This window comes from Sphingomonas tabacisoli (assembly GCF_042678385.1).
Taxonomy (GTDB): Bacteria; Pseudomonadota; Alphaproteobacteria; order Sphingomonadales; family Sphingomonadaceae; genus Sphingomonas_B; species Sphingomonas_B tabacisoli.
On the sequence record NZ_JBHUDY010000001.1, the window covers coordinates 1,205,776 to 1,263,446 of the forward strand.

Below are 57,671 nucleotides of genomic sequence, written 5' to 3' on the forward strand. Positions count from 1 at the left end.
TTGGAGAGGAGCCGGCGCCGATGGAGATTAGGGAGCTTGATGCCGTTCGGATTTCGACTCGGCAGGATATCCGCTCCGCCGCAACTGCCTTAAAAATGGCGGTTGAGCACAGGCTTGGCGATTTTCGCATCGCTACGTGCGCAGACTTGGCGAGAGCTGATGCGATGATTGACGGTGATGGCCAGACGCTCGCGACGACGGTCTTTGACTGGACCGACCGCGCAAACGACCGCTGGTGGCAGCTTCCGCGGCTGGCGCTGGAATCTCCCTTGGCGGAAGCCTGCCGCTATGAAGGCGACACATTTTGGTGCAATGCGCGAGGCATACGCACCCTGTTTCCAAATCCGATGATGGATCGCATCGACCTTTCGGACTTCCACCACCGCAGCCTTGCTCAAGCGGCGATCGTCGTGCCCGTTCGCATGCCCTTTGGCGTGATCGGCGCGGTCAGCATGGTCCCGCGAGATATCCGGAAGCTGGACCTCACAGAGGAATTCGAACAGCACGGCGAAGCTTTGGGCGTTTTGTGTCGCAGTTTCCTGATGAGCTACGCGCGGGTGGTCAACCAGCCCACGCGTTTGCTCTCGGGCAGCGCTGCGCTGTCTAAACGCGAGGTGCAGTGCCTGCGCTGGGCTGCCGTTGGTAAAACCGACGTGGAAATTGGCATGATCATTTCCCGCAGTCGCGCGACAATTCGTTTCCACATTCATAATGCGGCCGAGAAACTGAATGCCGTCAATCGAAGCCAGGCGGTTTTCAAGGCAGCGCAGCTCGGATACCTAAGCTTGGCAGCTTAGGCGCCTGCGTCGAATCTGTGCCCGCGCGTTCCTACCCGGAGGGGCGCCTAAAGATCGGGATTTCGCCGCGCGAGGATGGCAGTCGCGCGCGCCTCGATGGCTTTGTCGAATGCGGTCGTAGTCAAGGCATAGAGTCGATGCTGCGAAATCGCTTGTAGCGCGATCCTGGCAATCTCCTCTGGTTCGGCTGTTGTTTCGTCGAAGACGAAGCCTTCGGCTCCGTCTTCTGGCTGGTTGCCGGAAGCCGCGTATATCGCGGTGCGCACGAGTCCAGGACAAAGAACAGTAACGCCAATGGGCGCTCTGCGCTTCCGCAAGGCCGCGAACAGTCCTTCGCTTATCCGCACGACGCCGTGCTTCGAAACGCTATACGGAACGGAGATTGCACCCGTGATCAGGCCTGCTGCCGACGCGGTGTTCAGGAGATGCCCGGCGGTGCGTTGGGCAAGCATTCTGGGCACGAAGCTACGCAGACCATTGACGACGCCCATCAGGTTGACGTCGATCATCGCTTTCCACTCGGCCAACGTGAATTCCCATACCGGTCGATAGCGATCAGCTGTCATGATCCCTGCATTGTTGCATAGAAGATCGGTGCCGCCGAACTCCTTGTCAGCGAGTTCTGCAAGCCGCTCCACATCCTCGGGATCGCTCACGTCGGTTCTGCTTGCCAGTGTCCGCCCGCCCTGGCGTTCGATTTCCTCGGCTAATCCCTCGACCGTGGCGAGGTCGAGATCGGCCAACACCAATTTCATCCCTTGATCGGCAAGTGCAAGGGCGAGAGCGCGACCGATTCCACTTGCCGCGCCGGTTATGACGGCAGTTCGTCCTGAGAACACGAATGGCATCCGATCGTCGTCCCTTTTGGACGCTTTGGTCGAAGAGCTCGATGGGCCAACCAGCCGGCGTGATCACCTAGCCTTTTAGCAAGCTAGTCTCGCTCTGCCGATCAGGTCAAAACCTCAACTGACAACATTTCACTTGGATGGGCTTGCATCATGGCAAATTCAAATCGGCGCTGGTTGTTGAGGAGCCGTCCCGAAGGTAAGCTCAAGGTCGACGATTTTGCCTTGGACGAGCAACCTTTCGAGGAGCCCGAGTTGCAAGACGGCGAAGTGCTCGTCCGCACCGGCATGTTTTCGTGCGCGCCTACGATGCGGAACTGGATGAATGATCCGAGCCGCAGTTACCGAGCCTCGGTCGGGCTTGGTGAGCCGGTGATCGGCGTGGCTGGCGGCTACGTCGAGAAGTCCCGCCATCCGCGCTTCCCCGTTGGCTCCAAAGTAACGGGTGTTCTGGGTTGGGAAGACTACCGCTTGCTCGCTCCGGACCGAGATCCGCACCCAGTTCTCGCGGTGCCGGACGATGTCAGTCTCGAAGATGCAATGGGCGTGCTCGGCGCCAACGCGATGACTGCTTATTTCGGCCTGCTTCGGGTTGGCGATCCGAAGCCGGGAGAGACTGTTGTGGTCTCGGCAGCGGCGGGATCTACAGGATCGGTGGCGGCGCAAATCGCGCGCATAAAGGGGTGCCGCGTCATCGGAATCGCAGGCGGTGCGGCCAAGTGCGCAAGGCTTACCGAGGAGCTCCGTCTCGATGCGGCGATCGACTACAAAAAGGAAGACGTCAGCGAACGCCTGCGTGAACTATGCCCTAACGGTATCGACCTCTTCTTCGACAACGTCGGCGGCGATATCTTGCAGGCAGTAATGGACAACATCGCGGTGTTTGGTCGCGTCGTCGTGTGCGGCCAGATCGCCGCATATGACAGCGCCGACACGGCGCCCGGACCCCGCGACATGATGAAGGTTGTCTATTGGCGCGTCCGTATTGAAGGTTTCGTCTTGGGCGACTTCGCGAAGGACGCCGACATGGCGCGGGCCGACCTTAAGCGCTGGCGCGATGAAGGCCAACTCGTTTACCGAACGGATGTTCGCTCGGGGTTTGAGGCACTGCCAAGAACCTTTCTCGATCTCTTCTCAGGCAACAACGACGGCGCCCTGCTCGTCCGCAGCAATTAGCCTTTCGGTCAGTTCACTTTCCTCCGACCGGCGGGACAGTGTGGTCGGGAAATCAAGAGCAGGTGAGGTTATATGCCACAACCCAGTCCCATGGCCGCAGAGCGCGCCGCTCGCACAGCGGCGGCGGCTGCGGACCCCAAACGCCGCCCCAAGGAATGGCGGGGGCCGCTGTCCGGGATCAGGGTGACGGATTTCTGCTGGATGGGCGTGGGCGCCTGCGCCACCCGCATCCTCGCCGATTTTGGCGCCGAGGTTATCCGCATCGAAGACCGCAACCGTCTCGACCTGCCCCGGCGGCTGCCCATTTACATGAACGGACCGATCCGGGCCTATGGTGATGAACTTCTTGATCCCGATCCCGACGCGGCCGGCATGTACAACAACTATAACCGCAACAAGCTGGGCATCACGCTCAACATGCGTGATCCGCGCGGCCGGAAGCTGGCCGAACGGTTGATCTCTTTGTCGAGCGTCGTCACCGAGAACTTCGCGCCTGGCGTGATGGAGCGTTGGGGGCTGACTTACGACCGTATCTGCGAACTCACGCCCGAGCCGGTGATGGCGCGCATGAGCGGATACGGGCATAGCGGTCCGCATTCCCACTTCCGCAGCTATGGGCCAGTGGTGCAGGCGGTGAGCGGACTCTCGCACGTGTCAGGCCTGCCGGGGCGGGAGCCCTCAGGGTGGGGACTAAGCTACATGGACAACATGGCCGCCTTCTACAACGGGATCGGCCTGTTGATGGCGATCTACCACCGAAACAACACGGGCAAGGGCAGCGAAGTCGATGTGTCCGCAATTGAGGCCGGCATCGGTCTGCTTGGCCCGATCATGCTCGACGTGTCGATGAACGGCAAGAAGACGCGCTCGCCTGATTTTCCGCTCGGCAACCGGATCGAATATCCCGACGCGGCCCCGCATGGCGTCTATCCTACTCAGGGCGAGGATCGCTGGATTGCGATCGCGATCTTCAACGAGGCCGAGTGGCAGGCGCTCGTCGCAGAACTCGGCGACCCCGGCTGGGCAAGCGATCCGCGCTTCGCCACGCAGCCTGCCCGCTTCGCAAACCAGGATGCGCTGGATGAACTCCTTGGGGCGGCGACTGCCGAGCGGGAGAGGTACGATCTGATGCATCGGCTTCAGCATCGTAGCGTCGCGGCAGCGGTGGTGCAAAATGCCGAGGACATCAACGAGAATGACGAGCAGGTCGCCCAGAGCGGTGTGTTCTTCGAGCTTGATCATCCGGTCATCGGCCCGGCCAAGTTCGAAGGGATGCCGATCCGCTTCTCCGGGATGGAGCAGCATAATTGGCGCTCGGCCCCGCTGCTCGGCGAAGACAATCACCAGGTCTTCACCGAAATCCTAGGCGTGTCCGAAGACGAGTATCACCAACTCGTCGACGAAGGGGTAATCTGAATGAACGACGCAGTGCATGGCGCGCATCCCTATGCGGGCCTTCGGGTGCTCGAACTGTCCGAAGACATTGGCGGCGAGTTCCTTGGTCGCCTTTTGGCCGAAATGGGCGCCGAGGTGATCAAGGTGGAGCATCCTCGCGGCGCCCCCACGCGCGCGATCGGCCCCTTCGCAAACGGACAGGAAGGGCCGGAGAACAGCCTGACCTTCTGGTATTACAACAACAACAAGCGCGGCGTCACGATCGACTATGAAGCCTCGCTGGAGCCGTTGTCGGCGCTCCTTGCCGACAGGGACATCTTCATCACGACGATGCAGCCCGCGCGGCTCGCGGAGCTGGGGCTGGACCTCTACGCCGTCGCCGAGGCGCATCCTGCCCTGATCGTGGTCTCGATCACGGCATATGGGCTGACCGGCCCTTGGAAGGATTATAAGCCGAGCAACCTAGTCGCTCTCGCCGGCGGTGGCCCGCTGTTTATGTGCGGCTATGACGACCATTCGATCCCGCCGATCAATCCCGGCGGCGATCAAGCCTATCACACGGCTACGACGCAGGCGCATATCGGATTGCTCGCCGCACTGATCCATCGCCAAGCGACGGGCTTGGGGCAGGTGCTCGACATTTCCATGCACTCCGCAAACGCGGTGAATATGGAGCTGGGCAACCCGTATTGGTTCTACCCCAAAGCGAACGTGCTGCGGCAGACCTGCAGGCACGCGCAGCCGGTCATGACCAATTCCCCGCTGTTCCAGTGCGGCGATGGCAGGTATGTTTATTACACGCTCATTCTCGGTGACGAAAAGGCGTGGATCATTCTGGTCGAGTGGATGGAAGAGAAGGGCCTGGCCGCTCAGCTCACCGACCCGGAATATTCGGAACTTGCGTTCCGTCAGACGCATTTTGATGAAATTCAGACCCTCGTAGAATGCTTTTTCCTGCTGATGGACGCGAACGAGGCTTATCTCGAGGGTCAACGCCGCGGTCTGCCGATCGGCATCGTCAATGCCCCAGAGGACCTTTTCAACGACGAGCATCTGCGGGCGCGCTCCTTCTTCGTCGAGATCGACATGGGGCCCGAGCACGGCCCGGTCGTCTTTCCTGGCGAAGGCTACAGATTCACTGCCTTCGGCAGCGTGCCACGCCACCGGGCACCGCGCCTCGGCGAGCATAATGCCGAGGTGTTGGGGAAGGCCGAGTGAGCGAATTTCGCCTCGACGGGCGGACCGTGTTTCTGTCCGGCGCTGGCGGCAATCTAGGCGCCGAGATGGCGCGTGGCCTTGGCCGTGCCGGTGCGCGGCTCATTCTGAACGATCGAGCGTCCGAACCGCTCCAGGCGCTGGCGGCGAGCCTCAGGAGTATCGGCGTCGCCGCGGAACTGGCTGTCTTCGACATCTGCGATCACGAGAGCGCGGGTGGCCTGCTCAAGGGCATCGATCGTCTCGACGTGCTCGTCAACAATGCAATCAGCTGGTCCGGCGACGCCATGATCGAAAGCGGCCTGATCGCCGCGCATCGGAACGTCGAGATGGCGCTTCCGGCGCTTCGGCGAGCTGTTACTGCGGCCGGGCAGGCAAGCGTGATCAACGTCGCGTCGATGTGGGGGCATGTGAGCCCGCCTTTCCCGCTTTATGGTCCCAATGACGCGCTTACGCCCGCCCATTACGGCATGGCGAAGGGCGGCTTGATCCAGCTTACACGATATCTTGCGTGTCAGCTTGGCCCAGACGGCATACGCGTCAATTCGGTGAGCCCGGGCCTGTTTCCCGGCAAAGTCGCCGACGAGCGCCCGGATTTCGTCGAGCGCTTCGCCGTGCGGACTCCGCTTGGGCGGACCGGCGTTTCAAAGGAGATCGCCGGACCGGTCGTGTTTCTGGCATCGGACGCGGCGTCGTTCGTGACGGGCGCAGACCTGCTCGTGGATGGAGGATATACGGCGTGGTGAATTCGCTTGCAGCGGCGGCGAGAGACAAGGCCGCGATCGTCGGCATAGGCGCCACCGAGTATTCGAAGGATTCGGGGCGGAGCGTGCTTTCGCTCGCCGTCGAGGCGTCGCGGGCCGCCATTCGCGATTCCGGCCTCGACATTTCCGAGATCGACGGAATCGTCCGCTGCGACATGGACAACGTTCAGACGGCGGGCTTGGCCGCAGCGCTCGGCCTGCCGAACTTCTCATTCTGGGCAGACACCGGACCGGGCGGATCGGCGCCTTGCATGATGGTCAGTATCGCCGTGGCTGCGGTGCTGTCCGGTCAAGCTAAGGCCGTGCTGTGCTTCCGCTCCCTGAACGGTCGATCCGAAGGGCGGCTGGGTTTGGGCGTCCCCGGCGCTTCGGGCGCGCGCGTCGGAGGACGCGGCACCTATGACGAATTCTTTTTGCCCTACGGCATGATCACCGCAGGCCAGGCTTTCGCGATGATGGCCCATGAGCACATGACCGGCTTCGGGACCAAGCCCGAGCATCTGGGCGAGATCGCGTTGGCCTGCCGAGAGGCCGCCAATCAGACGCCTCACGCGCAGATGCATGATCGCACCTTGACTATGAACGACTATCTCGGCTCCCGAATGATCGCGTCCCCCCTGCGGCTGTTCGACTATTGCCTGGAAACCGATGGCGCCTGCGCAATCATCGTCACTAGCACGGAGCGCGCGCGAGATCTGGCCAGTCCACTGGTGACGGTCTCCGGTACCGCCGGCGGGCGGCCGGTCGACATGCGCGTCGGGATGATGTTCCCGATCACCACACGCAACCGGATGTACGATCTCGGCTCGCGTTCGGCGGCTGAGGAACTCTACCAGCGTGCGGGCATGGGGCCTTCGGACATCGATGTGGCGCAGTTCTACGATTGCTTCACGATCAGCGTCCTCGTTCAAATCGAGGCTTTCGGCTTTTGCGAACTGGGCGAGGGCGGGCCATTCGTCGCATCCGGCGCAATCAGGCGCAATGGCAGCCTGCCAATCAACACGGCCGGCGGGCATTTGTCCGAAGGCTATATCCACGGCATGAACCACATCCTGGAGGCGGTGCGACAGGTGCGCGGGACTTCCGACTATCAGATAGAAGGAGCCGAGACCGCCCTGGCCACGTGCGGGCTGCTGCCCGTGGGCGCCGGTCTCATCGTGCGAAAGGGCGCGTGATGCTACCTGTGACCGACGACCGCGATACCGGTCCCTTCTTTGCCGCCGCTCGGGAAGGGCGCCTCGATTATTGTGCCTGCGAGCCCTGCGGCCGGGGCATCCATCCGCCCGCGGCCTATTGCCCCCATTGCGGCGAACGCACGAGTTGGAAAACGGCGTCCGGTCGGGGCAAGGTCTATGCGTTCGGCGAGGTGCACCACACCGTCAATGCTGCGTTCCCGGCGCCTTATACGGTCGTTCTGGTCGAACTGGCGGATCAGCCTGACGTCCGGCTCGTGGGTCATATGGCAGGGCTGGCCCGGATCGAAGTCGGGGAGGAGATGGAAGTCTTCTTCCAGGACGCGGGCGAGGGTGTGGTCCTGCCGCAATGGCGGCCATCCGGAGCGAAAATCAGCTAAATCGGTATGGCGCTGCGGCTTGCAAAGCGTTTTGCGCCTTTATCGATCGACTGTACATCTCACGGCCGACCCACCGCCCACGGGGCATTGGGTGGCCGCAGCGTTGCATGCAGTTTAACCTGCGGCATCGAGGTCCACGACCAACTTGCCGATCGCCGTGCGCCCGCCGAGTTTGGCGATCGCCTCGTGCGCGGAGTCGAACGCGAAGGTCTGCGTCACCTTAGGGCTTATCTTGCCGGCCTTCCAAAGATCGAAGAGTCGCTCAACATGGTTCGCATTTTCGTTCGGATTGGCGGCGGCCCAGGCGCCCCAGATAACGCCGCGGATGTCCGCGCTCTTCAACAGTGCGAGATTCAGCGGGATCGAGGGGATACCTGCGACAAACCCGACCACCAGATAGCGGCCGCCCCAGGCTAGAGCGCGCAGCGCAGGCTCGGCATAGTCGCCGCCGACGGGATCGAACACCACGTCGGCACCGGACTTGCCGAGAACCGCTTTGAACGCACTCCCCAGTTCCTTCGATTGGTCTCGATCCAGCTTGCCGGATGGGTAGATGACCGTCTCGTCGGCGCCGGCAGACCTCGCCGCGGCCGCCTTTTCTTCGGAGGACACCGCCGCGACGACCCGCGCGCCGAATGCCTTGCCCAGCTTGATCGCGGCGAGGCCGACTCCACCAGCTGCGCCGAGCACCAGCAGGGTTTCGTTGGCGCGGATCGCCGCGCGATCGACCAGTGCATGGATGACGGTGCCGTAGGTGATCAAAAGCGCCGCGCCTTCCACGAAACTACGTTCCTCCGGCAGTCGAAAGAGGCTGCCGCCATCTATGGCGATCCGATCAGCAAGACCATTATAGCCAGGCACCGCGACGACGCGATCACCAGGCTTCCAGCGCGCCTCGCCTTCGCCCACACTTTCGACCACCCCCGCAATCTCCCCTCCGGGCGCGAAGGGCCGCGGAGGCTTGAACTGATATTTGTCCTCGATCACCAGCACATCGGGGTAGTTGATCGCGCACGCCTTGACGCCGACGATGACCTGGCCTGGACCGGCGGCCGGCTCAGGTGCGTCCGAGATGACGAGGGTTTCGGGGCCGCCGGCAGCGTTGGAAAGCAGGGCTCGCAAGGGTAACCTCCTGATGAACGGGAATGGATCCGAACGATGCTCCCTCACGCGGACAGCCATCGAGCCATATTTCGGTCCGTCCTAAGCCCTCGAAGGTCAACTGACGCAAAAGCTAGGAATTGCTGCACCGCCAGTTAAGCAAAACGCTAGTGTTCGGCACGCCCTCCACGCCGTAGCGTCCGGCAAGCCAATATTAGGCCGCGAAGATAGCGCAGCCATCAAGGGAGAGCCGAATGTTCCTGTCAAAAGCGCGGTTACTTTCAGGCGTGTCTTCAGGGCCGCTCTGGCCACTCGTGCTGCTTGCATCAGCACTCCCTGCGTCGGCCCATGCGCAGACCCAGCCGGATCCCGCGGCGGCTGAACCCGCAGTCGCCACCCGCGCGGACGGCGAAGATATCATCGTCAGCGCGCGCAGACGCAATGAGCGTTTGCTCGATGTGCCGGTCGCGGCCACCGGCGTCACCGTGACTGAAATCCGCCAGTATAACATTGCCTCCGTTGCGGACATTAAGCTAGCCGCGCCGCAGATCTCGTTCGATCGCGGTTTTACGGGTGGGGGCGCATCGATCTCTTTACGCGGCGTCAGTACTCAAAGCCTCGATGGGGGCCTCGAACAGTCCGTTCTGGTCGATCTGGACGGGCTCCCAACCAGCCGGGGACGCCTCATCAGCGACGGCTTGTTCGACGTTGCTACCATCGAAGTGCTTAAAGGACCGCAAGCGCTATTTTTCGGAAAGAACACGCCAGGCGGGGTGGTGTCGATCAAGTCGGCCGATCCGGGCAAGGAGGTCTCCGGGTTCATGCGTGCGGGTTACGAATTCCACGCGCAAACGGCGCAGTTCGAAGGCGCGATTGGCGGGCCGATCAGTGACACTGTGGGCGCCCGCATTGCTACCTATTACAGCAGTCGCCAAGGGTACATTCATAATCAGGACCGAGGCCGCATCGATCCTTTCAGGACGGCCCGCTTGCCAGTAGACACCGGTGGAACAGTATTGCCGCCGGCACCCCGTTTGCTGGGCGCCGAACGCCGGTTCGGGGTGAGAGGCACGCTTCGGTACGAGAATGGCGACAAGTTCGACGCAACGCTCAAGCTGCTCTATTCGAGCTATGTCGGCCAAGGCATGCCTAGCCTCAGTGAGGTTATGGCATGTCCCGGGGGGCGAACCCAGCCGGTCACGTCGATCGGCGGCGTCACCGTCGTAGACCCGACCGGCGACTGCAAGCTCAACGATCGAGTATCCAACGGAGCGCCGCCCCCCGATGTCATCGCGGCGTGGCCCGAAGTCCGTAATCATGGGAACGGAGAAACGTACTCGCGGAACCGCTCCTTTGTTCCAACTCTGAACATCAACTACAAGCTCGCCGACGACATCAGCATGACCTCGGTCACTGGACTCTACAAATATGATTACGTCAGCCAAGGTAACGCCGACGCAACATCGACCGCCTATTTCTGGTCATATAGCAACGAAAAAAATAAAAGCTTTGTCCAGGAGGTGAGAGTTCTTTCATCATTCGATGGTCCTTTCAATTTCACACTTGGCGGACTTTATGCTCACGATGATCGCACTGCCTTAATCGGCGCGATGAATGGTCCGGCTGCACGGGATCCGGCCACTGGCAAGTTTAATTCACATGATAATCGGCAGGAAAATACGGCGAATACCTTTTCAGTATTCGCCCAGGCTTCGTTCAAGCCGATCGACACGTTGGAGATTTCCGGCGGCGCGCGCTACACTCATGAACGCAAGACCGTCGCGGTGCAGAACACCTTCGTCAATCAGAACGTTGCGGCGTCCTATCTGCCGATGGGCAAGGTCGTGAGCGGCCGGCGGTCTCAGTCGAATGTGTCACCCGAAGCCACGATCAGTTGGCACGCGACACCCGAAGTGATGGTCTATGGGGCCTACAAGACCGGGTATCTGTCGGGAGGCTTTTCCAACCCCGGCACCCTGACTCCGACGATCAGCGTGCCCTCGCTGAGCTTTGATGCCGAAAAGGTCAAAGGCTTCGAGGGTGGGGTGAAGTTCGATCTCTTCGACCGCGCCTTCAGCGGTTCCCTGATCGGCTACCGCTATCACTATAAGGGGCTGCAGCTAACCGGTTTTGACATTACCGCATCTCCTCCTCAGTTCCGGACCCAGAACGCCGCCAGCACCCTGGTCCAGGGCGTTGAGTTTGAAACAACTGTCCGGCCGGCCGAGGGGCTCGCCATTCGAGGAAGCGTATTTTATAACGACGCTCACTTCGAGTCCTTCCCCGCCGCGCAATGTTACGCGGGCCAGACGGCGGCACTGGGCTGCAATGTGACGCTTCCCGGAACCGCTACTCGGCTTCAAGACTTGAGCGGCAAGGACGTGTACCGTTCCCCGGACTGGATTTGGTCATTGGGGGGCACCTACGATTTCGGCCTGGGTTCGGGCTACTCGGCGCAACTCAACGCGAACGTTCAGCATACATCATCGTTCTACGCGTCTCTGGGTCTCAATCCCACCAGCTTCCAGAAAGGCTATAAGCTCGTAAATGCTGGGGCGCGTCTAAGGCTGCCCGGCGATCGCTGGACCTTCGCAATCATCGGCCGCAACCTGACAAACAGTCGTTACGCGACGATCGGCGTCGATAAGCCTGGCGGCTTAGGAGAGACGTTTACAGTTGCTGGCGAACCGCGAAGCGTGTTTGCGCAAATCGAGTACGCATTCTGACTAGGCACGCTGACGCGCGCTTGCCGATGATTGATTGTCCGCGTGTTACGGCACTCCCTGCCGGACAGGCGGCCGGTCGGCGGTTTAAAGTGAAGGGCTGGTAAGTCGGTGGAACGGCCGCATTATATCGTTGTCGGCGCGGGGTCGTCAGGGGCCGTGCTCGCCAATCGACTTTCTGCGTCGCCGGGCACAAGCGTCGTCTTACTGGAAGCCGGCCGGCGGCCGGATCACGCCTTGATCCGAATGCCCAAAGGCTTCGCAAAGCTCACCGGCCGGCCCGACATGGCGTGGCATTACACCACGGAAGCGCAGGCCCATCGCGGCCGCGGGCCGGAGCTTTGGCCGCGCGGCAAGACCCTCGGCGGATCGAGCGCCATCAACGGCATGATCTATATCCGGGGCCAAGCCGCGGATTACGAGGCCTGGGAGGCGTTGGGCAATCCTGGCTGGGGCTGGGGTGAGATGCTGCGCTGCTTCCGCGCCATGGAGGATTTCCGCGGCCCGGCAAGCGACGCGCACGGCAAGGGCGGGCCGCTGGCCGTGACGCCTGGCCATTTCCGCTATGATCTGGCCGACCGCATCATCGACGCCGGCGTCCAAGCTGGGCTGCCACGCACGACGGACTTCAACTCCGGGGACCAGGAAGGTGTCGGCTATTACGATCACACCATTCGCGATGGTCGCCGCGAAAGCTCTGCTGCCGCGTTCCTGAAGCCGATCAAGGCGCGGCCGAACCTGCGGATCGTGCAGAACGCCCTGGTCGACCGGATCATCGTGGAGGACGGCCGAGCGGTGGGCGTTTCGGCGCGTATCGATGGAGAACCGGTCGAGCTTCGCTGCACGGGCGAAGTCGTCGTCGCAGCCGGCGCGCTGCAATCGCCGAAGCTCCTGCAGCTGTCAGGTATCGGTTCGGGCGCGTTGCTGCAGCACCTTGGCATCCCGATCGTCCGGGACTGCGCCGCCGTCGGCCAACACATGCTCGAGCATGTGGGGATGGCGGTGAACTTCCGAATCCGCGTTCCGGGCAACAACCGACTCCTGCGCGGAGTGGGCTTGGCCGGTAGTGTGCTCCAATATGGGCTTGCGCGCCGCGGAATCCTCAGCACCGGGCCGTTTGAGGTGGGCGCATTCGGGCGGTCGCGCCCGGAGGTGGACCGACCGGACTTTCAGTTGTTCCTGGCACCAATCAGCATGGCGCCGGTGGGACCGGGCACCTACGTCGGCGGGGTCGAGAAGCTGCCGGGGCTCACCGCCGCCGCCTATAACGTTCGGCCGACAAGCGAGGGTCATGTCACCATTACCTCGCCCGATCCGGACGCGCCGTTGCGCATCCAGCCCAACTCGCTGGCGTCGGCGGAGGACCGCAGCACCGCCATCGGAATGATGAAATTCGTCCGGCACATGATGGCCATGCCGGCGCTCAGGGAGGTTGTCGGACCCGAAACCGAGGCGACTGCCTCCGCCCAATCGGACGAGGAGCTGGAAAGGCTTCTCAATGTCAACGCCCGCTGCGGTAATCACGCGACCGGCACTTGCCGCATGGGCCCAGGACAGGACGCGGTTCTCGATCCGCAGCTGCGCGTTCGCGGCATCGAAGGGCTGCGGGTGGCCGACCTTTCGTCGATGCCAATCATTCCGTCCGGGAACACTAACGCGCCGGCCATGGCACTGGGCTGGCGTGCCGCCGAGATCATCCTAAAGGGCTGACGCCCCTACGCTTACGCAATCAAGGAACAGCACCATGGCACAAGCTTACATTGTCGACGCCTTGCGCACTGCGGGTGGCCGCCGGGGTGGCAAGCTTGCCGACTGGCACCCGGCCGATCTTGGCGGGCTGGTCCTGGATCGTCTCGTGCAGCGAACGGGCGTCGATCCGAGCCGGATCGAGGACGTAATCATGGGCTGCGTACTCCAGGTCGGCGAACAGGCCTTTCAGGTCGGCCGCAACGCCGTTCTGGCCTCGAGTTTGCCGGAGTCCGTTCCGGCCGTCACCATCGATCGACAGTGCGGCTCGTCGCAGCAGGCGCTGCAGTTCGCCGCCCAAGCCGTGCTGTCGGGCACGCAAGACATCGTTATTGCCGCAGGCGTCGAAAGCATGACTCGGGTCGCGATGGGCAGCCCCGTCACGCTTGCGGCAAAGGCCGGTATGGGGGTGGGCCCGATCAGCGACCGCATCGAGCAGCGCTATGGCCGGAGGGAGTTCAGCCAGTTCGATGGCGCCGAGGCGATCGCCGTGAAGCACGACCTCGATCGCGAGACCTTGGACGCATTTTCGCTGGAAAGTCACCGCCGCGCGGCGCAGGCACGCAATGCCGGCGCTTTCGTGGCAGAGATTGTGCCCGTGCCGATCGAGACCGGAGAGCATGTCCATGACGAGGGGATTCGAGATGACGCGACTCTCGAGGGCATAGCGGGAGTCAAGCTGCTGCGCGAAGGAGGGCGCCTCAGTGCCGCTTCGGCTAGCCAAATTTGCGACGGAGCCTCAGCTGCGCTGATCGTCAGCGAGCGTGCGCTGAAGGATCACGGCCTGACGCCCATCGCCCGGATCGACGGCTTCTGCGTTACCGCCGGCGATCCGGTGATCATGCTGGAAGAGCCGATCGCCGCCACGCGGCGTGTTCTCGACCGGGAGGGCCGTAAGATGGGCGACATTGATCTGTTCGAAGTGAACGAGGCCTTCGCTTCGATCCCACTCGCTTGGGCAAAGGCGCTCGACGCCGACCTTGGTCGAGTGAACATCAATGGCGGATCAATTGCCCTTGGCCATCCGCTAGGGGCGACGGGCGTGAAACTCATGGCGACTCTCGTCCACGCGCTGCGCGCCCGAGGCGGGCGATTCGGACTACAGACCATGTGCGAAGGCGGAGGTATTGCAAACGCGATGATTGTCGAAGCTTTGTGACGCGCAGGTGAGAGCGCTCAAGACATACCGCCGGAACCCGGACTATGGTTCCGGCGCCTTCCGCCGCCGCATCCGCCTGATCCATCGCGCCGGTGCCGTGCTCGGCATGCTCGATGACAACAACCATGCGATTTGGGTGAGGCTTCGCCACGCCGAGGGCGCAATCACCGCGATCTCCGGTGGGTTTCATCGCTGGCCCACGACCGGTTGCGTCGATGCCGAGATCCCCCTTCAGAGCCTGGTCGGGATGAGCGCCGCGACGCCGTTAAGCGAGCTGTACCATGGCCTGCCTCTGCTGAACTGCACCCACATGTTCGACCTTGCGGTCATGACAATGCGCCATGCCGGACGGCCGGAGGGACGGCGTGTATGGGACGCAGTGGTGCCGGACGCGCCTCAAGATGCCCTGGTGGCGTCGGTCGAGCTCGACGGCGCACTGGTTCATCGGTGGAAGTTGAGTGGCGACATCATTATGGAGCCTGCCGCGCTCGCAGGGCAGAGTGTCGTCCGCAGGTTCCTGCCCTGGGCGCAGGCGCACTTTACCGGCGATGCCCTCGAAGGCGCGCTGATGCTGCGCATGGCCGTGTTCGTATCCCTCGCCCGGCGCTATGTGACCGACGACCGCGACCGTCCGCTGGCGGACTTTCCTGAACGGCACGGAGTTTGCCACGCTTATTCCAGCCCGCGGTTCGAGCGATCCATCCAGCGTGCGGGAGCCGTGGTCGATCAAAGCAACGGCGTGGTGGAGCAGCCCGAACCCCGGTTTAGCTGGTAGCCCGCTCAGGCAGGTAGTTCCTGAGCATCATCTGATGGTTCTTTGCCAACCTCCGCCGCCGCATTGAGATCGCGACCGACATGCCGCGCACCCATCCAAAACGCCGCGGCTGCGATCAAATCCACTAGCATGCCCACGATCAGCCCGTAACGCAGGGCCTCCTCGCCCAAGGTCGGCATCAGATAATCGCTGATGGCCCCGACCAGGAGCGGGCCGATACCCATACCAAAGGCGCTTGCCGCCATGATCATCAAGGCGTTGGCGAACGCGCGAGTCGAGGCCGGAACAAGCGACTGCGTCGTCGCATTGCACGGCGCGATATACGCGTTCAGCAGCACTGAGGGGATGATCGCAAGCATCCACGATAATTCGTACGAATCTACGCAAAATTGGGCCACTGCGAAGGGAACGGTCAGCAGGGAAGCCAGCATGGGCACCCAAAGGGCCCAGCGCCCGTCGCGTCGGCCTAGGACGTCCGACAAAATCCCGCCGAAGAAGGTGCCGATGAGACCGCCGATCCCGGTGTAGAGGCCAAGGCGGCCGGCGATTTCGCTAAGGTCGCGGCCGTGGAGCCGGACGTAGAACGGCGTCGACCAGCTCATAAAGGCATAATAGGCGACCACGTGGAAGGCAATGCCGGCGAGCAGGAAGCGGAAGCTGCGGATCTTCCAAAGCGCCGCAATCGTGTCGCCAAGCGAAAGTGGCCTGACGCCTTCAGCCTGGACAGCATCGAAGTTGCCGCGCGGTGGCTCGCGGAGCGTGAGCAGGAAGACCGGCACGAACAAGAGCCCCGCCAGGCCGACGATAAGGAACGTGGTCCGCCAGCCGAAATGCTCAGAGAGCCAACCGCCGAGCATCAGTCCGAACATCGTGCCTAGGGGCAGCGAAATGCCCCAAACCGCCTGGGCGCGCCCACGTTCATGCCGAGGAAAATAGTCGGCAAGCAGGGAGTGAGTGGTCGGCGAGGTTCCCGCCTCTCCGACGGCGACGCCCATGCGCAGTAGCAGTATCGTTACCAGGCTGCCGGCAAAACCGCTCAGCGCTGTCATCATGCTCCATACGCCGAGCGCCAAAGAGATCAGGCGGGTCCGGCGTGTGCGATCAGCCCAATATCCGATCGGCAAGGCAAAGCCGGTGTAGAACAGCCCAAACGCCGCGCCGGTGAGCAAACCCATTTCTGAATCGCTGAGGCCGAGTTCCTGCTTGATCGGAACCTGCAGCACGAGGATGATCGTGCGGTCGATATAGCTGAACAGCGCAACCGCGACGAGCAGCGCCAGAACATAGAAGCGATAGGGTGTCGGCGGCGCGGACGTCGGTACAGTCATATTGCACCAGCATTCGGGGAGGCGAAGCGCGCTAGGCCTTCTTGCGGTCTCTGTCCGGTTGGTCGCGAAAGTCTCAACCTCAAAACTCCTGCGTACCGACCGCTAGCCCTGATCCTATAGGCAAGCTTACACTGGCGAACCTAGCGCAAAGGATGACATGCCCGATCAGCTGCGCAGGCTGATGTCGCCATCGAGGCTCGGGAGAATCGTCTCGAGTTCTGCAACGACGTCCTTCAAATGCGCGAGCATGAGGGCCGCGGCCTGGTCGCCGTCGCCGGCAAGGATGCAGTCGGCGAGAACCTCGTGCGAGTGGACAGTAGCGTGCGTCAACTCAAACTCGGGCGCGAAGATCCTGACCTGCTCTGTGACGAGATAGCCAACGGCTGCAAGGATGAGCGCTAAGACTGGATTATTCGCCGCTTCGGCGACCATATCGTGAAATGCCAAGCCGGATTCCACGTTCCTGTCGTCGTGCGTGCCATGGGTGGCGAATGGCCGGATCAGCCGTTCGACCTTCTCCCGGTCCGGGCACTCCGCTGCCAGACGGGCCAGTATCGGCTCCACGGTCAGCCATGCGTCGAGCAATTGCCGCAGATTGATCCGCGACATGATGAGGTAGAGGCCAAGCGTGCGTGACAAATTCGCCGGGTCGATCTGTCCCACCTCAGTCCCATTGCCGGGGCCGGTGCGGATAGTGATCAATCCTTGCACCTCAAGAAGACGCAAGCCCTCGCGCAGAGACGATCGGCTTACATCATATTCCTCCAGCATTTCGGGCTCTTGCGGCAGTTTGTCTCCGGGTTGCTGGCCGCGCTGCGCGATCTTCTCGATTATCTGCAGAGCGACCTGCTCCGATCGCTTGCGCGCACGGGTGCCACTCTTTTCCTTGCGCCGTTTGGGAGTCGGCTCCGATTGCGTCCCAGTCACGGCCGTTCGCCAGCTGTTTCGGCCCAAAGGTCCGCCGGTCGCATTGACACGATAGACACGCAGCCGCCTCCTTTTCAGTCAGTCGGAAGAGGGCAGCGGCTTGGCGTTGAGGACCTCCAGAACCTCTCCCCCGAAGCCCAGGGCTCCCGCGCCCGGCTTGGTGCAAAGCATCTCCAAACCAGTCGATTCAGAGCGATAACGCTTTCCCAACAGGCACCCCCCCTCAAATCCAGGTTTGATCGTCTGCGGCACGGCTTCCACGTCCAGAGGGGACATTGCGACCCCACCGCATTCGGGAACGCCTTCACCGCGGGGCGGCCTGACGACGATTGCTTCTGCGCTGCAAACGTGGCTTTTCCATCGGCTGCCGGGCTTGATCACTTTATCGTCCTTCACTTACCATTGCTTCGCGCCAGGCCGCTTCCGCCAGAGGCGCGACGCGTGCTGCCTGCTCGCGGGCGTGCGGATCGACGGCATTTCCCGCGATTGAGCGTGCCGCAACGCCCTGAATGATCGCCGCCACGCGAAACAGGTTGAACGCCTTGTAATAAGCAAAGTTCTCGATCTTGTCTCTGCCTGTGCGCGCGCAATAGCTGGCGACGTAATCCTCCAAAGTGGGGATCCCGCGCGCGTCCAGGTCATGTTCGGTCAGCACGCCGCGCGGGTCGACTCCGGGGGGCCGGTACCATTCCATCAAGTGATAGGTGAGGTCGGCGATCGGATCCCCTGTCGTCGCAAGTTCCCAGTCAATGACCGCAGCTACCTTCGGTTTGCTGCCACCGAATATCAGGTTGTGGAACGAATAGTCGCCGTGGACGAGGGTCGGAGAGACCGCGGGCGGCACACTGTCACGAAGCCAGGCGATGACGCGATCCATCGCGGGAATGTCGCTCGTCTTCGAGGCCTCATATTGCTTGGACCAGCGCCCCACCTGCCGCTCGAGATAGTTCCCGGGTCGCCCGAAATCGGCAAGCCCGGCTCGGTCGAGATCGACCGAGTGCAGGGCCGCCAGCGTTTCATTGGCTGAGTCATATGCAGACGCCCGTTCTTCCGGGGACAGATCCGGCATTGCGTTGTCGAAGAAAATGCGGCCGGGCACGTGGGACATGACATAGAAGGCGCTGCCGATGACGTCCGCGTCCTCGCAATAGGCGACCGGGCGGGGCACCGGCAGACCTTCGGCGTGCAGCGCGCTGATGACTCGATATTCGCGGTCGATGGCATGAGCGGACGCGAGCAAGATGCCGGGCGGGCGGCGGCGAAGGACGAAGTCGCCGCCGGCGCACTTGATCAGGTAGGTCGGGTTGGATTGACCGCCTTGGTATTGGCGCAAGTCGAGGCCGCGGGCGTCGATCCCCGCATCGGCGAGATAGGCGGCGAGCGCACCGGGATCGATCTCATAGCCTAAGCGCACTTCGCTGTTCGCACCCAGATATTTGACGGCGGGGGCCAAGGTGGCCGTCACAGGACCACGCCCCCGTCGATCCGCACGATCGTGCCGGTCACATAGCTGGATCCGGAGCTTGCAAGATAAAGCGCCGTCGTGACGATTTCCTCGGCGCGGCCCATGCGCTTCAGCGCCGACGGAGCATCGGCTTCGTAGGAGTCCCGCCAGTTCTTCGTGATGTCGGTCCAGAACGGCCCCGCCATGATCGCGTTGACCCTGACCCCTGGGCCAAACTCCATCGCCTGGGCGCGGGTGAGGATATTCATCGCCCCCTTCGCAGCGGCATAGATCGGATATTCCGGACTGGGCCGCACCGAACCGATGCTGGTGACGTTGATGATCGACCCGGACGTCTTGCGCAGATGGGGCTCAGCCAAGGCGGACAGACGAAATGGCCCCTTGGTGTTTACCGCCACCGTCTTGTCGAACAATTCCTCGCTGATCTCCAGAGAGCTCGGTGCGGTCGGTGCGATGCCTGCGTTGTTCACGAGCGTGTCGAGCCGACCGAATTGCTCGATCGTTTGATCGATAAGCTTATCGAGGCCATTCCAATCGCCGACATGACAGGTAATCGCGACCGCACGACGGCCGAGCGCCTCAATTTCCTTCACCACGTCTCCGCAGGCTTCGGCCTTGCGGCTCGATACTACTATGTCCGCGCCGCGCTCGGCAAAGCCGATGGCGATGGCCCGGCCCAGTCCGCGACTGGCACCGGTCACGATCACGACCTTGCCGGTGAAGTCGAAGGGATCGCTCATTCGGCTGCTTCCGCGTATTTGCCAAACTCCATTCTCGCGATCTGACGCATGTGCACCTCGTCGGGGCCGTCCGCGATCCGCAGCATACGGGACGTCGCCCACATTTCGGCGAGGCCGAAGTCTTCGGAGACTCCCGCGCCGCCGTGCGCCTGAATGGCATCGTCCAAGACCTTCAACGCTACGCGCGGCGCGGCCACCTTGATCATGGCGATCTCGGCCTTCGCGATCTTGTTGCCGACCGTGTCCATCATATAGGCAGCCTTGAGGCACAGCAGGCGCGCCATTTCGATATCGATGCGCGCTTCGGCGATGCGGTTCTCCCAGAGCGACTGCCGCGACAATACTTCTCCGAAGGTGCTGCGGGTCGGCAGCCGGCGCGCCATCGCTTCCAATGCTGCTTCGGCGACCCCGATCGAGCGCATCGCATGGTGAATGCGGCCCGGCCCGAGGCGGCCCTGAGCGATCTCGAAGCCACGGCCCTCTCCGAGCAGCATGTTCGTGGCGGGAACACGTACGTTGTCGAGGATTATTTCAGCATGACCGCCATGTGGCCCGTGATCGTAGCCGAAAACGGGGAGCATGCGCTTGATCGTGACGCCCTGGGTATCGCTGGGCACCAGGATCATGGACTGCTGACGATAAGGCGCTTCGTCCGGGCTGGACTTCCCCATCAGGATGAAAATCTTGCAGCGCGGGTGGGCAGCGCCTGAAGACCACCATTTCCGACCGGTTATGACATATTCGTCACCTTCGCGGCGGATGCTCGTCTGGATGTTGCGGGCGTCCGACGACGCGACGCCTGGCTCGGTCATGAGGAACGCAGAACGCATCGTGCCTTCCATCAATGGCCTGAGCCAGGCATCCTTCTGCTCGCGCGTGCCGTAACGCATGAGCACTTCCATGTTGCCTGTATCCGGGGCCGAACAGTTGAAGACCTCTCCCGCGTAAGGAAGCTTGCCCATGATCTCGGCTAAGGGAGCGTAGTCGAGATTGGTGAGCGTCTGACCCTCCCAAACGAAAGTGTCGTCGACCGGCTCATGTCCACTTTGTGGCGGCATGAACAAGTTCCAGAGTCCCTGCGCGCGAGCCTTGGCCTTGAGCTCGTCGACTACTGGAAGGGCTTTGAACCTCTCCCCGGCGCGATCTTCTTCGTGGTAGCGAGTCAGCGCGGGGATGATCTCGTTGTTCGTGAAGGTCTGGATCCGATCAATCCAGTATCGCTGTGACTCGGTGTAATCGAAGTTCATATAGCCTCTCCGGCAAGTCGGAATGCCCGGGCCACGGAGGGCGCTCGGATTACGTGTCTTGTCAATTATGATCAGAAACCCGTCAACCTGTCCTCATGCAGAGTTTTTTCCGGTCCTCGGACCCGCTCCGGACTGGCGAATCCGCCAAAATACGCCCCAGCAATCTATTGGTCCTACGCAAGAGTTCGTCCGCGAACGCGTAGGGGCCGATTTCCTTCAGAAGCGTCCGATTTGGCGCTTCCACGCTAATCGCGGCATCTGGCAAAGCGCTCATCAGGTTGCCGAGATCCAGAGTTCCCTGTCCCGGAGCAAGGCGGTGGTACCGTGCCTCCGCGATCAATCGGTCAGTCTCGGTCGGATGTTCAGATGGGGCGTCACATAGCTGCAGGCAGGGAACCAGTTCAGGATCGAGCGCGCCAAGGTCGCTCCCGGAACGGTGGAAGTGCAGCGCATCAACCAAAATGCCCGCGCCGCTTCGCGACGTGTCCAGGAGGGATTTTGCAGCTGTTAGCGACGATATCGCTGAATAGGAGACAAATTCGACCAACGCTCGGACCGAGTGAGAAGCGCAGAGCTCCTCGAGCGCTGCGAGGTTTTCCGCGGCACGGATCTGATCCGGATCGTGGGAGCAGGTAACCAGATAGCGTCCGCCGAGCGCCGCTCCGCGAGAAATTCCCGCTTCAAAGTCCGCCACCTGCGTGTCTGGCCGCAGCGCGACAAACTCGATCTCGTGCGCGACTAAGCCTTCGCCGTCCAAAAACCGGGCGATCTCAGTTACTTCTGATGGAATGATCAGCGACGGAAGTTCGGCAGCTGTCACCTCGGCCGCTCCACCGAGGGTACGAAGACCCACCGCGCCAAACCCGCTGGTCGCGGCGGCACGCAGATATTCTTGCGGCGAATTTTCGCCGAACGACTGCGGCGCCAATGATAGCCAGGGACGATCGCCGATCGCGCTCATAATCGCGCAGCGTCAAATCGATCGTTGCAACGCGTTCGGTCTACCACGCGGACCTGGAGCGATCGAGCAGTAGCGGGCTTGGCGCCCAGCGGGGGCCGTTCTCCTGTGCAAGCCGGGCCGCAAGCGCAACGATCCGATCCAGTCCGACGGAGTGGCCCCACCACATCGGTCCACCCTTGTGAGCGGGAAAGCCGTAACCGTTCACCCAAACCACGTCGATGTCGCCTGCGCGCAGTGCTGTTCCGTCTAACAATTCGTTTGCACCTTCGTTCACCAGCGGCATGAACAGGCGGTCACGAATGTCCTCGTCGGACAGCTCCATGGGTTCGGCTCCGCGCTCCCGCACGACGTCCGCAATCAAGGCGAGTGCTTCCGGATCGACACGCTTTTCGCGGCCATCATAGGCGTAGAATCCTCGGCCCACCTTTTGTCCAAGCCGACCGGCGGCGACCATCCGTTCCAAGATCGGCGACATGCGGTCACCCGGCACGGCGGCGGCCCGGCGGGGCTTGCGCAGAAGCACGCCGGTGTCCAGGCCGACCATGTCCCACATCGTCAAAGGCCCGATCGGCATACCGAAGTCGGTCGCTACCTTGTCGATCCGCCCAGGCGATATACCGGCTTCGAGCAGGAAGTCTGCCGTGTCCATGTAAAAGCGGACCATTCGGTTGCCGATGAAACCGTCGCAATTCCCCGCCAGCACGGTAACCTTGCCCAGCGCGCGCCCGACAGCCATCGCTACGGCGACCGTTTCGGGGGCGACAAGCGAGCCGCGCACGTTCTCGAGCAGCCGCATGACGTTCGCCGGAGCAAAGAAATGCATGCCGACTACCTTTTCGGGACGGTTCGTCGCGCGCGCGATCGCATCGATATCGAGGCTTGAGGTGTTGGTTGCCAGGATGGCGTCCGGGTCGGCCGCCGCATCGAGCTGAGCGAAGACTCGCTTCTTTAGCTCGAGATCCTCGTACACAGCTTCGATCACCAGATCGACGCCCTGCAGCTTTCCGTAGCCGACCTGATATTCAATCAAAGCGATTGCGGCATCAACTTTGGCCTGCGACGAGGATCCGCGTGACACCGAAACAGCGTAGTTCTTGTCGATGGAAGCACGACCGCGAGAGAGGTTCGCCTCGTCGATGTCGATGAGGCTCACTGGGAATCCGGCATTCGCGCAAGCCATGGCGATGCCGCTGCCCATCGTACCCGCTCCAATCACAGCGATCTTCCTGACGGGCTGCGCAGCTTCCGGAATGCTGTCGATCTTGCGAGCTTCACGCTCAGCAAAAAAGTAATGCTTGAGCGCGGCGTGGTCCTGCCCGGCAAGCAGTCGTTGCACTTCGGCCTTTTCGAACGCCAAGCCTTCGAGCGGGGGAAGGGTACAGGCGGCCTTGATGCACTCGATGATAGCCAGCGGGGCCTCGGCTCCGCGCGAGATGGCTGCGACCTTCGTCTTGGCGGTCCTGAAGAAGTCCGCATCGTATCCGGATACGCGGTCCTGCCTGTCGATTACTTTGGTCGGCAGAGGGCCGTTGGTGATCGCCTCCGCGCGGGCGACCGCACCCAAGATCAGATCGTCAACGATCTCATCCACGAGACCGACCTTGAGGGCATCATGCGCCGTGATCGGATTGCCCTTTGTGATGAAGTCGATGGCGAACTCTGGTCCAGTGAGCCGTGGAGTACGCTGCGTACCGCCGGCGCCGGGAAGAATGCCGAGTTGCACCTCGGGGAGACCGACCTTAGCGGACGCTACGGCGACGCGCGCGTGGCAGGCCATCGCAATCTCCAGGCCACCGCCGAGCGCGGTGCCATGAATCGCAGCGACGACCGGTTTCCTACAATCCTCGACCGCTTTAATTACGTTCCAAATCGTCGGCTCGGAAAAAGAAGCGGGCTTATTGAATTCCGTGATGTCGGCGCCTGCGATGAACGTCCGCCCAGTCGCGGCAAGAACGATCCCATCGACCTTCGGATCTGCGATCGCACGTTCGAGCATCCCGACTATCCCCGCCCGTACCGCGTGCGAAAGGACGTTCACCGGTGGGTGGTTGACACGGATGATGGCGCATGAGCCGTTCCGCTCATAAAGAACTGCAGACATAGAGACTCCCCAAGGCCCGGGGACGTGCAGTAGAGCAGCGGCAGTCCTCCGCTCACTCTCCATTCCGCTAGGATGAATCAAGGTATCCGCATGCTAACTGCAGCTCTGATAACTACATCTGCCGGCACAGTTCCGAAGGCATCAGATGAATATCTCGCTCCTCCTGGAAATGGCGGCGGAGGCCGCGCCCGATCGCTTCGGCCTCGTTTGCGACGGCAAGCGCTGGACTTATAATGATCTGCTAGCCGCCGCTCGGGGCGCCTGCGAACTGATCAAGAAAACGAAGGTGGAATACGTCGCCCTTCTCGATGAGAGCAGCGAGGCGGCGGTAATCGCCTTGTTCGGCGCGGCGCTGGCTGGCGTGCCTTACTGCCCCCTCAACTACCGCTTGGCTGACACCGACCTGGCGGCCCTTCTGCAGCGCCTCACTCCGGCGCTGGCAGTCGGCGATCGCGAGCGGGTGGTACGCATCGCTGGGGATCAGGAGCACACGGTGCTGACGCGTGAGGCGTTCGTCGCGGAAGCGCGGGAGCTTGCTCCGGGCCAGGAAGACCGAGAATACTACTGCGGCGAGGGCATTGCCGTGCAACTTTTCACCAGCGGCACCACGGCGACACCGAAGGCTGCGATCTTGCGACATGCGAATCTGCTTGGTTACATCCTCGGCTCCGTCGAATTTGCCTCGGCCGATGAAGATGACGCTGCGCTGATTGTGGTGCCGCCATATCACATCGCCGGCATCTCAGCGCTCATGTCGTCGATCTATGCTGGCAGGCGAATGGTCATGCTGCCGGCGTTCAGCCCCGAGGACTGGCTTGCGCTGGTACGCGAGGAGAGGGTGACCAACGCTTTCGTGGTGCCCACAATGCTAAACCGGATCGTCGCGGAGATGCACAAAGCGCCCGGAGCCGAGGTCTCTTCACTGCGTGCCATAGCCTATGGTGGTGGAAAAATGCCGCTCGAAGTTATCCAGAAGGCACTCGCGTTGTTCCCTCACACCCATTTCACTAATGCCTATGGGCTGACCGAGACCAGCTCCACTATTTCCCTGCTTGGCCCCGATGACCATCGGCTGGCCGCCCAGTCGGAAGATCCCAAGATCCGCGCGCGGCTAACGTCGCTTGGGCAGCCGCTTCCCAGTGTCGAGATCGAAATCCGTAACGAGAGCGGAAAGCGGCTCGGACCGGGCGAGCACGGTGAGATCTATGTGCGCGGCGATCAAGTTTCAGGCGAATACAGGGAGACGAGCGCCCTGGTCGAAGGCGGGTGGTTCCCGACTCGAGACGCCGGTTACATGGACGAGGACGGATATTTGTTCCTCTCCGGACGCGCCGACGACGTGATCGTGCGTGGGGGCGAAAACATCTCGCCGGGAGAAATCGAGGATGTCCTGCTGACCCACCCGGCGATTAGCGACGCTTGCGCGTGCGCGATCGCGTCGGCGGAATGGGGGGAGGCGGTGGGTGTCGCGGTGGTCGTGCGGGCAGGTCACGCAACTCCTTCCGACGGCGAGGTCAGGGCATTGGTGCGTGCCCGTTTGCGCTCCAGCCGCGTACCCGAGAGGATCGCCGTGGTTGCCGAGCTGCCGTACAATGACATGGGCAAGTTGCTGCGCCGCGAGGTGAAGCAGGTTCTTCTGACAGGCACTCTCTGCGAATAGCCTCCCATTCGCACGGGCCAGTTCCTAATCGGCGGTTTTCACGCGCTATAGCCGGCGTCGGCGCCAATGATTTGGCCGCTGATGTCGGTCGCGTCATCAGACAGGAGCCAAAGCGCAAGTGAGGCGATGTTATTGGGGTCGACATATCGGCGCAGCACAGTGTCCTGCATGAAGTTCTCGACCAGTGTCCTCTTGTATTTGGGTAGGTTCGGGATTTCGTCGACCTTGTCGGTATCGACAACTCCCGGCGCGATCCCGTTGCAGCGAATGTTCATGGCGCCAGCATCGCGGGCAAGTTGCCGGATCATGCCCCCGACGGCCATTTTGGGAATGCTCGACATCCCGTCGTAAGCCGCAGTGCGCAGAATCGCGGCGGTGAGCAGAACCACGATCGGACCGCCCCCAGTAAGGGCCATGCGTCGGGCTGCTGACTGCATGATGTGAAAGCTGCCATAGACATCGAGCTCCATCACGCGTCGAAATTCCGCGAATTCGGCTTCTTGGAAGGGGTACACCGCAAAGAGAGATCCCGTCGCGCAAAGCACTCCGGACAGGTGCCCGTCGATGCTTTCCGATCGAGCAAGGAAGCTATCAACGGCTTGAGCATCGCGGATGTCGACCTGATCCGCTTCCACGTCCGCACCATCTTCGCACAGGCTACGGGCGAGCGCCTTGGATTGATCTTCCTGTGACCAGTAGGTGAAACGAATTCGATGTCTCGACGCCAATTTGCGAACGATGGCTTGACCGATGCGGCCGCTTCCTCCGAACAACGCAATGGTACCCATGGAGCGTTCCTTCAGCTAGGCACATCGTGCCTCCCGTTCTGGCGCGGCACGGGCCGGCGCTGTCGAACTAGGGCACGTACTTCGGCCGATCGCTTCCTAGTCGCCTGAGCGCCTCAGCCACCTCTCAATAGAGTTAGCTCGCGATTTTCGCTTCGCCCGAGCCGCGCGGCGGCTGGGTGCGCGTGCCAGATTGCAACTTAGGCTTTGCTGCAGCATCGCGCGGCCATAACATTTCTATCGTGTGCGCCCATAGCAGGTCTGTCTTATCGCTGCTGGTCAGCACGAGCGAGACAATGAACTCGAAAAAAACAACACGGCGTGGGCGATTCGGAAAGCGGCGGCACTCGCTGCATTGAACGACTGCATTATGGGGTTGCGATCAGCCGCCGTGACGACGCGCGCCGCGTCCATCGAACGGATCAATATCCGACCGATTTCGGTCAACCCTTCTGCGGTCATGTTTCGGCGCAATCGCGCTTCGATTTCCTGGACGGTGCGGGGCCCGAGATCGAGAGATGCCAGCTCGACCGCGCGCGCCCGGATCCCCTAGGCGATCTACTCGCGGGTAATGATCAGATTCTGGCCGCGATCGTCTACGGCGCGCACCATGATGTGGGTGTGCGGGTGGCTTGTATTGAATCGCGGTTCTCACGCCTCGGCGCCGATTTGCGGCACCGGGTCTGCCTAATCAGATTTCCGTGCAAATCAAGCTCTTGAGGCAGCTAATGAAAACAAGTGAATGATTCGCCGGGCCATCGGGCAGCAGGGGCGCTGGGGTGCGCTGTGTTCGACCAGCATCATTGCTATCAGGACCGCAAACTTAGGCAACTAGGTGGTCGAGTCCCGTCAATACGGGAACCAGGCGCCAAGCTTCGAGATTCGAGCCGGCCAGCGGTCTGCTCGAGTCAGTCAGTGTCTTCACATCAACGTGGTCATCTCGGCAGTCGCGTGCTGTATCCTCGACAAATACTGGGCTAAACATAAATGCTACAGGTTCAGCAAATGTTTGCTGGTCTTTTGCAGACTGTCCAGGGGCCGCTCATGCTCAGCAATACGCCGCCACAAGTGCTCGGCCGGTTCCTTTCTTAGTTCGAGCTGCCGCCTATTTTTGTCGAATCCGCCGTACGTGCTTGCCGCCTGTTAAATAGGACAGTCGACGCGATCTTCTACGATGTGCCTGGTCCGCGGAGACTTGGGCGATGCGGATGGGTCGCCGCACGCGAGGGCGAGAAACTTCCGTCGCGTACGTCCGACTTCGACGTCCTGAGGGACCCTGGACGAGTCGCTTCTCTTGATCGATGGTTTCTCCCGTCGTGCGCCGATCTAAAAACGTCGAGGCTTACAGGGAGAAGATGTGGCAAGCCGAGATGGACTCGCAACTCATCTGTCTTCGTGGCCGCGCAGGCTGACCTCGGGTCAGAGCAGCTGATACATCACAAGCGCATCTACGTAGCCGGCCGTAGGGTGCAGAAATGCTTGAGGGAGACGACCAACTGTCTCGAAGCCGAGCGAGTGCCATAATCGTACAGCGCGCTCATTGGTGCTCACGACAAAGTTGAACTGCATCGCACGGTAACCGCGGCTGCGCGCGTACGCCAGCGAGTGCTCGCACATCCGCCGGGCAACGCCTCGCCCGGCGGCCACCGCGCTCGTCATGTAGCCGCAGTTGCAGACGTGGCGACCGCCGCCGGGCTGGTTCGGCCGGATGAAGTAGGTGCCTACCACGACTCCATCATCTTCGGCGACGAACGTCTCCTTGTCGGATGCCGTCCAATAAGCGAGGGCGTCAGCCTCGCTCATGCTGGGATCGAGAGAATAAGTTTCTCCTCGGCGAATTGTCGGCACGATTATTGCTGAAATGGCTGCAGCGTGACGCCGTTCGGCTGGTCGTATAAGCATGCGGACTGGAATAGCTCGTGGACGAGAGGACTGCTATCGATGGCCAGCCAATGGTTCGCAGTTGGTCGTCTGCCCATTGCAACCGGGCGCGCGGGACCTTCGGCGCCTTCCAAACCTGCTGCGAGCGATCCTATCGACTGGCCAGTTGCCCTGGGGTGAGTATTAGAGACGCGAATGTGGAGCTCTCCGGCTTCTGGGTTATCGCTGCCATCACGGCACCGAAAAGAGACTTCGGGATGGCTTTGGAGCTTCCTCTATAAGCCCCCGCGGAACACCATTTTTCTATAAACAGATGATCGGCAGGCGAAACAACATCGTGAAGGATGTCGACTTCAATAAGTCCCGGAAGGCCCGGCACCGCGTTGGCCAGCTCTTCAAGAGCGGCGCACAGATCATCGCTCTTTCCGGGCGCCGCGGTCATCCGGTAGATCCGTGATACTGTCATGGTCACTCCCGGGCCTCCAAACTGAAGCAGCTGTTGTCAGAACAAAGAATCGAACCTTAAATTTCATTAGCCTGTTACCAAGCAGGCAACCTGCTCCAAGTTCTCAGCGCTATCGAACAAATCGCTCGAATCCGCTCATGAAAGTTATGCATGTCCATAACTGCATAGGACCGGCAGGCATTATCCAAACCCTCATTCTCGAAGGCTTTAATAGGCCATGGATCACTTTCGGATTATCGAGTTCAATGGGTAGCGACACGCAGATAACCGCATAAAGAAAATGCATTAGAGCGGACCCGCTCGCTTCGACTATTCGACTTGGCATGTAGTCGAAGGACCCGCTTGGGACGTGCCCGAACGAAATTACCATTCTCATGTCGTTGGGCCACTGCCACGACCACCACAGCAGATGACGGCCTGGCGTTCTCGCTATGGCGAGTTTTCCGGCAATCCGGCGATAAGCGCCGAGCCGATCTCACCGGCGCAGTACAAGGCGGTCGAGGACCGCGCGGTCGACGAGTTGATCGCGCTTCAGGAGCGCTCCGGTCTCGACATCATGACCGATGGCCATGTGCGGCGCTCGACCTTCCTCGAACCCCTGAGCGGCGCGTTGAACGGTGTCGGAATCTTGCCAGGACAGGGCAGATCCCGTTCCGGCGGCATAGCTGTGACGGCCAAGGTTTCACGCAAGCGCTCCATGACAGTGGAGGAGTTCGTTTATCTCCGGTCGAGGTCGACCAAGCCCATCAAGATATCTCTCCCAAGCCCTTTGTCCGCGCTTGGCCTTCATGTCCCGGAATATTCTGCCCGGGCTTATCCTGATCCGTTTGATCTTGTCCGCGATCTGTCGGACCTTATTCGCCACGAGTGCGAGGAGTTAGCGGTTCTCGGATGCGAGTTGATCCAGCTCGACGTCCCCCTCGATTGGCTCACTCACTCAGAACCTCGAGACGATGCCCGATACGACATAGATCCGGAAAGGCTATTGGCCGACGGGCTCGAGATTCTGAACGCCACTGTCGACGTGCCGGGCGTCAGTTTCATCTTGAATGCGAGCGTCACCGGGACGGCAAATCGCGCTGCAAATGCCGGCGGCGGGTTCGCGGCCATTGCCAAAGCTGTGTTCGAAAGATGCTCGCGCTTTTCCGGATTCGTGTTCCCGATCCGACCTGCGCAGCTCGACGACATCGCGGCACTGGCACACTGTCCCCCAGACAAGACGATAACTCTGGGGCTGATCGACGTATATGTCGATCATCTGGCCAAGTCGGGCGACGACCTCCGCAAACTTCTCGCTCGGGCATCTCGCTACCTGCCAAAGGAAAATATTGCCGTGACGACTCACGGAGACCTGCGGGAATCCAGCATGGAACAGGCCGAGAAGGTCCTAGGGTCTCTCGTCCGAATGGCAGACGAAATCGTGGGCAGGGACAAGCCGGCACGGTCCTCCCGCGCTGACGCCGGCGCCCAAACACGAGGTAGATGAATGTATCTCGGTATCTTTCTTGGGCCCTCGTCGCGAGGGCCCGGCAATGATCACGATGTGATCAGGCTCTGTCTCGATCAAGCCGCGCAGGCGGCGAAGGCGGGGTTCGCTCTCATCACTTTCGTGGAACAGCACTTCAACAGCTACGAGCCTTATTGCAATCCGTTCCTGATAGGCGCCCGCCTGTCTCCCTATCCTAAGCAGGCCTATTTCGGCACGACTATCGTGCCGCTTCCCTTACACCATCCTTTGCGTCTTGCCGAAGATATCAACGTTCTTGATGTCCTGACACGCGGGCAACTGATTGTCGGGCGGTCTGCCGGCCGCGTCGGCTACTCGCGAGACCTCGAAAATTTCGGCGCTGACCTTAAGCGGCGTCACGAGATGTTCGCGAGTAAGCTGGACATTATGCGGCGCGCCTGGGTCAAGCAGGCGGACGATCCGGACCTGATGATCGAGACCGACTTCGATGTTCGCGCCGTCAGCGGGCCCGAAGCTCGGATGATGCCTGCCCCATACCTCGCGGGTGGCCCGCTTCTGGCCGTCGGGTCGAACACGGATGCTACAACACCACAGGCGCGCTCGGCCTGCCGATGTTCCTCGCTCCATGCCCGCTCGAGACGGCGGCCCGAAAGTTCATGCTTTATCGCGCTGCGCTGGGCGGTGCCGGCCATTCTGACGCGTCGGTCGCTCGCAAATTGCAGATGTCGATGGTCACAAAGGCAGTCATTGTCGGTGAGACGGATCTGGCGGCGCAGCTGCGAAGCGATCGCAGGGTCACGGACATCATGCGGACAACGCCGCCGAGAACGACCGGTGTCGGTCGCACTCAAATCATGAGAGCCCAATTATGACTGAGCAAACTCTGTCCGTATCTCGATCGCATCCCATCCTCGCCACCACCGAGGAGATTGTAGACGAAGCCCGCAACGGACGCATGTTCATTCTGGTCGATGACGAAGATCGAGAGAATGAAGGCGATCTTGTGATCCCTGCCCAGATGGTGACACCGGCCGCGATCACATTCATGGCACGGCACAGAAAAAGATTGATCTGCCTCGCCTTGTCTAAGCCGCGAGTCGATCAACTCGGACTCACGTTAATGAGCACCCGCAATGAGACACGACACGAGACCGCATTCACGGTCTCCATCGAAGCGCGAACAGGGGTGACTACGGGGATTTCGGCTGCCGATCGAGCGCACACGGTCGCAGTGGCGATCGACGCATCGAAAGGTCCTGAGGAAATCGTCACCCCGGGCCACGTCTTCCCGCTGATCGCACGCCCCGGGGGCGTACTTGTCAGGGCCGGTCACACGGAAGCAGCTGTCGATGTGTCGCGGCTTGCCGGTCTCAATCCTTCGGGCGTCATCTGCGAGATCATGAAGGATGACGGTACGATGGCGCGCATGGATGATCTCGTCGCGTTCGCGCAGCTGCACGGCCTCAAGATTGGAACCATCCGCGATCTCATCGCCTTCCGACGCCGCCATGATCACAACGTCGAGAAAGTCACCACCGCCAGCTTTGAAAGTCGCTGGGGTGGGGACTGGCAAGCGATTACCTATCGTAACAAGGCCGTGGGCGCCGAAACTCTTGTTCTCGTGAAGGGCAAGCTCGATCTCTCCCGCCCGACCCTCGTCCGGATGCACGCACTGAATATATTCGCCGACACGCTGGGCGAGATCGGCGCGCGCAAGGCCTTGCTTGCCTCGGCCATGCAGGCGATCGCAAACGAAGGCAGCGGTGTCGTCGTCGTGTTGAATCGCGGCATGCAGCTTTCCGAGATTGTCCGGAGCCGTGCCGAAATAGCTGTGCCCGAGATGGAGGCGCTTCGCGATTACGGGATCGGCGCCCAAATCCTTGCCGAGTTGGGCATCCACGAAATGGTCCTGCTCACGAACTCGCATCGGACGCTTGTCGCGCTTGATGGTTACGGCCTGAACATCGTCGAAGAGCGTCGTCTCTGACGATGATGAGGTTTCCTGCACGCGATCTTTTCTGCGGACGATCCAAAGCTTCGGGCGCGCAGCCAATGCAAGGAAGACTGGCATGATTGACGAAGCGAGCTTCCGCCGCGTTCTGGGGCACTATCCCACGGGTGTCTGCGTCGTGACCGCAATCGACGAGGACGGCGCGGCGGCAGCATTGGTCGTGGGATCTTTCACTTCAGCATCGCTCGATCCGCCTCTGGTCGCCTTCTTTCCCGGAAGGCGGTCAACTACCTGGCCTCGCATCGAGGCAGTGGGCAGATACTGCGTGAATATACTTGCCGACGATCAACGGCTCTTGTGCAAGCAGCTGGCGGCAGCGGGGCCGGACAAGTTCACCGGTGTTTCACATCACCTGTCGGCCAATGGCTCGCCGCGGATTGAAGGCAGCGTTGCCTGGATCGATTGCGATCTTGAGGCCTGTCACGAGGCGGGAGACCACAGAATCGCCATTGGCCGTGTGACGGATCTGGAAGTCAGGAATTCAGTCGATCCGCTGGTATTTCTGCGCGGCGGCTTCGGGACATTCGCTCCCCACCTGGCGATCGCATAAGCCAGTGATGCGCGAAGCGTCGGCACGCGATCGCCATTACGCAACGCAGGCCGGTCATTCAGGAGAAGCCGCTATCGGGTCTCGTCTCGGCAAGGATTGGCGGGCCCAGTTCAGACGCAACTTCGATAAATAGTCTTCTAAGCCATGCCAGACCAAGATCGCTGGCAGTACGCCCGTGATGCTGCATGATAACCGGCATCAGCGACACATCAAAGGGCGGCGCGAAGATGCGGAGCTTGAAGCGCTCGCGAAAGCGGTGAGCGATATGGGTACTAATTGTCGCGACGCAGTCAGTTTCGGCGACTACCTCAAGCAAGGCTCCTATGCTGGGCAACCAGACCATCACTTCGCGCGGCATGTCGATGCTTCGCAGGAAGTTGATATGGCCTTCGCCAACGATGAAAGCGGCGTGCCGGGCCGAACTGTATTGGTGCGCCGTCAACCTCTCGCCCCGAAAGCTGCTCTTGGTGCCGGCGATACAGGTCAACGCCTCGTCGTAGAGCTTTTCCTCGGGAAGGGTGCCTCCGAGGTCCTGCTTGAGGCTGATACAGAGGTCGGCCTCGGCCTTGCTTAATTGATCCAGCGCAATCGGCGAGTAGGGCATCAGCCGGATCTTCGTTCCGGGCGCTTCGGCCTTCAGCCGCTGTATTAGTGGCGGCATGAGGACATAGGATACGAAATCCGCGGCGATCACGCGGAATTCCCGGTCCGACAGGGCGGGATCGAACGCTGCGCCGCGCATCGCGAACTCACGCAGTCTCGCAAGCAGATCGGTTAACTCCGACCGCAATACTAGACCAAGCGCGGTCGGCGTCATCTCGCCACCCACCCTCGTCACAATGGGGTCGTTAAAATGTCGGCGCAAACGCGTCAGCGCGTTGCTGACCGCCGATTGCGTAAGATTGAGGCGGGCCGCCGCCCTGCTGACGTGCCGTTCGCTGAAAACCGCGTCCAATGCGACGAGCAAGTTGAGGTCAAGTTCGGCCAGACGGACACTCGCAACACGCATTGTATCATTTTAAAAAATGTAACTGCCAACGTCTAGTGATTTGAATCACGACGAGCACAGGCGGATAGTGCCTTTCAATGGCAGGCTCGGCTGCCAAGACGACCGCCCGGAAAGTGGCGATGGTACGCGAAAGGGTTTTGGATGAACCTCGACCGTTTCAATCTCAACCTCTTTGTCGCCTTCGAGGCGCTGGCGGAGTCCAAGACGCTGACCGAAGCGGCGGGAACTCTGTTCATTACCCAGTCGGCCTTGAGCGTGGCGTTGCGCCAGATGCGGGAATATTTCGGCGACGAGCTATTTGTCTTTCGTCCAAAGCAGAAAGAACTAACGCCCCTCGCCCGCGACTTGCAGCCCCGAATTCGCGAAATCCTTGGAACCGCAAAGGCGACGCTTAGGCTGCGAGACGAATTCGCACGATCGCATTCGGCGTTCCATCCTGGCGTGGTGGCGCTGCCCAGGCGAGAGATGGCGAGCGTTTGTTCCGGATCGAGCGGTGGGACGGAGGAGCGCATCGCCGCATGACCGAGCCGGCTCCGCGTTCAAAAGGGATGCGTCACGCAGATGCTCTGCCGGTGAGCCCGGGACATCTGGTTAGCCTGCCTCAGCGCGACGGAGAGCGATAGGATGCAGCTTAGCCGCTTCGATCTCAATTTATTGCGTTCGCTTGACGCCTTGCTTGAGCACCGCAACGTCACCCGGGCAGCTGACCAGCTGTTCGTGTCGCAGCAGGCGATGAGTGGCGCACTTCACCGTTTGCGGGAGCATTTTGAGGACGAACTTCTCGTTCGGATTGGCCGGAACTACGAACTCAGTCCACGCGCGCACTCGCTTGTTCTGCCAGTTCGCGACGCCCTGCTTGCCGCGCAGGCGGCGCTCAACGCGCAACCCAGCTTCGATCCCGCGACAGCGCGATCGACATTCTCGATCGCCATGTCGGATTACGCGACTTTCGTGGTCTTGCCAGGTTTGTTGCGACGGCTGGCCACTGAAGCGCCTGGAATCGGCTGCCATGTCGAAGCATTGACGCAAGACAGCTTTGCCCGACTCGAAAAGGGCGATCTCGACTTCTGCCTGACGGCGCATGGCTGGCGCCTATACGCCAATTACCGTCCCACCCGGGACATTCGCGTGGAGGAGGCCTTTCACGACGACTTTGTCTGTGTTCTAGATAATGGTCATCTGAACGCCAATGACGACATCAGCCTAGAGCTGTACCGCAGGCTTCCGCATAATTCGGTGCGGTTCGGGAAAGGCATAGCCACCGTCGTTGAGCAGGCCTGGATGAAGTCCGGGCTCGAAATAAACGTCGCAGCGACGGCGCCGAACTTCTCGAGCCTCATCTTCATGCTTCCGGGGACGTCGCTCATCGCAACCGCGCAGCGCCGGCTGGCGGGGATCCTGGCGCCAATTCTTGGTCTGAAACTCGCCGAATGCCCGCTTCCGATCCCCCCACTTCGAGAGAACATTCTGTGGCACGCGCGGAACGAGGGCAGCCCGGTTCATCGATACCTGCGCGACGCGTTAGTCAAGTCCTGCGTTGATTGCGAACGCGAAACGGGCTCCCGCCAACCACAAGGTGCGCTTGTAGTACCTAACCGCGGATGTGATTTTTCGGCTTTCAAGAAACGGCGCATGAGGGCCGAGACAAGACAACACGAAAATGGTTGAGGAGTGGAAGTTGACCAGCCGGCAAGCGCCGACGCGTCCGCACAATTGCGACGCCTGCACCCCATTCCCCTCGGGTTATTCGACGCACCGGCTGACGTCGCGCAGGCGCCAGGGGATTGTTCGCGCCGGGCGCTTCCACGCCAACATGCACGGAAAGCTCCATCGCCCAATCCACGGAGTTATCTGAGATGGCCATCACAGGGATTCGCTCCTTGGTCTATAGCGTCGGAGACGTCGCGACATCCGCGCGATTCTTCGAGGACTTCGGGCTGCGCCCGTTGGGCGGCGGCGAAGTTCGCAGGTTCGATCTGCCGGAGGGGTCCGAAGTGGTGATCCGGCACCGCGATGACCCAGAGCTGCCTGCGTCGTCACTTGTCGGTGACGGCGTCCGCGAGGTTGTCTGGGGCGTCGACACGCAGGCTTCGCTGGACGCTCTCGCTGCTGATATTGGACGCGATCGCGGAATCGTCCGCAGTCCCGACGGCGTTATTCGCTTTCTGACTGACTTTGGGATTGCGATGGGGCTTACCCTATTCACCCGTAAGACAGTCGTCTGCGCGCCTGATCAGGTCAACGCGCCTGGGCATGTCCGAAGACTCAACCAGCATCGGAAATGGCGTCTAAGGGCTCATCCCAAAGGCATCGCCCATGTCGTCTTCGCGATCCCCGATTTCGAGAATGGCTACGCTTTCATGCGCGACCGGCTCGGCTTCCGCTTGTCCGACGATCAACGCGGGTTCGGAATGTATCTGCGCGCCGACGGGACCAACAATCATCACAATCTGCTGCTTCTCAACGCCTCTGCACCATTTCCCGGTATGGACGGTCGCCATCGGTTTCACCACGCCAACTTCGCTCTTGAAGACATCGACGAGATCATGATCGGCGCCAACCACATGGTCCGTCAGGGCTGGGAGGCATCGGCCCAAGGGCTCGGGCGCCATCGCATCGATTCAGCGCTGTTTTACTATCTCCCATGCCCAGCGGGCGGGGAGGCCGAATATGGTGCGGACGCGGACTATGTCGACGACAGCTGGGTGCCGCGCGCGTGGACAACGCCGCTGTTCGCCTACTCCCATTTTGTTCACAACTTGCCGCCGTTCCTGCGGGAGCCGCCAGCTTGGGATTTCCACTACATCACCGGCATTGAACCAGCCAAGGGCCATCATTGATGAGCGTTGTGTCCAACGCCCTTGTCATTGGTGGCGGCATCGGCGGGCTGACCGTCGCCATCGCGCTGCGCCAGCAGGGGATTGCCGTCGATCTTGTGGAGATCAAGCCTGATCTCTCCGTCTACGGAGTCGGCATCATTCAGCCGAACAACACTTTGCGCGCGCTCGACAAGGTAGGTCTCGCGCACAAGTGCATCGAACTCGGCGCCGCTTTCCCGGGATGGCGAATCCACAATGCCGCCGGAAACTTTCTGTTTGACGCGCCAGCTACCGACTCTGCGGCCCCCGGAATGCCGCCGATCAATGGTATTACGCGCCCACTCCTCCACCAGATTCTGACGGAAGGAGCTCGCGATGCTGGCACCCGGATTCAACTTGGGACGAGTGTCGCCACGCTCAACGACCGCGGAGATCATGTCCTGGTTCGTTTCTCGGACGGGCGGACTGCGGATTATGATTTCGTTGTCGGGAGCGACGGCGTCTACTCGGATACCCGCCGCCGTTTGTTCGGCGACATCGTGCGGCCTCGTTACAGCGGCCAATGCGTCTGGCGTTACAATCTTGCTCGGCCGTCTCGCGTCGAATGGGGCGAACTCTATTTCGGACCTGACAGCAAAGTCGGTCTCGTGCCGCTCTCCACGGACCTTATGTATCTCTTCCTGGTTACAGCTGAACCGGAGGGCGCCCGCTATCCCCAGTCGGAACTAGCTGCGCTGATGCGCGCGCGCCTCGGATACTATGAAGGGTTCGTCGCCGAGCTTGCCGGGCAAATCACCGAGCCGTCTGGCGTGATCCTTAAGCCAATCGAAAGTGTCCTGCTGCCTGCGCCCTGGATGACGGGGCGCACGATAATCATTGGCGACGCGGCGCATGCATCCACGCCGCACCTGGCGCAGGGCGCGGCCATGGCGATCGAAGACGCGGTGCTTCTCGGCGAGTTGCTGGGCGACGACCGGTCGCTAGATGCAGCGCTTGAGGAGTTCATGCGGCGACGCTTCGATCGCACGCGCTACGTGGTCGAAAGCTCGCAACAGATCCTGACCTGGGAGCTCGAGCAATGGGCGGGGATTCATAATCCGGCGGCGCGACCAGGCGAGCTACTCCATGAAGCGACCCTCGCCCTGATGGAACCCTATTGAAGCAGCGGGAGGACCAATGAAAAACAAGGTCATCATCAGCTGCGCCATAACAGGCTCGGCCCACACGCCGACAATGTCGGACGCGTTGCCAGTCACACCGCAAGAGATTGCAGACCAGTCCATCGCCGCAGCGAACGCAGGAGCGGCCATCCTGCATCTGCATGCCCGCGTTCCAGAGGACGGCCAGCCGACCGGCGACCCGGAGGTCTATGCGCGATTTCTCCCGACAATCCGGCAGGCGACGGACGCTGTGGTCAATATCACGACGGGGGGCTCAGCGACGATGACGGTGGCTGACCGTCTGGCAGCCGCCCGCAAGTTCCGGCCCGAAATGTGCTCGCTGAATATGGGGTCGTTGAACTTTGCCTTCTTCCCTGCCGCCAAGCGTATCGAGACCTGGAAGCATGGCTGGGAGCGAGATTACGTCGTCAACTCCGATGACTATATATTTCGCAACACCTTCAGAGACATCAGGACCATTCTCGAAACACTGTCGGACGTGGGTACGCGCTTTGAGCATGAGTGCTACGATGTTGGCCACCTCTACAACTTGGCCTATTTCGTCGATCGTGGCTTGGTGAAGCCGCCATTCTTTATTCAGATGATCTTCGGCATTCTTGGCGGAATAGGACCGGATCTCGACAATTTGACCTTCATGAAGCGCACCGCCGATCGCTTGTTCGGCGAGGACGCCTATCGCTGGTCGGTGCTCGCCGCCGGCCGCCATCAAATGCCCTTCCTCACCCAGGCGGCGCTGCTCGGCGGCAATGTTCGTGTTGGACTGGAGGACAGCCTGTTTATTGAGCGCGGCAAGCTCGCCGTGTCCAATGCCGAGCAGGTCGAGAAGATCGTCCGCATTCTCGCCGAGATGGGCCTCGAGCCTGCTTCCCCCGCTGAGGCGCGCGAGATGCTCGCGCTAAAGGGCGGCGACAGGGTGGAGTTCTGAACATGGCACGGCGCATTGTCGATCTGTCGATCTTTCTCGAAAATGATGTCGTTTCAGACCCACCGGTCTTCCGGCCCAAGATCGACTACATCGATCACAAGATGTCAGTCCCGGAGTTGGCGGGTTTCTTTCCCGGACTGAGTCCGGGTGACCTTCCCGATGGTGAGGCCTGGGCGATCGAACGCGTCGAACTCATAACCCACAATGGAACCCACCTCGACGCGCCGTATCACTACGCCTCCACGATGAACAAAGGGGAACGCGCGATCACGATCGACGAGGTTCCACTCGACTGGTGCTTCCAGCCTGGTGTCAAGCTCGACTTCACAGGCTTTGAGGACGGTTACGTGGTCACTGCGGACGACGTTGGTGCCGAGCTCGCGCGGATCGGTCACACACTGGCTCCGCTCGAGATTGTCATCGTGAACACTTCGGCTGGCAAGCGCTACGGGTACGACGACTATGTCACCGCCGGATGCGGCATGGGATACGAGGCAACGATGTGCCTCCTTGAGCAGGGGGTGCGGCTGACCGGGACCGATGGCTGGAGCTGGGACGCTCCCTTTGTCCATACCCGCGGGAGATACTTAGAGACCGGCGATGCTTCGCTCATCTGGGAAGGTCACAAAGCGGGCCGGGACATCGGGTACTGCCACCTCGAAAAACTCCACAACCTGGAAGCCCTGCCGCCGACCGGGTTCACCATCGCCTGTTTTCCAATGAAAATTCGCGCAGCGTCCGCCGGCTGGACGCGCGCCGTCGCCATATTCGAGGATTAAAGATGTTCGAGCCGTTCCCCGGCAATTATGTCTGGAACCTGTCGGTCAACCTCGCCATCTGCATGGGTGGTGCGATCGGCGAAATGGATCGTGCCAATGACGCGGTCCGCTCGATTGCTTCCGAAGGCGAGGACAAGGGCACCGAAGCGTTTTTCGACAGCTGGGGTGCGATGGCCGACCGCGTGGCCGAACTCGGCCAGGTAGCGGAGGCTGCCGGCAATTTTCTCAGCGCGTCTGAGAAATACGCGCGCGCGACGGCCTATTACATGACCGCGGAGCGAATGCAGAGCCGCAACTATGAGCCTCGCTGGACCATGTATCGTAGGATGCTCGAGACGATGGATCGCACGGTGGCGACCGGGGGACTCAACTGCGAACGCGTCGATATCGATTATGAAGGCACCAGCTTCCCCGGCCTGTTTGTGCGCGGTGTAGGTGATGATCCGCGACCGTGCCTCGTGTTCTGCAACGGGCTCGATAGCGTCAAGGAGATGATCTATCTGGCCGTGCGCGACACTTTCGCCGTGCGCGGGATTTCCGTGCTCATGGTAGATCAGCCAGGCGTGGGGGAAGCACTTCGCCTCAAAGGGCTTCCGGCGATCTATGATAGCGAGCGCTGGGCCGGTGCCGCGGCCGATTATCTGGAGACCCGAGCGGATGTGGATCATGCGCGGCTCGGGATAATCGGCTGGTCGCTTGGGGGCTACTACGCGCCACGAGCCGCCTGTTATGAAAAGCGATTCAAGCTCTGCGTTGCCTGGGGCGCCAACCACAATTGGGGTGAACTGCAGCATCGCAGGCTCGCCAGAGAGGGCGACCGCCCAGTTCCGCATTATTGGGACCATGTCCAATGGGTCTGGGGCCAGCCGACCCTCGACGAGTTCATCAACTACGTATCGCGTGTCACGCTTGCGGGGCACATGCACAACATGACGGTCCCCTATCTGGTGACTCATGGTGCAAATGACCGCCAGATCCCGCTCGAATACGCACATCAGAGCTACAGTGAGGCGATCAATAGTCCATGTCGTGAACTTACGATTTTTACTGATCGTGAGGGTGGTGTCGAGCATGTGAGCGCCGACAACATGGAACCTGTGCGTAGTTATATCGCGGATTGGGTATCAGCGAGATTCTCGGAGATACACTGATATAAAGACTAAAACGTCTTCAAAACGTGTATCTAACCAAGATTAATACCATATCGGACAGCCCATGAAAATATTGCATTGGTCAAATCGGAGAAATGATACCAAGCATCCTATAATTTAAATATGCATTGTTACTGCAAGCTGAATCATCACCAGATCGAGACCGGCTCGCAACTATTCGTAATAGTAATGAAGTGACTATTATCAAAAACAAGGCGCGAGGTTCAAACCTTGCACCCGATTTGGAGAGGTTCAATGACCCTTCGGTGCGCTTTGCTCGCTGCTGCGGCAGTTTCTTCGGCTCCCGCGCTGGCCCAGGCGACGGATCAGGCAAAGCTTGCGCCCGCCTCATCCACATTTCAGGGCAGCGGCAATGCTGACGAGGACGCGACCGAACGAAACGTTGCCGATATTGTCGTGACGGCTCAGAAGCGACCGGAGAGTGTCCAGTCGGTGCCGATCTCGATTACGGTCGTGACGGGGGATCAGGTGGCGCGCCAAGGCCTGACATCGGTTCAGGATCTCAGTCGCACCAGCGCTTCGCTCGAATTTACGACGGCTCTGCTGTCGCCCGGTGGCGGCGGCTTTGTCCGCGGCATCGGAACCCAGAGCCTGGGAGCGGGAACGTCCACATCCTCGGTCGCCGTGGTGGTAGACGGAGTTGTCCAGGGCAACGTTCCGATCGCAACGCTGTTGGATATCGATCACGTCGAAGTCCTCAAGGGTCCGCAAGGTACGTTGTTCGGTTCGTCAGTCTCGGCAGGCGTGCTCAATATCTCGACGCTGCGTCCCGACCCCGGCGCGGTCACGGCCAAGATTTTTGGGGAGATCGCTCCTCGCGCCCTCGGGTCTGAATACGGGCGCTACGTGTTGAACGGTTCCGTCAATCTGCCCATGAGCGACACATCGGCGCTCCGCATTGCGGCTCAATATATCCGAAATGATGGAATTTCGCGCGATGTGTATAACAGTCTGGACAGCCTCAACACCGTTGCCGGGGTTCGCGGGCGGTTCTTGTGGGAAGTTACCGATGATCTCACTTTCAATCTGATTGGCGACTACACCCGCAACAGCATCCGCAACGACGGAAATTTCATCTATCGTTTCGTCCCGCCCGGGGGGCCGCTCGAGGCCGCGCTTGCGCGCTGCGGAATCGAGGCCTCCCCCGACAACACCGAAAACTGCAGCGACTATGACCGTTTCTCGGTTGCCAAGATCGGCGGCGTCTCCGGGCAGTTCGATCTGGCCATCGACGGTGTCACGCTGACCTCCGTCACTTCCTATCGCAAGAGTCGCCGGACCATGTTCAGCGACATTCCAAGTATAGCGGCGCCTATCATGCGCCAAACGCTCGGAGTTTCCTGCGGGCAGGGGAACCCTTTTGGCTGCTCGCCGCTGGCGTACCTTCACCCCGGCGTCCGCCCCGACCGCCCGCTGGACACGCGCGAGAGTATTTTTTCCCAAGAAGTTCGACTCGCCTCGAAGGAATCGTCGGAGTTTCAGTGGACGATAGGGGGGTATTTCCAGCGCCAGACCTTTAACTTTCACCAGCCATCCGAACTTGCGGCGGTTGTCCCGCCAGCTGTGTGCACCGGATTCCTGAAGCGGCCGGTGAATGCGTCTGGAGATTGTCTGCTCAACACTAGCGAGCGCTTCATTGATAGTGAGTCCACCGACTATGCGGTGTTCGCCAACGGTACATACAACTTTGACTCCTCGACCAGACTCAATGCAGGGGTGCGCTACACGCACAGCCAGGTCCGCGAGACGATCAGCCCCGACATCACCGTCGTTACGCCTACATTCACCACGCTCAGCGTGCCAGGGAAGGGCGTCACGTTCAGAGGCGCGTTGCAGCACGATTTCAACCGGGACACGATGGTCTACGCAACGGTTTCGACGGGCTACAAGGCGCCACAAATCAACGACCAGATTCCAACGAAACTTGTTCGTGTCTCGCCTGAGCGGCCGACAAGTTACGAGGTCGGCATCAAGAATACCGCCTTCGACGGTCGGCTGGCCGTGAACGTCAATGCTTACTATATGCGGATCAGCGATTTTCAGAGCCAAAGCTGCATTCCCGACCCGAAGACCGGCGTCCTCGCCTGTGCTCAAGTCAATGTGCCCCATGTCGTATCGAAAGGGCTCGAAGCGGACGTCTTTGGAGCACTTTGGCAAGGCATGACTGTCAACCTTTCGGCGATCTACAACGATGCCAAATATCCCGCCAATTTCCTGGGCGCGGATGGCAGCAATCTACAAGGGCGACAGCTCAATTTCGCCCCGAAGTTCAAGTTCACGGCTTCGTTTGAACAAAGGCTGCCGTTGTCCGACAGCGCCACGCTCGTTTTCGGCGGAGACGCCACAGTGCGAGCCAAGGAATCCATGTATCTTTCAGCCGACCCGATCTACACCGTGCCGTCGGCAACGATCTTCGGCGGACGCGTCGGGGTGGAGTTGAGCGACAAATATTCGGTCTATGCGTTTGCCCGAAACATCGGCAACAAGATCTATCCGACGAGCCTCTTTTCCACGTCCGCCTTCTACCGCGGCGGCGTCTGGCACACGCTCGACCAGAATTCCCAGCGAGTGGCCGGCATTCAGCTGAATGCCAAGTTCTAGGGAAGTCGATCGGCGATTATGCATAGCCGCGTCGCCTTGACGATGACGCGATCGGAAATCGCGGCACTTCGCTCCTGGTGTACGTTGTAACTGGAAGGAACCCCGATCGATGACAGGAAACGCTTCGCGCAGCGCCCGGCTCGCGATCATGGTCGGGAGCCTTCTTGCCCCTGCACCGGGCTTGAGTATGCCCACAGTCTATCCAACCGGGGTGACTATAAACGACAAAATCGCGGCTTATCCGTGCGACGTCATCTTCAGCGGGGCAGACGACAAGACTTACCTCCTCGATCCAAGCGGCAAGGTAATAAAGACCTGGGCCATGGCGGGCGTACCGGCCGCCATGGTCGACCCAGCCCTCGTAGGTGGTCGCAAGGGTATTGTCGGCTTCGCTATTGAGGATGTCGACCATAGCCAGATGCCTCGTGTAGAAGGCATCGACCTCGTGCCCGGACGGCGGCCGGGCAAGGTCAACAAGACGTTTGGTCTGGTCGATTGGAATGGCAAGGTGGTGTGGCAATGGAGCGGCCCGCGCGATGTCGGTGCTGCGCTTCAACACCATGACTGGTCCAAGCTGCCGAATGGCAACTTTCTGATCCTTTCCAATTCGACACGCGAAGACAAGCGCTTCACGCGCGGCAGGATCGTGGACGATGTTATCTATGAAGTTGATCGCCAAGGCGCGGTTGTCTGGCAGTGGAATGCGACTGACCATCTCGATGAGTTTGGGTTCACACCGGAACAACTGAAGCTAATCTATTCGAGCGTCGGCGCCGATTATCTTCATGTGAATGCGATGTCGGCTTTAGGGGCAAATCACTGGGAAAAAGCAGGCGATCGTCGCTTTGCCGCCGATAATATCATCATCAGCTCGCGCAACGCCAATGTAGTCGCGATTGTGGACCGCCGGTCCGGGCACATCGTTTGGCGGATTGGCCCAGTGGCGGGTAGCCCTGCGGGATTGGGGCATGGTGGGCCGCAGGCTCTTCCCAGGCCGGTCGATCAGACGAGCGGCCAGCACGACCCGCACATGATCCCAGAGGGAATGCCGGGCGCGGGCAATATCCTGATCTTCGATAACCAGGGGGATGCAGGCTACCCTTCAGTCCAGCGCGCGGTGATCAGCGGTTCGCGGATCATCGAGATCGATCCTTCGAAAAAGACGATCGTGTGGGAATACAAGGCGGGCATGAGCGGTCGGCCAGATCCCACTTTCTTCAGTCCCTTCATCAGCAGCGCGCAACGCTTGCCGAACGGCAACACTCTCATCGACGAAGGGATTAACGGCCGGATTTTTCAGGTCACGCGCGAAGGGCGAATCGTGTGGGAATACATCTCACCCTATGAGGGTGCGGCGCCGCAGCCACCTGCTCCAGGTCATCCTGCGGCCAAGGCGAACCTGATCTATCGCGCGATGGCGGTGCCACCCGCATGGGTGCCGTCACAGTAACGTTGTGGCAGCGAGTCGCTTAGATGTTGCTATTATTGAAATCGACATACGAAACGTCAAGCGAATGAAAAATATCCATTAGCATGTAAGAGCCGAAAAACTTAGACTTTGCGAAATACCAATAACAATATCTCGCAAAGGACAAGGCTGATGCGATTCTCATGCTTTAACGCTCCTGCCGGAAGGGGGCCGGTCGACGATCTTCAGATCATGGATTTTTGCTTGGAGGTAGCGCTCTTCTGCGACCACGCCGGCTTTGCAGTCGTCACATTTGGCGATCAGCATTTCAACAATTACGAGCCTTACTGTAGCCCGTTCACGATGATAGCCGCTTTGGCCGGTCATATGGAACGTTCCTATCTCGGGACGACAGTTATTCCGTTGCTTGATTATCATCCGTTTCGGTTCGCGGAGTATTGCAACATTGTCGACATCATGACGCGGGGGCGCTGCCTTCTCGGAACGTCGGCAGGATCGCAGCCTCAGCTGCTCAAGAATTTTGGGATGCCGGCGGGTTCTGGCAATCTGGACGTCTTCAATCAGAAGCTGGACGTCGTCTTAAAGGCCTGGGCTCATGAGCCCAGCGATCCCCCGCTCGAATTCGAAACGCCCCAGGACAGGGGTTGGCTGCCAACTCGGATCATGCCGACATCCTACCGCAATCCGCACCCGCTCATGGCGATCGGCACCAACTCTGATCATAACATCATCGCGGCGGCCAAGCGGGGCTGGCCTGTCTATTTGGGGCGCTACCGCCTCGAGGAGAGCGCCCATAAGATGAAGGTCTATCGAGACGCCCTACTCGCCGCTGATCACAGTGAGGCCAGATCGGCCGAGTGTCTCAAGATGTCGAGTGTGACGAAAACGGTGCTGGTCGCCGAGACCGACGAGAAGGCCTGGGCGCTGGCCGAGCAGCGTCTGCGACCCGCAATGGACTTTCTGTTTTCCTATGGTTCCAGAACTGGCCGGGAAGATGTCCCTGACGTCGAGCCCGACACGCGATCGATGCGCGCGATGTGGGAAGACACGAAAACGACGGGCAATCTTGACACAATCGGCACTGGCGCATTCGGACCAGCGGACTGGGTCCAGTGCGAGGTGCTCGTGGGTAGCGTCGAGACTGTGGTCAAGGAATTGGAGAAGTACCGTGCAGCGGGAGTCGAACACTTGAATGTCCGATTCCTGTTCGGGCCGCTTGATCCACCTGAGATCATGCGGAACCTGGAGCTGTTCGCAAAGGAGGTGATGCCAACAATGGGATCGGAAACGCTTCCGGGACCATTGCCCGAGCATATTCGTGAAGAGCATCGGACCGCACCCAAGGTTCCCACGCCGTATCTAGACCGGATCCAGGCTGCCCGGCGCCTGCCATCGTTCCGATAGCCCCAATGGCCCGTGACTTTCGCGGCCGGGGAGTAGCGCGCTCGGGCGCAACCTGGCCCGTCGTCCCTGTCGGATGGACGGGCAGAACGGGCGTGGCGGACAATGAGGCAAGACCATGCGTATCGACGTCCATTCTCACTTCAATCCACCCAGACTGGCAGAGGCGGGCGCGCACCATTGGAGCGGCTGGGTGCCGGTCCATCCCCCCGATTTGAACACCCGCGTCGACGCGATGGATGCCGCTGGGATCGACCTGCAGCTCCTCTGGCCCTATGTGCAACCGAACTTTCCCAATCTCGCTAAATCGCGCGATTTCGCGCGATTCACCAACGATATCTACCGGGAACTGGGCGTTCGTTATCGGGGCCGATTCTCGGGTTGGGGAAGCATTCCACTCCCTCACGTCGACGCCGCGCTGGCTGAAATCGAATACTGCTTGGACGATGCCCGATTTCTGGGAATAGGACTAGGCTGCTCAGCAGCGGCGATCCCGCTGGATGACCCGCAGTTCGACCCAATTTGGGCTGAACTTGATCGGCGAAGGGCGGCAGTTTTCATTCATCCCGGTCAGGTGCGCTCTGGCATGCCAGGCGCGACCGACTATGGGCTGACGCTTTGCCTGTCTAGTCCGATGGAAATCGCTCTTGCGAGCGCGAGGCTGGTGCTGAGCGGTGTCTCGCGACGCTATCCCAATGTAAAGTTTATCCTAGCGACCGCTGGCGGGATGATACCATATGTCGCCGACAGCATTGTCGAAGCAGCGCGCCGTCACGGCAGCGATCTCGGTGGCATCGATGTCCGCGCGGGATTGGCAGACTTTTTTTACGACACAAGCGTGGGGAAGGATCCGGGCAAGCTTTCGCGCACATGCGACCTTTGCGGAACCTCGCATATATTGTTTGGGACCGATGCTCCGTATGGGGACATGGCGTCTAGCGTAGCCCTTGTGCTGGATCAATTTGGGGTGAGCGACGCGGAGGCAATTTTGAATCGAAACGCGCACAGCGTGCTCTGCCATGTCGATCCATGAAACGGCGCGCCCAACGGAGATCAAGCCGTCCATCAAGTATTGCCAGGTCGTCGAGCAGAGCCTGATGCTTGATCACAACGGTGCGGAAAAGAGCGACAGTAATTCCTCCGCCCTGCCGGGCGCAGATTAGGATGTTGCGCACCATTCCGCCGATTTTGCGATCACCAGTGAAGTCGGGATGTTAGACGCGATGCAGGGCGACCGCGTAACGTTGTGAGCGTGTTGGTCGCGACTGATCGCCACCGTCATGTCGGCGATATCCTCGGGGCGATGAAGTGGAGAAATGGCCACCTGAGGACAACAGCGACCAGAAAGCCGATTGCTTGAGTGCCCGGGACTCTACAGGTATAGGCGCACTGGGAAGAAAGCGTGCGTGCGCGCAGTCAAACTTAGCCTCAACCTATTGATCGCCGGGGTTGCGACCGCTTTTCCGGCTCCGGAGACTATCAATGAGGACAGCAGCCATTCTGTGCGCACTGACCGCGATGCTACTCCCCGGCGCGGTGCTCGCGGCGCCGGTGGACGACTGTCCGCTGCGCGATGCGCCCTACTCGGTAGACTCGCCGATGATCGACATCTTGCTCAAGCCCGAAGCAAAGGCGGTGCTCGACGGCGAAGCTCCCGGCAAATTTGCCAAGGCGCCGCCAGGCTTCCTCGGAACCTCGCCGCCGACTTTTGCCGCGATCCTGACGGTGCGACAGGCACAGGGATTTTTGGCCCCCGGCCTGGACCTAAGCGCTATTGACGCGAAGCTGCGCGCGATTCCGGTCATACCGGCTGACAGGGTCAAGCGATGCGCCCGATACGACAACGACGTGCCGAACTGGACGATGCCGGCGGGTCGTCCGCGCGTGTTGGTGTTCGAGAAGATCAACGGGTTCAAGGACGTTCCTTCGGTCGAGGCGGCGCATGCGGCATTTCAAGCGATGGCCAGGCGCAACGGCTGGGCGCTGATCGTGACCGACAAGGGCGGCGCCTTCAATCCGGCCACGCTGAAGCGGTTCGATGTCGTCATCTGGAACAACGTCTCTGGCGACGTCCTCACGCTGGCTCAACGGCGCACTTTCCAGCGCTGGATCGAGGGTGGGGGGGGGTATGTCGCGGTGCACGGCAGTGCCGGCGACCCGGTCTATTTCTGGGATTGGTATGCAGATCGGTTGCTGGGCGCCCGCTTTGCCGGCCACCCGATGGCGCCGCAGTTTCAGGATGCGAAGATCGTCACCAACAAGGCCCATCCGCTTGCAGGCAAGCTTCCATCAAACTGGATCATGAACGATGAATGGTACTCGTTCAAGACCAATCCCCGCTCAGCCGGCGCCGACGTGCTGCTGACTCTGGATGAAGGCAGCTATAAACTTGCCGGGCCTCCCGGTGTCGATCTATCGATGAAGGGCGATCATCCGATCGCGTGGACAAACTGCATCGGTCGCGGGCGCATGTTCTACTCCGCGATCGGTCATCGTCCCGAGACCTATGCGCAGCCCAATTATGTTGCCTTGCTGGAAGCGGCGGTCCCCTGGGCCGCGGATCGTGGCGCATGCAAGCATCAATGATCGCATGAGAGCAGGCTCGTCATCAGGAGCTTTGAGCCTTCTCCGATGTGCCCGGCAGCCCTTCGCGTCCAGTTGTTTCGTAAGAGCAGGCGCCTGCGACGGTCGGGGGACCGGCCATAGAGGTCGGTCCAACACGAGCTGATGTGCGGCCGATGCGACCGTCCTGAATTTAGGTCAATTCTGAAAAGCTTAGCGAGCGCAGAATCACCTTCTCTGGCGTCCCGCGCACGACAAGGCAAAGATCCTCAGTCACTCGATTTGTTCGCAGCGTCACGCTGATTTCACCTTCCGGCATTGCAGGGAGCCCCGCCTTGGCCAATAGAGCGCCCTTTGGGCCGGCTCGCCGTATTTCAACCGTTGCGCCTCGGTCGGCCGCGCCGGCGCGCAATATGAGCCGAGGCGCTGGGCGAAGATTTCGCACCTTCGGGTACAGAATCCAGCTTCCGTCGCGAAGCCCGCCCACCCCAAACTGGCCATCGCTCTGTTCGACGATTTCCCCCTTCGAGATTGCAAAGAAGTCGGCGGCATCGATTCCCTTCAAAGCATCGTACTGGCCGACCCCAGTCCTCGTCAGTCGCAAGGGAACGATCTCGCCGTTGCGTCGATAGCGGACGTAGGAGATGACCGAGTTGCGAAAGTACGAGCTCGTGCCCGGCTGGGAGAAGTCGTTGCAGATGAAATACCATTGACCGTGAAGCTCAAAGAACGAGCCGTGGCGGTCGGCGGTTGTCATATCGGCTGGACGGAATGGCGCTGGAATGTCGGTCGGAGCCGGTATTGTCCGGAACTCGGGATCGACGGTTTCCCGGCTGATGATCGAGCCTTTGCAATCGTAGGGCCCGTAAGGAGAGTCGGAGATGCCGTAAAAGCACCCCCACGACAGATAGTATTTGTCTCCGCGGCGGTGCAGGAACGGCTTGTCGTCAGTCCTTCCTCGTCCGTACGGGCCTTGGGGATTGCGTATTTCGATCAGCCGGGGCTCTTCGGCGAGCGAGACCATGTCGGGATTCAGTTTTGCGATGAAGTATTTCCAGGTCCCGAAGACGATGTAGCTCGTCCCGTCGGCTTCCTGCAGGATTCCCGGATCGCGGGCTTCGGTCGCCACCGATCCTTTAGCAATCAGCGGCTTGCCGAGGGGGTCGTGCCATGGCCCGTCCGGACGATCGCTGGAAACCACGCCGATTTCGTTCGGACCGCGCGAGAAATAGAAGAAATATTTGCCGTCCCGTCGGGCCGCATCGGTCGCCCAGCACTGGTCGCTGGGCTTACCCCAATAGGTCTGTTCCGGCTTGAGCGTGCTGACCTGCTCCCAGTCGACGAGGTTCTGGCTGCGCCAGACCCACCAGTCGTTCATCATGAAGCCGCGGCTTGCCGGCGATGCGTCGTGGGTCGCGTATAGATACACTCTGCCATCGTAGACCCGTGCTTGAGGATCGCAGAGTCCCCGAGATGGCACGATCGGATTTCCTTTGACCGGAACGGCGACTTGAGGGTTCCTTGCCAAGGACTCTTTCACGCACCCAGCAGCCACAGCAGCTGCCATCCACTTCAGGTTGGTTCGCCGGTCCATTTCCGTGGTTCCTTATGATGTCGGTTTATTCGACCGCCAGGCTGAACGACGTCTTCCCCGCGGCGAGCGGCTGCAGCCGGCCGTCCGCGAGCCGCAGATCCGCGCGCATATTGGCCGGGATTTCAACAGTTCCGCTAAGCGCGTCCGCATCTCGGTCGAGCGCGACTGCTATCGGGCCGATCGGTGTCTCCAGGCGCGCGCGCACATGTCCGAACGGGCTGTCGGGATCCGGAGCGAGGACGACTCTCTTGTAGCCGGGCTCGACTGACTGGATGCCGGCGACATGCCGGTATAGCCAGTCGTCGACTGCACCGAAGGCATAATGATTGAACGACAGCGGGCGGGGCGAACCATCCGCGCCAATCATCCGCCAGTCTTCCCAGATCGTCGTGGCGCCCTTGGCGATTTCGTAGAGCCACGAGGGCGCGGTGTCTTGGAGGAGAATTCTGTAAGCCAAGTCTTTCCGGCCGATCTCAACCAGAACGTCAAGCAGGAACGGCAAGGACAGGAAGCCCGTGTCGAGATGGAAGTCTGCCGCCTCGACGAGCTCCACGAGCTGCGCCGAACATGCCGCGCGGGAGCCTTCGGGAATCAGGCCGAACGCTAATGCAAGCACCAATGGTCCCTGGAGAGCGGTGTCCAATCGACCTTCCGGTCCGATAAATTCGCTCGAAAAGGCTTGTCGGATAGCCGCGGCTCGCTGGCCGAGTTCGGCCTCCGCCGCGACGTCGCCGAGCAGTCCAGCCGCCCTCCGCACCGCCTCGGTCGTTCGGTAGTAGAATATTGAACCTACGATCCCGCCAGTTAGTCGCGCCGCATTCCACATCGACATCGGGTCGGCTGAAACCGTGCTTGGCGCGAGCCAGTCGCCGAACTGGAAGCCGGTATTCCATAGATGTCTTTGACGCTCGCGAGCTGGGCTGTCTTCTGGCTCGCCGAGATAACGCTCTGGAATGCCGTCCATGGCCAGCCTGCGCGCATGGCCCAACCATGCGGTCATCGCAGCATAGTTGTCAGCAACGGGCCGAAGGTCGCCGTAGCGATCAAAGAGGACAAGCGGCACGATCGCGATCGCGTCGCTCCACCCGGCCGCAGCCTGGCTCGCGAACGGCATCATCCTGGCGAACGATGGCGTGTCGGGAACGATAAGCGGTATTCGGCCGTCAGGTGCCTGTGCTGCTCGGACATTTTCCAGCCAGCGTGAGAGAAACTGATGCACAAGCATGTTGTTGGTGGCGGCGGGCGCGAACAACTGGATGTCGCCGGTCCATCCTGCGCGCTCGCGTTGCGGACAATCCGTTGGAATCGAAAGGAAATTTGAGCGCTGGCTCCAGACGACGTTCTGATGAAGCCGGTGGATCCCCCAATGGTCGACTTCGAACGACCCGGATGAGTCGAGATCTGACGCAATGACCACCGCCGTTACATTGGCAGCAATCAGTTTGCCCGGATAGCCAGACACCCGGACATAGCGAAACCCGTGATAGGTGAAACGTGGTTCGAAGGTCTCGTCGCCGCCGCCGGCCAATATCCAAATGTCAGTCTGGTCTTTGTTTCGTCCCATGATGTTCTTGATGAAATTGCCCTCAGCATCGAGGGTCTCGCTGTGTTCGAATATAATTTCCGTGCCCGCTGGCCCGTTCGCGCCGATACGGAGGCGACCCGCGATGTTCTGCCCAAGATCGATCAACAGTTCGCCATTAGGCGTCCGCCGAACTTCGGCGGGCGCGAATTCCATGACACGCCTGACTGGCTCGCCAATAAAAGGAACCAGACCGGTTACGTCGCGAGGCTTGACTTCTACCGGCGTCCAGCCACTCGCATCGAAGTGAGCGCTCGCCCACCCTGGAATTTCGTCCCGCGCGTCATGTTTTTCGCCAATGAAAATGTCCGCGTAGCGCGTCGGGCCCTGGGCTGCGACGGCGGTTTCATCGCCCGTTGCGACGACCTCGCCGTCAATCTCGATCTGCCAAGTTACGCCGAGACGATTGCCATAGTTGGCGCTATCCCCCGAGAAGCTAGTTCGTCCCGCCCACCATCCGTCCGCAAGCGTGATCCCGATGGCATTTAATCCAACGTGCAGGAACTCGGTGACCGGGTACGTGTGCACCGAAAGACGGTGCGGATGCGCGTCGTAGCCCGGGGCGAAGATTTCGTCTGTTATCGCACGGCCGTTTATCAAAATTTCGAACAGTCCATGCGCCGTGATGTAGAGGCGCGCTCTTCCTATTTCTTGACCTACAAGGAAGGACTGACGAATCATTTGGGGCGGATGCAAACGCTCTTCCGGGGGGACGATCGGATAATCCCCCATCGCCGCGGCGCGCGCATCAACTGAGATCTCAGGCACGACGGGTGATTGGACGGGCTCAATCCATTGCGCGCGCCATTCGTCCATTTGGAGGAAGCCAGTTTCGAACTCGGCTTCGGCCCACTGGCTGGCTTCACCAAGTGCGTTCCAGCATCTCACGCGCCAGGAATATGCTGTTCGGGGTGCGAGCTGGAGGCCGGGGAGGGATACAAAGGCGCAATCAGCCGCCAAGACTTTGCCCGAGCCGGCCAACACTTCCTTTCGGTCCGCGTCGCGAAGTTCGATTTCGAAGGCCTGCTGGGCTTCGCGGAAATGCCATCCAAAGCGCGGCGCGTCAGTGGCGATTGCACCCGGCCTTCGCATTGTTTCCACGGATAAACTTTCAGGAGGCGGTGGTCGCATTGTCAGGATCCTGTGAGTGGCGATTCTGGTCGGGCCAGCTGCAAGCCAAACGACAACCGCCGACCTTTAGCGTTCACCATAAATCACGGCTTCCAAGAAACATGGCGACAGCGTCCCTGATATACGCAGTGTTCACTTTGGGAGCAGCTGCCGGCGTCATGCGTTCGTAGACCTGCGAGCCGATTAGCAGCCCCATGAACATGGCGGCCGCACGATCGGAGTCACGCACAGCAATTCCGTCGCGTGAAGCGAACTCCAGAATGTCGCCAGCGATCCGCGCGAGCATCTGCGAGTAAAGAGTGCCGCGGAATGACTCGGCAATCGCCTCGGACCCGCCCCACGCGCCCTCGACCAAACGCGTGAATGCGCGAACGTCCGGGTTTCGACTGAAGTCGAGCATGATCGTCGCGTGGTGATTGAGGCGCTGGGCAAGGCTATTGCCTTGCCTGTAAGCTAACCGGTCAGCGTCGCCGGCCCAGATCGCAACCTGACGTTCGAGTACCGCGCGAAACAGTGCAGCCTTATCCTTATGGCGCTGGTAAATGGCCATTTTTCGCACGCCGGCGCATTTGGCGATGGCCTCCATGGTGGCGCCATCGAATCCGCTGCCCAGGAAGCAAGTCTTGGCGGCTTCGAGCACTTGAAAGTCGATTTGCCTTGCTTCCTCCCGGCTCGGGCGACCGCGTTTGGAAGGTATCCTTTGGTTCAGTGCAGATCGGCTCATATCTTCTCCGATCGTTCCACGCTAAACATCGCCCCGGCGTAACACAATCGTAAACCGGACCGATCAGTCCCTTTTTATTGACACAGATGCTGCGAACCGACAGTGCTGATGGCAGAGCTAGCGTTCCTTTCGCACCGGACGCACATGGATTTCGGCAAACCGAGTCAACCGGCGCGACACAGGGGAACAGTATGTGGGGAGGTCGGCTATGGTGAATTTCAAGCTTTGTCGCGTGCCAGCTTTGATACGGTCGGGTCCGGCCATTTCGGTCATCGTCGCCGCACTCGCTACATCGGGGCTTTCGCCCGTGTTTGCGCAGGATGGCCGATCGCCGACTGCATCGCCGCAAGGCGTGGCCGCGACCGCCGACGAGGGAAGCGGGACGTCGGTTCAAAATGGTGCCGACATTATTGTCACCGGCACTCTCGTCCGCGGCATCGTGCCTCCAGGCGCCAACGTGCTTGCATCCACCCAAGCCGATATCGAAGCGACCGGCTCAACATCCGTGGCGCAGGTTCTGCAGACGATCCCGCAGCTCGGCTCCTTTCAAACGCTTCAGCAACCGCTCGGCGTCAGTAATGAGGTTGCGGTCAACCGCCCGAATTTGCGTAACCTGCCGAACGTCAACACCGGCGCGGGGTCGACGACCCTTGTGCTGATGGATGGGCACCGCATGGTAGGCATGGGTGTGACCTCCAACTCGCCGGACCCGGATGTTATTCCGCCCGGCGTAATTGAGCGGCTTGAGATCGTCCCCGACGGCGGCTCGGCTATTTACGGCTCGGACGCTGTTGCCGGCGTCTTGAACTTCGTCACGATCAAGCGCTTCGATGGGCTCAAGGTTGACGGTTCATACGGATTTGCCGACAATTATTATGCTTGGGACGCGAACGCCACGATCGGCAAGGATTGGGGCTCAGGTTCGATCTTCCTGTCGTACAACTATGCTAAGAATGATGCGCTGCTTGGGAAGGATCGCGACTATGTTCGCCAGTTTCCAGGTTCGAATGGTCGCATCGAGCTGCGCTGCCAACCGGGCAACATTGAGGCGCTGGCGGGCGTGTTCGCCGCCGCCGGCTCGGCGCGGGGCACCAATGGCGGCGCACTCAATCAATGCGACAACAGTGACTTCGCTACGCTTTACCCTGCGATGGAGCGGCACAGCGCTTTTGGAGGTTTGACTCAGCAGCTCTCCGACAGGCTCTCGATCGACATTCGCGCTTATTACACTAATCGCGACACGCATATTCAGGGCGGCCCGTTCCGAGCGTCCGAAATCATAGTGCCGTCATTCTTCGCACCGACGGCTGCCGCGCTGGGCATTCCGGCGATCACCAGCCCGTACAGCCCCTTTGTTTTCGGGGGCATCGTTAATGGCGCGCCAGTGTTCCTTCCGGGCAGCGCCAACTCTGTCGATCTCGTCCAGCAAGCCGATTTTCAAATCGGCGCCAACGACGCGCAGCACAACGACATCGAGCTGGATACCTGGGGCGCCACATCGACGTTCACCTACGATCTGACCCACAATTTCCGGTTGCGCGTCATCGGGAATTACGGCCAGAGCACGACGACTGCAGTCGGGACAGCGTTAAACGAGCCGGCGCTTCAAAACGCGATCAAGGCGGGACTGTTCAATCCCTACGATCCGACGGGAAGCACGACGAGCCCGGCGGCAACCGGCATCATCACCAACTTCGAGAATTTCGGGCGTACTCGCCAGCGGCTGATCAATTTCAAGGCGGTCGTTGACGGCGACCTGTTCGAGCTGCCGGCGGGTGCCGCAAAAATCGCCGTGGGCGCAGAGTATATCAATGAAAATTTCGTGTCCGACCGCGGACAAGTCGTTCCAGGAGCTGAATTCGGCGGCGCTCCCGCTCAGTTTGTCGGGACGACGCTGATAGCCCCCGCTCAGGCCGGCGCAAAACGCTTCAGTGTCGGCCGTGACGTCAAATCCTTGTTCGGCGAAATCGTTGCGCCGATCCTGGGTGGAGATAGCGGCGTTAGCCTCACCGTCTCCGCGGCGGGCCGTTACGATGACTACAGCGACGTTGGCAGCACGTTCAATCCGCGGTTCGGCGCGACTTTTAAGCCGGTCGACTGGATTTCGTTTCGCGGCGCCTGGGGCAAGAGCTTCAATGCGCCTGGCTTGGGCGACAATGAGAACGCCGACTTCAATACCTTGTTCATTCTGAGCGGCTCTGCGGCTTCCTTTTTCGCGCCGCCGGCAGCGCTGGTGGCGGCGGGCAAATATCCTGCCTACAATGGCGGCTTGATTGTCGCATTTCGCGGAAATGCGCCCGGTATCAAGCCGCAAAAGGCGACGACATGGACCGCCGGGTTCGATATCGAACCGCCGATCGTGCCTGGGTTACACTTGAGCGCCACTTATTACAATATATCGTATAAGAACTTTATCGGCCTGGCGGATTTCCAGACGCCAGCGCTGCTGTATCGTGACTTCGGAAACCTGATTACGATTGCACCAAGCCAAGCTGTCCTCGACGCCGCGCTGGCCAACGCCGACATTATTGCCATCGGCAGCCCGCCGATTCCTGCATCCGGAACCTATGCGTTTTTTGATGCTCGCAAGCGAAATCTTGGCGATTTCAAGCTTGATGGGATCGATTTCTCCGTCAGTTACCGCAAGGACACCGGTTTCGGTTCAATCTTCTTCAATTCGGGTGGCACCTACGAGCTCAATCGCGATCGCAGCAACGCGCCCGGCGCCGCGTTCATCGATGTAGTCAGTGCGAACGTGAACCGCTTCCGGGCTCGTACAACGCTCGGAACCGAGATCGGGCCGGTCTTGGCCCAGGCTTCCTGGAACTTCTCACAGGGTTATGACCTCGATCCACCCGTCGGGTTCGTGCCCCAGGCTCATGTCAAGTCCTACAACACGTTCGATCTGTTCTTCAAAATTGATGTGCCGGGCGACAGTGTTATTGCGCGCGACTTGTCGTTCACTCTCAATGTCAACAACATCTTCGATCAGGACCCGCCCGTTTATCGTGGCGGTAGCGCGGTCGGCGGATCGAACGGCTACCAAAATGGCGCCACCCTCGGGCGTTTCGTGAAGTTCGGGGTCAGCAAGAAGTTCTAATATGTTGGTTTCCTGCTGATCAAATCGGCCCGGGCAGCGTCTCTCCCGCCGTCCGGGCCGTTTCTGTTTCGGAGAGGGCTGGACCGGACGGCTCATGTCGGTGCAATGATTTCGGAGAGCATTTTTAATGGCGAAATCTCGCTCCGCGGCGGTCGCGACAGGCCTGGTTTTCGCGGCGTCGGTCTCGACGGCCGCGCCGGCTGCACCGGCGGGCGAGTCTACCGAAGCCTCGATCCGGACGCGGGCCGATGCGCTCATCGCTCAAATGACGCCGGAGGAGAAAGCGGCGCAGTTGATCACTTATTTTCGCGGGTTGGGCAATATCCAAGACGAGCGAGTGATCGGCGGGGCTGGCTCCTTCCTTTTCTTCAGCGATCCGAAGGAAATCAATCGCCTGCAGACGCTTGCTGTCGAGAAGTCACGGCTGAAAATCCCGCTGCTGTTCGGCTTCGACGTCATCCACGGTCTCTCGACGATCTTCCCGGTGCCGCTGGCGCAAGCCGCGTCGTGGGATCCGGCGATGATCGAGCGTAACCAGGCGCTCGCCGCGGGCGAGGCGCGCGCGGTCGGCATACACTGGACCTTCGGACCGATGCTCGACATCGCGCGCGATCCGCGCTGGGGCCGGATGGTCGAGGGCGCGGGCGAGGATCCCTACCTCGGCAGCGCGGTCGCCGCGGCACAGGTCCGCGGCTTCCAGGGCGCGCGGATCGGCGTGCCCGGCCACATCATCGCCGGGCCCAAGCACTTCGTCGGCTACGGCGCCGCCCTCGGCGGCCGCGACTATGACGAAGTCGACTTGT

49 protein-coding genes (1 of these 49 running past the window's edge) are annotated in these 57,671 nt (G+C 60.7%); 32 read left to right on the forward strand and 17 right to left on the reverse strand.

The window, feature by feature from the left end; translation table 11 throughout:
* Nucleotides 1-20 precede the first annotated feature (20 nt).
* Nucleotides 21-797 carry a helix-turn-helix transcriptional regulator gene (locus ACFSCW_RS06415; RefSeq protein WP_380888026.1) on the forward strand — a complete coding sequence of 259 codons (777 nt, stop codon included), beginning with the start codon at nt 21-23 and terminating at the stop codon, nt 795-797.
* 47 nt (nt 798-844) lie between these two features.
* Here ACFSCW_RS06415 and ACFSCW_RS06420 read toward each other — a convergent pair whose 3' ends face one another.
* A complete protein-coding gene (locus ACFSCW_RS06420) occupies nt 845-1,645 on the reverse strand; it encodes an SDR family NAD(P)-dependent oxidoreductase (protein ID WP_380888027.1) in 801 nt (266 codons plus the stop codon).
* 150 nt (nt 1,646-1,795) lie between these two features.
* Here ACFSCW_RS06420 and ACFSCW_RS06425 point away from each other — a divergent pair, with 150 nt between their 5' ends.
* The 6 genes from ACFSCW_RS06425 to ACFSCW_RS06450 all read left to right on the forward strand — a co-directional run bounded on the left by ACFSCW_RS06425 (nt 1,796) and on the right by ACFSCW_RS06450 (nt 7,765).
* A complete protein-coding gene (locus tag ACFSCW_RS06425) occupies nt 1,796-2,818 on the forward strand; it encodes an NADP-dependent oxidoreductase (protein WP_380888028.1) in 1,023 nt (340 codons plus the stop codon).
* Nucleotides 2,819-2,908: 90 nt separating this feature from the next.
* Nucleotides 2,909-4,234 carry a CaiB/BaiF CoA transferase family protein gene (locus tag ACFSCW_RS06430; RefSeq protein ID WP_380888029.1) on the forward strand — a complete coding sequence of 442 codons (1,326 nt, stop codon included), beginning with the start codon at nt 2,909-2,911 and terminating at the stop codon, nt 4,232-4,234.
* Nucleotides 4,235-5,431, forward strand: coding sequence for a CaiB/BaiF CoA transferase family protein (locus ACFSCW_RS06435; protein WP_380888030.1), 1,197 nt, complete (start codon nt 4,235-4,237; stop codon nt 5,429-5,431).
* Nucleotides 5,428-6,174, forward strand: coding sequence for an SDR family NAD(P)-dependent oxidoreductase (locus ACFSCW_RS06440; protein WP_380888031.1), 747 nt, complete (start codon nt 5,428-5,430; stop codon nt 6,172-6,174). Before ACFSCW_RS06435 ends, ACFSCW_RS06440 begins: the two co-directional genes overlap by 4 nt.
* Nucleotides 6,168-7,367 carry a thiolase C-terminal domain-containing protein gene (locus tag ACFSCW_RS06445; protein ID WP_380888032.1) on the forward strand — a complete coding sequence of 400 codons (1,200 nt, stop codon included), beginning with the start codon at nt 6,168-6,170 and terminating at the stop codon, nt 7,365-7,367. The genes ACFSCW_RS06440 and ACFSCW_RS06445 overlap by 7 nt, the downstream gene beginning before the upstream one ends.
* 8 nt (nt 7,368-7,375) lie before the next feature.
* On the forward strand, nt 7,376-7,765 hold the full coding sequence (locus ACFSCW_RS06450; RefSeq protein ID WP_380888033.1) for a Zn-ribbon domain-containing OB-fold protein: 390 nt from the start codon (nt 7,376-7,378) through the stop codon (nt 7,763-7,765).
* Between the two features lie 114 nt (nt 7,766-7,879).
* Here the strand turns inward: ACFSCW_RS06450 and ACFSCW_RS06455 are convergent, their stop codons facing one another.
* Nucleotides 7,880-8,887, reverse strand: coding sequence for an NADPH:quinone oxidoreductase family protein (locus tag ACFSCW_RS06455; RefSeq protein WP_380888034.1), 1,008 nt, complete (start codon nt 8,885-8,887; stop codon nt 7,880-7,882).
* Between the two features lie 233 nt (nt 8,888-9,120).
* On the opposite strand from ACFSCW_RS06455, the gene ACFSCW_RS06460 reads away from it, so the two are divergent.
* From ACFSCW_RS06460 to ACFSCW_RS06475, 4 genes are all read left to right on the forward strand, one after another.
* Nucleotides 9,121-11,592 (forward strand): TonB-dependent receptor, encoded by a 2,472-nt coding sequence (locus ACFSCW_RS06460; RefSeq protein ID WP_380888035.1) that lies wholly within the window; start codon nt 9,121-9,123, stop codon nt 11,590-11,592.
* A 108-nt stretch (nt 11,593-11,700) separates the two neighbouring features.
* Entirely contained in the window at nt 11,701-13,299 is a 1,599-nt protein-coding gene (locus ACFSCW_RS06465; RefSeq protein ID WP_380888036.1) for a GMC family oxidoreductase, read from the forward strand.
* A gap of 34 nt (nt 13,300-13,333) precedes the next feature.
* On the forward strand, nt 13,334-14,494 hold the full coding sequence (locus ACFSCW_RS06470; RefSeq protein WP_380888037.1) for an acetyl-CoA C-acetyltransferase: 1,161 nt from the start codon (nt 13,334-13,336) through the stop codon (nt 14,492-14,494).
* Nucleotides 14,495-14,501: 7 nt separating this feature from the next.
* Entirely contained in the window at nt 14,502-15,269 is a 768-nt protein-coding gene (locus ACFSCW_RS06475; protein ID WP_380888038.1) for a hypothetical protein, read from the forward strand.
* A gap of 5 nt (nt 15,270-15,274) precedes the next feature.
* On the opposite strand, the gene ACFSCW_RS06480 is transcribed toward ACFSCW_RS06475, so the two are convergent.
* The 8 genes from ACFSCW_RS06480 to ACFSCW_RS06515 all read right to left on the reverse strand — a co-directional run bounded on the left by ACFSCW_RS06480 (nt 15,275) and on the right by ACFSCW_RS06515 (nt 24,038).
* Nucleotides 15,275-16,597, reverse strand: a complete 1,323-nt coding sequence (locus tag ACFSCW_RS06480; protein WP_380888039.1) for a spinster family MFS transporter — start codon at nt 16,595-16,597, stop codon at nt 15,275-15,277.
* A gap of 165 nt (nt 16,598-16,762) precedes the next feature.
* On the reverse strand, nt 16,763-17,524 hold the full coding sequence (locus ACFSCW_RS06485) for a FadR/GntR family transcriptional regulator (RefSeq protein WP_380888040.1): 762 nt from the start codon (nt 17,522-17,524) through the stop codon (nt 16,763-16,765).
* Nucleotides 17,525-17,602: 78 nt separating this feature from the next.
* Nucleotides 17,603-17,920, reverse strand: a complete 318-nt coding sequence (locus ACFSCW_RS06490; RefSeq protein ID WP_380888041.1) for a hypothetical protein — start codon at nt 17,918-17,920, stop codon at nt 17,603-17,605.
* Entirely contained in the window at nt 17,907-18,989 is a 1,083-nt protein-coding gene (locus tag ACFSCW_RS06495; protein ID WP_380888042.1) for a phosphotransferase family protein, read from the reverse strand. The genes ACFSCW_RS06490 and ACFSCW_RS06495 overlap by 14 nt, the downstream gene beginning before the upstream one ends.
* Nucleotides 18,986-19,729 carry an SDR family NAD(P)-dependent oxidoreductase gene (locus tag ACFSCW_RS06500; RefSeq protein WP_380888043.1) on the reverse strand — a complete coding sequence of 248 codons (744 nt, stop codon included), beginning with the start codon at nt 19,727-19,729 and terminating at the stop codon, nt 18,986-18,988. The genes ACFSCW_RS06495 and ACFSCW_RS06500 overlap by 4 nt, the downstream gene beginning before the upstream one ends.
* The gene (locus ACFSCW_RS06505) at nt 19,726-20,976 is read right to left on the reverse strand and encodes an acyl-CoA dehydrogenase family protein (protein WP_380888044.1); all 1,251 of its coding nucleotides are present in this window, start codon (nt 20,974-20,976) and stop codon (nt 19,726-19,728) included. The genes ACFSCW_RS06500 and ACFSCW_RS06505 overlap by 4 nt, the downstream gene beginning before the upstream one ends.
* A gap of 82 nt (nt 20,977-21,058) precedes the next feature.
* Nucleotides 21,059-21,937, reverse strand: coding sequence for a sugar phosphate isomerase/epimerase family protein (locus ACFSCW_RS06510; protein ID WP_380888045.1), 879 nt, complete (start codon nt 21,935-21,937; stop codon nt 21,059-21,061).
* Nucleotides 21,938-21,977: 40 nt separating this feature from the next.
* Nucleotides 21,978-24,038 (reverse strand): 3-hydroxyacyl-CoA dehydrogenase NAD-binding domain-containing protein, encoded by a 2,061-nt coding sequence (locus ACFSCW_RS06515; RefSeq protein WP_380888046.1) that lies wholly within the window; start codon nt 24,036-24,038, stop codon nt 21,978-21,980.
* A gap of 145 nt (nt 24,039-24,183) precedes the next feature.
* Here ACFSCW_RS06515 and ACFSCW_RS06520 point away from each other — a divergent pair, with 145 nt between their 5' ends.
* Nucleotides 24,184-25,698 (forward strand): class I adenylate-forming enzyme family protein, encoded by a 1,515-nt coding sequence (locus ACFSCW_RS06520; protein ID WP_380888047.1) that lies wholly within the window; start codon nt 24,184-24,186, stop codon nt 25,696-25,698.
* A 38-nt stretch (nt 25,699-25,736) separates the two neighbouring features.
* Here ACFSCW_RS06520 and ACFSCW_RS06525 read toward each other — a convergent pair whose 3' ends face one another.
* Nucleotides 25,737-26,486: an SDR family NAD(P)-dependent oxidoreductase gene (locus ACFSCW_RS06525; protein ID WP_380888048.1), complete on the reverse strand. Its 750-nt coding sequence runs from the start codon at nt 26,484-26,486 to the stop codon at nt 25,737-25,739.
* Between the two features lie 318 nt (nt 26,487-26,804).
* Here ACFSCW_RS06525 and ACFSCW_RS06530 point away from each other — a divergent pair, with 318 nt between their 5' ends.
* Nucleotides 26,805-27,203 (forward strand): hypothetical protein, encoded by a 399-nt coding sequence (locus ACFSCW_RS06530; protein ID WP_380888049.1) that lies wholly within the window; start codon nt 26,805-26,807, stop codon nt 27,201-27,203.
* A 699-nt stretch (nt 27,204-27,902) separates the two neighbouring features.
* Here ACFSCW_RS06530 and ACFSCW_RS06535 read toward each other — a convergent pair.
* Together ACFSCW_RS06535 and ACFSCW_RS06540 are read right to left on the reverse strand one after the other, a co-directional pair.
* Complete coding sequence (locus ACFSCW_RS06535; protein ID WP_380888050.1) at nt 27,903-28,385, reverse strand: GNAT family N-acetyltransferase; 483 nt, start codon at nt 28,383-28,385, stop codon at nt 27,903-27,905.
* A 130-nt stretch (nt 28,386-28,515) separates the two neighbouring features.
* Nucleotides 28,516-28,806, reverse strand: a complete 291-nt coding sequence (locus ACFSCW_RS06540; RefSeq protein WP_380888051.1) for a putative quinol monooxygenase — start codon at nt 28,804-28,806, stop codon at nt 28,516-28,518.
* 433 nt (nt 28,807-29,239) lie between these two features.
* Here ACFSCW_RS06540 and ACFSCW_RS06545 point away from each other — a divergent pair, with 433 nt between their 5' ends.
* The 4 genes from ACFSCW_RS06545 (at nt 29,240) to ACFSCW_RS06560 (ending at nt 32,859) form a co-directional block, all read left to right on the forward strand.
* Nucleotides 29,240-30,316: a hypothetical protein gene (locus tag ACFSCW_RS06545; RefSeq protein WP_380888052.1), complete on the forward strand. Its 1,077-nt coding sequence runs from the start codon at nt 29,240-29,242 to the stop codon at nt 30,314-30,316.
* Complete coding sequence (locus ACFSCW_RS06550; RefSeq protein ID WP_380888053.1) at nt 30,317-31,156, forward strand: LLM class flavin-dependent oxidoreductase; 840 nt, start codon at nt 30,317-30,319, stop codon at nt 31,154-31,156.
* A gap of 10 nt (nt 31,157-31,166) precedes the next feature.
* Complete coding sequence (gene ribB / locus ACFSCW_RS06555; RefSeq protein WP_380888054.1) at nt 31,167-32,285, forward strand: 3,4-dihydroxy-2-butanone-4-phosphate synthase; 1,119 nt, start codon at nt 31,167-31,169, stop codon at nt 32,283-32,285.
* A gap of 82 nt (nt 32,286-32,367) precedes the next feature.
* Entirely contained in the window at nt 32,368-32,859 is a 492-nt protein-coding gene (locus tag ACFSCW_RS06560) for a flavin reductase family protein (protein ID WP_380888055.1), read from the forward strand.
* Between the two features lie 58 nt (nt 32,860-32,917).
* Here ACFSCW_RS06560 and ACFSCW_RS06565 read toward each other — a convergent pair whose 3' ends face one another.
* Nucleotides 32,918-33,826, reverse strand: coding sequence for a LysR family transcriptional regulator (locus ACFSCW_RS06565; protein ID WP_380888056.1), 909 nt, complete (start codon nt 33,824-33,826; stop codon nt 32,918-32,920).
* Between the two features lie 183 nt (nt 33,827-34,009).
* Here ACFSCW_RS06565 and ACFSCW_RS06570 point away from each other — a divergent pair, with 183 nt between their 5' ends.
* The 13 genes from ACFSCW_RS06570 (at nt 34,010) to ACFSCW_RS06630 (ending at nt 48,761) form a co-directional block, all read left to right on the forward strand.
* On the forward strand, nt 34,010-34,390 hold the full coding sequence (locus ACFSCW_RS06570) for a LysR family transcriptional regulator (protein ID WP_380888057.1): 381 nt from the start codon (nt 34,010-34,012) through the stop codon (nt 34,388-34,390).
* A gap of 102 nt (nt 34,391-34,492) precedes the next feature.
* Complete coding sequence (locus tag ACFSCW_RS06575) at nt 34,493-35,536, forward strand: LysR family transcriptional regulator (RefSeq protein WP_380888058.1); 1,044 nt, start codon at nt 34,493-34,495, stop codon at nt 35,534-35,536.
* A 188-nt stretch (nt 35,537-35,724) separates the two neighbouring features.
* The gene (locus tag ACFSCW_RS06580) at nt 35,725-36,708 is read left to right on the forward strand and encodes a VOC family protein (protein ID WP_380888059.1); all 984 of its coding nucleotides are present in this window, start codon (nt 35,725-35,727) and stop codon (nt 36,706-36,708) included.
* Entirely contained in the window at nt 36,708-37,847 is a 1,140-nt protein-coding gene (locus ACFSCW_RS06585) for an FAD-dependent monooxygenase (RefSeq protein WP_380888060.1), read from the forward strand. Before ACFSCW_RS06580 ends, ACFSCW_RS06585 begins: the two co-directional genes overlap by 1 nt.
* A 16-nt stretch (nt 37,848-37,863) precedes the next feature.
* Nucleotides 37,864-38,793, forward strand: a complete 930-nt coding sequence (gene kce, locus ACFSCW_RS06590; RefSeq protein WP_380888061.1) for a 3,5-dioxohexanoate:acetyl-CoA acetone transferase — start codon at nt 37,864-37,866, stop codon at nt 38,791-38,793.
* Nucleotides 38,794-38,795: 2 nt separating this feature from the next.
* Complete coding sequence (locus ACFSCW_RS06595; protein WP_380888062.1) at nt 38,796-39,572, forward strand: cyclase family protein; 777 nt, start codon at nt 38,796-38,798, stop codon at nt 39,570-39,572.
* 2 nt (nt 39,573-39,574) lie between these two features.
* Nucleotides 39,575-40,723, forward strand: coding sequence for an alpha/beta hydrolase family protein (locus ACFSCW_RS06600; protein ID WP_380888063.1), 1,149 nt, complete (start codon nt 39,575-39,577; stop codon nt 40,721-40,723).
* A 255-nt stretch (nt 40,724-40,978) separates the two neighbouring features.
* Complete coding sequence (locus tag ACFSCW_RS06605) at nt 40,979-43,345, forward strand: TonB-dependent receptor (protein WP_380888064.1); 2,367 nt, start codon at nt 40,979-40,981, stop codon at nt 43,343-43,345.
* A gap of 109 nt (nt 43,346-43,454) precedes the next feature.
* Nucleotides 43,455-44,795, forward strand: coding sequence for an aryl-sulfate sulfotransferase (locus tag ACFSCW_RS06610; RefSeq protein ID WP_380888065.1), 1,341 nt, complete (start codon nt 43,455-43,457; stop codon nt 44,793-44,795).
* 210 nt (nt 44,796-45,005) lie between these two features.
* The gene (locus tag ACFSCW_RS06615) at nt 45,006-46,178 is read left to right on the forward strand and encodes an LLM class flavin-dependent oxidoreductase (protein ID WP_380890040.1); all 1,173 of its coding nucleotides are present in this window, start codon (nt 45,006-45,008) and stop codon (nt 46,176-46,178) included.
* Nucleotides 46,179-46,293: 115 nt separating this feature from the next.
* Nucleotides 46,294-47,208, forward strand: a complete 915-nt coding sequence (locus ACFSCW_RS06620; RefSeq protein ID WP_380888066.1) for an amidohydrolase family protein — start codon at nt 46,294-46,296, stop codon at nt 47,206-47,208.
* Complete coding sequence (locus ACFSCW_RS06625) at nt 47,195-47,338, forward strand: hypothetical protein (RefSeq protein WP_380888067.1); 144 nt, start codon at nt 47,195-47,197, stop codon at nt 47,336-47,338. Before ACFSCW_RS06620 ends, ACFSCW_RS06625 begins: the two co-directional genes overlap by 14 nt.
* Before the next feature lie 373 nt (nt 47,339-47,711).
* Nucleotides 47,712-48,761, forward strand: coding sequence for a ThuA domain-containing protein (locus tag ACFSCW_RS06630; protein ID WP_380888068.1), 1,050 nt, complete (start codon nt 47,712-47,714; stop codon nt 48,759-48,761).
* Nucleotides 48,762-48,930: 169 nt separating this feature from the next.
* Here ACFSCW_RS06630 and ACFSCW_RS06635 read toward each other — a convergent pair whose 3' ends face one another.
* The 3 genes from ACFSCW_RS06635 to ACFSCW_RS06645 form a co-directional block, all read right to left on the reverse strand.
* Nucleotides 48,931-50,331 (reverse strand): family 43 glycosylhydrolase, encoded by a 1,401-nt coding sequence (locus ACFSCW_RS06635; protein ID WP_380888069.1) that lies wholly within the window; start codon nt 50,329-50,331, stop codon nt 48,931-48,933.
* Nucleotides 50,332-50,356: 25 nt separating this feature from the next.
* Nucleotides 50,357-53,044, reverse strand: a complete 2,688-nt coding sequence (locus ACFSCW_RS06640; protein WP_465270203.1) for a family 78 glycoside hydrolase catalytic domain — start codon at nt 53,042-53,044, stop codon at nt 50,357-50,359.
* Between the two features lie 73 nt (nt 53,045-53,117).
* Nucleotides 53,118-53,768, reverse strand: coding sequence for a TetR/AcrR family transcriptional regulator (locus ACFSCW_RS06645; RefSeq protein WP_380888071.1), 651 nt, complete (start codon nt 53,766-53,768; stop codon nt 53,118-53,120).
* Nucleotides 53,769-53,976: 208 nt separating this feature from the next.
* Here ACFSCW_RS06645 and ACFSCW_RS06650 point away from each other — a divergent pair, with 208 nt between their 5' ends.
* On the forward strand, nt 53,977-56,868 hold the full coding sequence (locus ACFSCW_RS06650) for a TonB-dependent receptor plug domain-containing protein (RefSeq protein ID WP_380888072.1): 2,892 nt from the start codon (nt 53,977-53,979) through the stop codon (nt 56,866-56,868).
* A 127-nt stretch (nt 56,869-56,995) separates the two neighbouring features.
* Nucleotides 56,996-57,671: the 5' end (the start) of a beta-glucosidase BglX gene (bglX, locus tag ACFSCW_RS06655; protein WP_380888073.1), read on the forward strand. The gene runs 1,595 nt beyond the window's last position; only the first 676 of its 2,271 coding nucleotides appear in the window; its start codon is at nt 56,996-56,998; its stop codon lies off the right edge, out of view.

What these genes read in the sequence shown, in the direction of transcription:
- ACFSCW_RS06610 (WP_380888065.1), top strand. Translation starts at nt 43,455, where the DNA reads ATGACAGGAAACGCTTCGCGCAGCGCCCGGCTCGCGATCATGGTCGGG.
- ACFSCW_RS06480 (WP_380888039.1), bottom strand. Translation starts at nt 16,597, where the DNA reads ATGACTGTACCGACGTCCGCGCCGCCGACACCCTATCGCTTCTATGTT.
- ACFSCW_RS06625 (WP_380888067.1), top strand. Translation starts at nt 47,195, where the DNA reads ATGTCGATCCATGAAACGGCGCGCCCAACGGAGATCAAGCCGTCCATC.
- ACFSCW_RS06500 (WP_380888043.1), bottom strand. Translation starts at nt 19,729, where the DNA reads ATGAGCGATCCCTTCGACTTCACCGGCAAGGTCGTGATCGTGACCGGT.
- ACFSCW_RS06575 (WP_380888058.1), top strand. Translation starts at nt 34,493, where the DNA reads ATGCAGCTTAGCCGCTTCGATCTCAATTTATTGCGTTCGCTTGACGCC.
- ACFSCW_RS06470 (WP_380888037.1), top strand. Translation starts at nt 13,334, where the DNA reads ATGGCACAAGCTTACATTGTCGACGCCTTGCGCACTGCGGGTGGCCGC.
- ACFSCW_RS06535 (WP_380888050.1), bottom strand. Translation starts at nt 28,385, where the DNA reads ATGCTTATACGACCAGCCGAACGGCGTCACGCTGCAGCCATTTCAGCA.
- ACFSCW_RS06645 (WP_380888071.1), bottom strand. Translation starts at nt 53,768, where the DNA reads ATGAGCCGATCTGCACTGAACCAAAGGATACCTTCCAAACGCGGTCGC.
- ACFSCW_RS06460 (WP_380888035.1), top strand. Translation starts at nt 9,121, where the DNA reads ATGTTCCTGTCAAAAGCGCGGTTACTTTCAGGCGTGTCTTCAGGGCCG.
- ACFSCW_RS06545 (WP_380888052.1), top strand. Translation starts at nt 29,240, where the DNA reads ATGACGGCCTGGCGTTCTCGCTATGGCGAGTTTTCCGGCAATCCGGCG.
- ACFSCW_RS06525 (WP_380888048.1), bottom strand. Translation starts at nt 26,486, where the DNA reads ATGGGTACCATTGCGTTGTTCGGAGGAAGCGGCCGCATCGGTCAAGCC.
- ACFSCW_RS06585 (WP_380888060.1), top strand. Translation starts at nt 36,708, where the DNA reads ATGAGCGTTGTGTCCAACGCCCTTGTCATTGGTGGCGGCATCGGCGGG.
- ACFSCW_RS06570 (WP_380888057.1), top strand. Translation starts at nt 34,010, where the DNA reads ATGAACCTCGACCGTTTCAATCTCAACCTCTTTGTCGCCTTCGAGGCG.
- ACFSCW_RS06520 (WP_380888047.1), top strand. Translation starts at nt 24,184, where the DNA reads ATGAATATCTCGCTCCTCCTGGAAATGGCGGCGGAGGCCGCGCCCGAT.
- ACFSCW_RS06515 (WP_380888046.1), bottom strand. Translation starts at nt 24,038, where the DNA reads ATGTCTGCAGTTCTTTATGAGCGGAACGGCTCATGCGCCATCATCCGT.
- ACFSCW_RS06510 (WP_380888045.1), bottom strand. Translation starts at nt 21,937, where the DNA reads ATGAGCGCGATCGGCGATCGTCCCTGGCTATCATTGGCGCCGCAGTCG.
- ACFSCW_RS06600 (WP_380888063.1), top strand. Translation starts at nt 39,575, where the DNA reads ATGTTCGAGCCGTTCCCCGGCAATTATGTCTGGAACCTGTCGGTCAAC.
- ribB (WP_380888054.1), top strand. Translation starts at nt 31,167, where the DNA reads ATGACTGAGCAAACTCTGTCCGTATCTCGATCGCATCCCATCCTCGCC.
- ACFSCW_RS06430 (WP_380888029.1), top strand. Translation starts at nt 2,909, where the DNA reads ATGGCCGCAGAGCGCGCCGCTCGCACAGCGGCGGCGGCTGCGGACCCC.
- ACFSCW_RS06425 (WP_380888028.1), top strand. Translation starts at nt 1,796, where the DNA reads ATGGCAAATTCAAATCGGCGCTGGTTGTTGAGGAGCCGTCCCGAAGGT.
- ACFSCW_RS06540 (WP_380888051.1), bottom strand. Translation starts at nt 28,806, where the DNA reads ATGACCGCGGCGCCCGGAAAGAGCGATGATCTGTGCGCCGCTCTTGAA.
- ACFSCW_RS06580 (WP_380888059.1), top strand. Translation starts at nt 35,725, where the DNA reads ATGGCCATCACAGGGATTCGCTCCTTGGTCTATAGCGTCGGAGACGTC.
- ACFSCW_RS06615 (WP_380890040.1), top strand. Translation starts at nt 45,006, where the DNA reads ATGGATTTTTGCTTGGAGGTAGCGCTCTTCTGCGACCACGCCGGCTTT.
- ACFSCW_RS06415 (WP_380888026.1), top strand. Translation starts at nt 21, where the DNA reads ATGGAGATTAGGGAGCTTGATGCCGTTCGGATTTCGACTCGGCAGGAT.
- kce (WP_380888061.1), top strand. Translation starts at nt 37,864, where the DNA reads ATGAAAAACAAGGTCATCATCAGCTGCGCCATAACAGGCTCGGCCCAC.
- ACFSCW_RS06620 (WP_380888066.1), top strand. Translation starts at nt 46,294, where the DNA reads ATGCGTATCGACGTCCATTCTCACTTCAATCCACCCAGACTGGCAGAG.
- ACFSCW_RS06435 (WP_380888030.1), top strand. Translation starts at nt 4,235, where the DNA reads ATGAACGACGCAGTGCATGGCGCGCATCCCTATGCGGGCCTTCGGGTG.
- ACFSCW_RS06595 (WP_380888062.1), top strand. Translation starts at nt 38,796, where the DNA reads ATGGCACGGCGCATTGTCGATCTGTCGATCTTTCTCGAAAATGATGTC.
- ACFSCW_RS06605 (WP_380888064.1), top strand. Translation starts at nt 40,979, where the DNA reads ATGACCCTTCGGTGCGCTTTGCTCGCTGCTGCGGCAGTTTCTTCGGCT.
- ACFSCW_RS06550 (WP_380888053.1), top strand. Translation starts at nt 30,317, where the DNA reads ATGTATCTCGGTATCTTTCTTGGGCCCTCGTCGCGAGGGCCCGGCAAT.
- ACFSCW_RS06640 (WP_465270203.1), bottom strand. Translation starts at nt 53,044, where the DNA reads ATGCGACCACCGCCTCCTGAAAGTTTATCCGTGGAAACAATGCGAAGG.
- ACFSCW_RS06650 (WP_380888072.1), top strand. Translation starts at nt 53,977, where the DNA reads ATGGTGAATTTCAAGCTTTGTCGCGTGCCAGCTTTGATACGGTCGGGT.
- ACFSCW_RS06635 (WP_380888069.1), bottom strand. Translation starts at nt 50,331, where the DNA reads ATGGACCGGCGAACCAACCTGAAGTGGATGGCAGCTGCTGTGGCTGCT.
- ACFSCW_RS06560 (WP_380888055.1), top strand. Translation starts at nt 32,368, where the DNA reads ATGATTGACGAAGCGAGCTTCCGCCGCGTTCTGGGGCACTATCCCACG.
- ACFSCW_RS06505 (WP_380888044.1), bottom strand. Translation starts at nt 20,976, where the DNA reads ATGAACTTCGATTACACCGAGTCACAGCGATACTGGATTGATCGGATC.
- ACFSCW_RS06420 (WP_380888027.1), bottom strand. Translation starts at nt 1,645, where the DNA reads ATGCCATTCGTGTTCTCAGGACGAACTGCCGTCATAACCGGCGCGGCA.